This is a genomic window from Variovorax saccharolyticus (assembly GCF_030316765.1).
Classification (GTDB): Bacteria; Pseudomonadota; Gammaproteobacteria; order Burkholderiales; family Burkholderiaceae_C; genus Variovorax; species Variovorax saccharolyticus.
In genome coordinates, this window is record NZ_JASZYT010000015.1 from 1 (window position 1) to 57,060 (window position 57,060).

At 63.4% G+C, this 57,060-nt stretch carries 51 protein-coding genes and 2 pseudogenes (1 of these 53 only partly in view); 31 read left to right on the forward strand and 22 right to left on the reverse strand.

Going from position 1 to position 57,060, the window contains the following annotated elements:
• The 3 genes and pseudogenes from QTI45_RS31935 to QTI45_RS31945 all read right to left on the reverse strand — a co-directional run.
• A pseudogene (locus QTI45_RS31935) lies at positions 1-274 on the reverse strand (hypothetical protein); the annotation flags it as partial.
• 276 nt (positions 275-550) lie between these two features.
• The gene (gene fdhD / locus QTI45_RS31940) at positions 551-1,429 is read right to left on the reverse strand and encodes a formate dehydrogenase accessory sulfurtransferase FdhD (protein ID WP_444813334.1); all 879 of its coding nucleotides are present in this window, start codon (positions 1,427-1,429) and stop codon (positions 551-553) included.
• A gap of 216 nt (positions 1,430-1,645) precedes the next feature.
• A complete protein-coding gene (locus QTI45_RS31945) occupies positions 1,646-2,320 on the reverse strand; it encodes a VOC family protein (RefSeq protein ID WP_286657243.1) in 675 nt (224 codons plus the stop codon).
• A gap of 351 nt (positions 2,321-2,671) precedes the next feature.
• Here QTI45_RS31945 and QTI45_RS31950 point away from each other — a divergent pair, with 351 nt between their 5' ends.
• Genes QTI45_RS31950 through QTI45_RS35420 form a run of 3 tightly spaced genes read left to right on the forward strand, consistent with a single transcriptional unit; the run spans position 2,672 to position 5,923 of the window.
• The gene (locus QTI45_RS31950) at positions 2,672-5,026 is read left to right on the forward strand and encodes an FdhF/YdeP family oxidoreductase (RefSeq protein ID WP_286657244.1); all 2,355 of its coding nucleotides are present in this window, start codon (positions 2,672-2,674) and stop codon (positions 5,024-5,026) included.
• 5 nt (positions 5,027-5,031) lie between these two features.
• On the forward strand, positions 5,032-5,562 hold the full coding sequence (locus QTI45_RS31955) for a formate/nitrite transporter family protein (RefSeq protein ID WP_286372950.1): 531 nt from the start codon (positions 5,032-5,034) through the stop codon (positions 5,560-5,562).
• Positions 5,489-5,923, forward strand: a complete 435-nt coding sequence (locus QTI45_RS35420; protein WP_353621362.1) for a formate/nitrite transporter family protein — start codon at positions 5,489-5,491, stop codon at positions 5,921-5,923. Before QTI45_RS31955 ends, QTI45_RS35420 begins: the two co-directional genes overlap by 74 nt.
• Positions 5,924-5,955: 32 nt before the next feature.
• On the opposite strand, the gene QTI45_RS31960 is transcribed toward QTI45_RS35420, so the two are convergent.
• The gene (locus QTI45_RS31960; protein WP_286372951.1) at positions 5,956-6,300 is read right to left on the reverse strand and encodes a hypothetical protein; all 345 of its coding nucleotides are present in this window, start codon (positions 6,298-6,300) and stop codon (positions 5,956-5,958) included.
• A 403-nt stretch (positions 6,301-6,703) separates the two neighbouring features.
• Between QTI45_RS31960 and QTI45_RS31965 the strand changes: the two genes are divergently transcribed.
• On the forward strand, positions 6,704-7,666 hold the full coding sequence (locus tag QTI45_RS31965) for an AraC family transcriptional regulator (protein ID WP_286372952.1): 963 nt from the start codon (positions 6,704-6,706) through the stop codon (positions 7,664-7,666).
• A 338-nt stretch (positions 7,667-8,004) separates the two neighbouring features.
• Entirely contained in the window at positions 8,005-8,703 is a 699-nt protein-coding gene (locus QTI45_RS31970) for a type 1 glutamine amidotransferase domain-containing protein (protein WP_286372953.1), read from the forward strand.
• 222 nt (positions 8,704-8,925) lie between these two features.
• On the opposite strand, the gene QTI45_RS35425 is transcribed toward QTI45_RS31970, so the two are convergent.
• Positions 8,926-9,441 (reverse strand): GFA family protein, encoded by a 516-nt coding sequence (locus QTI45_RS35425; protein ID WP_353621357.1) that lies wholly within the window; start codon positions 9,439-9,441, stop codon positions 8,926-8,928.
• A 74-nt stretch (positions 9,442-9,515) separates the two neighbouring features.
• Positions 9,516-10,592 carry a TIGR03571 family LLM class oxidoreductase gene (locus QTI45_RS31975; protein ID WP_286372954.1) on the reverse strand — a complete coding sequence of 359 codons (1,077 nt, stop codon included), beginning with the start codon at positions 10,590-10,592 and terminating at the stop codon, positions 9,516-9,518.
• A gap of 394 nt (positions 10,593-10,986) precedes the next feature.
• Between QTI45_RS31975 and QTI45_RS35430 the strand changes: the two genes are divergently transcribed.
• Together QTI45_RS35430 and QTI45_RS31980 are read left to right on the forward strand one after the other, a co-directional pair.
• The gene (locus QTI45_RS35430; protein ID WP_353621358.1) at positions 10,987-11,343 is read left to right on the forward strand and encodes an alpha/beta fold hydrolase; all 357 of its coding nucleotides are present in this window, start codon (positions 10,987-10,989) and stop codon (positions 11,341-11,343) included.
• A gap of 239 nt (positions 11,344-11,582) precedes the next feature.
• Positions 11,583-11,846, forward strand: coding sequence for an alpha/beta fold hydrolase (locus QTI45_RS31980; RefSeq protein WP_286657245.1), 264 nt, complete (start codon positions 11,583-11,585; stop codon positions 11,844-11,846).
• Between the two features lie 6 nt (positions 11,847-11,852).
• Here the strand turns inward: QTI45_RS31980 and QTI45_RS31985 are convergent, their stop codons facing one another.
• Entirely contained in the window at positions 11,853-12,593 is a 741-nt protein-coding gene (locus tag QTI45_RS31985) for a LuxR C-terminal-related transcriptional regulator (protein WP_286657246.1), read from the reverse strand.
• 1,175 nt (positions 12,594-13,768) lie between these two features.
• Positions 13,769-14,314, reverse strand: a complete 546-nt coding sequence (locus QTI45_RS31990; RefSeq protein ID WP_286657247.1) for a GlcG/HbpS family heme-binding protein — start codon at positions 14,312-14,314, stop codon at positions 13,769-13,771.
• Between the two features lie 263 nt (positions 14,315-14,577).
• On the opposite strand from QTI45_RS31990, the pseudogene QTI45_RS31995 reads away from it, so the two are divergent.
• Positions 14,578-15,653: pseudogene (locus QTI45_RS31995) on the forward strand (NAD(P)H-dependent flavin oxidoreductase).
• 11 nt (positions 15,654-15,664) lie between these two features.
• Here the strand turns inward: QTI45_RS31995 and QTI45_RS35435 are convergent.
• The 4 genes from QTI45_RS35435 to QTI45_RS32010 all read right to left on the reverse strand — a co-directional run bounded on the left by QTI45_RS35435 (position 15,665) and on the right by QTI45_RS32010 (position 17,905).
• On the reverse strand, positions 15,665-16,027 hold the full coding sequence (locus tag QTI45_RS35435; protein ID WP_353621363.1) for a type 2 periplasmic-binding domain-containing protein: 363 nt from the start codon (positions 16,025-16,027) through the stop codon (positions 15,665-15,667).
• Positions 16,028-16,357: 330 nt separating this feature from the next.
• Positions 16,358-16,861 carry a peptide-methionine (S)-S-oxide reductase MsrA gene (gene msrA, locus QTI45_RS32000; RefSeq protein ID WP_286657248.1) on the reverse strand — a complete coding sequence of 168 codons (504 nt, stop codon included), beginning with the start codon at positions 16,859-16,861 and terminating at the stop codon, positions 16,358-16,360.
• Positions 16,858-17,307, reverse strand: a complete 450-nt coding sequence (gene msrB, locus QTI45_RS32005) for a peptide-methionine (R)-S-oxide reductase MsrB (RefSeq protein WP_286657249.1) — start codon at positions 17,305-17,307, stop codon at positions 16,858-16,860. The genes msrA and msrB overlap by 4 nt, the downstream gene beginning before the upstream one ends.
• Positions 17,308-17,575: 268 nt before the next feature.
• Positions 17,576-17,905: a hypothetical protein gene (locus QTI45_RS32010; RefSeq protein ID WP_286372958.1), complete on the reverse strand. Its 330-nt coding sequence runs from the start codon at positions 17,903-17,905 to the stop codon at positions 17,576-17,578.
• Positions 17,906-18,178: 273 nt separating this feature from the next.
• Here QTI45_RS32010 and QTI45_RS32015 point away from each other — a divergent pair, with 273 nt between their 5' ends.
• Both QTI45_RS32015 and QTI45_RS32020 read left to right on the forward strand, forming a co-directional pair.
• On the forward strand, positions 18,179-18,463 hold the full coding sequence (locus QTI45_RS32015) for a hypothetical protein (RefSeq protein ID WP_286372959.1): 285 nt from the start codon (positions 18,179-18,181) through the stop codon (positions 18,461-18,463).
• 128 nt (positions 18,464-18,591) lie between these two features.
• Positions 18,592-19,203, forward strand: coding sequence for a TetR/AcrR family transcriptional regulator (locus QTI45_RS32020; protein ID WP_286372960.1), 612 nt, complete (start codon positions 18,592-18,594; stop codon positions 19,201-19,203).
• A gap of 72 nt (positions 19,204-19,275) precedes the next feature.
• Here QTI45_RS32020 and QTI45_RS32025 read toward each other — a convergent pair whose 3' ends face one another.
• Positions 19,276-20,049, reverse strand: a complete 774-nt coding sequence (locus tag QTI45_RS32025) for an SDR family oxidoreductase (protein ID WP_286372961.1) — start codon at positions 20,047-20,049, stop codon at positions 19,276-19,278.
• Between the two features lie 195 nt (positions 20,050-20,244).
• Here QTI45_RS32025 and QTI45_RS32030 point away from each other — a divergent pair, with 195 nt between their 5' ends.
• The 3 genes from QTI45_RS32030 to QTI45_RS32040 all read left to right on the forward strand — a co-directional run bounded on the left by QTI45_RS32030 (position 20,245) and on the right by QTI45_RS32040 (position 23,135).
• A complete protein-coding gene (locus QTI45_RS32030) occupies positions 20,245-21,174 on the forward strand; it encodes a LysR family transcriptional regulator (RefSeq protein ID WP_286657250.1) in 930 nt (309 codons plus the stop codon).
• A gap of 113 nt (positions 21,175-21,287) precedes the next feature.
• Positions 21,288-21,914 carry a cysteine hydrolase family protein gene (locus QTI45_RS32035; RefSeq protein WP_286372963.1) on the forward strand — a complete coding sequence of 209 codons (627 nt, stop codon included), beginning with the start codon at positions 21,288-21,290 and terminating at the stop codon, positions 21,912-21,914.
• Positions 21,915-21,926: 12 nt separating this feature from the next.
• Entirely contained in the window at positions 21,927-23,135 is a 1,209-nt protein-coding gene (locus QTI45_RS32040) for an MFS transporter (RefSeq protein ID WP_286657251.1), read from the forward strand.
• Positions 23,136-23,239: 104 nt separating this feature from the next.
• Here QTI45_RS32040 and QTI45_RS32045 read toward each other — a convergent pair whose 3' ends face one another.
• The gene (locus QTI45_RS32045; protein ID WP_286657252.1) at positions 23,240-24,670 is read right to left on the reverse strand and encodes a replication initiation protein; all 1,431 of its coding nucleotides are present in this window, start codon (positions 24,668-24,670) and stop codon (positions 23,240-23,242) included.
• Positions 24,671-25,075: 405 nt separating this feature from the next.
• Between QTI45_RS32045 and QTI45_RS32050 the strand changes: the two genes are divergently transcribed.
• From QTI45_RS32050 to QTI45_RS32095, 10 genes are all read left to right on the forward strand, one after another.
• On the forward strand, positions 25,076-26,383 hold the full coding sequence (locus QTI45_RS32050) for a ParA family protein (RefSeq protein WP_286657297.1): 1,308 nt from the start codon (positions 25,076-25,078) through the stop codon (positions 26,381-26,383).
• Positions 26,380-27,369, forward strand: coding sequence for a ParB/RepB/Spo0J family partition protein (locus tag QTI45_RS32055; protein WP_286657253.1), 990 nt, complete (start codon positions 26,380-26,382; stop codon positions 27,367-27,369). Before QTI45_RS32050 ends, QTI45_RS32055 begins: the two co-directional genes overlap by 4 nt.
• A gap of 2,032 nt (positions 27,370-29,401) precedes the next feature.
• Entirely contained in the window at positions 29,402-30,511 is a 1,110-nt protein-coding gene (locus tag QTI45_RS32060; RefSeq protein WP_286657254.1) for a mandelate racemase/muconate lactonizing enzyme family protein, read from the forward strand.
• Between the two features lie 170 nt (positions 30,512-30,681).
• Positions 30,682-31,701 carry a TRAP transporter substrate-binding protein gene (locus QTI45_RS32065; RefSeq protein WP_286657255.1) on the forward strand — a complete coding sequence of 340 codons (1,020 nt, stop codon included), beginning with the start codon at positions 30,682-30,684 and terminating at the stop codon, positions 31,699-31,701.
• Between the two features lie 27 nt (positions 31,702-31,728).
• On the forward strand, positions 31,729-33,594 hold the full coding sequence (locus QTI45_RS32070; protein WP_286657256.1) for a TRAP transporter large permease: 1,866 nt from the start codon (positions 31,729-31,731) through the stop codon (positions 33,592-33,594).
• 42 nt (positions 33,595-33,636) lie between these two features.
• Positions 33,637-34,185 carry a cupin domain-containing protein gene (locus QTI45_RS32075; RefSeq protein ID WP_286657257.1) on the forward strand — a complete coding sequence of 183 codons (549 nt, stop codon included), beginning with the start codon at positions 33,637-33,639 and terminating at the stop codon, positions 34,183-34,185.
• A 13-nt stretch (positions 34,186-34,198) separates the two neighbouring features.
• A complete protein-coding gene (locus tag QTI45_RS32080) occupies positions 34,199-35,317 on the forward strand; it encodes an enolase C-terminal domain-like protein (RefSeq protein WP_286657258.1) in 1,119 nt (372 codons plus the stop codon).
• Positions 35,318-35,345: 28 nt separating this feature from the next.
• Positions 35,346-36,290, forward strand: coding sequence for a ketopantoate reductase family protein (locus tag QTI45_RS32085; RefSeq protein ID WP_286657259.1), 945 nt, complete (start codon positions 35,346-35,348; stop codon positions 36,288-36,290).
• Positions 36,291-36,386: 96 nt separating this feature from the next.
• Positions 36,387-37,349: a LysR family transcriptional regulator gene (locus tag QTI45_RS32090; protein ID WP_286372974.1), complete on the forward strand. Its 963-nt coding sequence runs from the start codon at positions 36,387-36,389 to the stop codon at positions 37,347-37,349.
• Between the two features lie 132 nt (positions 37,350-37,481).
• Positions 37,482-38,810 carry an epoxide hydrolase family protein gene (locus tag QTI45_RS32095; RefSeq protein ID WP_286657260.1) on the forward strand — a complete coding sequence of 443 codons (1,329 nt, stop codon included), beginning with the start codon at positions 37,482-37,484 and terminating at the stop codon, positions 38,808-38,810.
• A gap of 40 nt (positions 38,811-38,850) precedes the next feature.
• On the opposite strand, the gene QTI45_RS32100 is transcribed toward QTI45_RS32095, so the two are convergent.
• Positions 38,851-39,702 carry a pirin family protein gene (locus tag QTI45_RS32100; RefSeq protein ID WP_286372976.1) on the reverse strand — a complete coding sequence of 284 codons (852 nt, stop codon included), beginning with the start codon at positions 39,700-39,702 and terminating at the stop codon, positions 38,851-38,853.
• Positions 39,699-40,286, reverse strand: coding sequence for an NADPH-dependent FMN reductase (locus QTI45_RS32105; protein ID WP_286657261.1), 588 nt, complete (start codon positions 40,284-40,286; stop codon positions 39,699-39,701). Before QTI45_RS32105 ends, QTI45_RS32100 begins: the two co-directional genes overlap by 4 nt.
• Before the next feature lie 125 nt (positions 40,287-40,411).
• Here QTI45_RS32105 and QTI45_RS32110 point away from each other — a divergent pair, with 125 nt between their 5' ends.
• The 3 genes from QTI45_RS32110 (at position 40,412) to QTI45_RS32120 (ending at position 42,688) form a co-directional block, all read left to right on the forward strand.
• Positions 40,412-41,323, forward strand: coding sequence for a LysR family transcriptional regulator (locus QTI45_RS32110; protein ID WP_286372978.1), 912 nt, complete (start codon positions 40,412-40,414; stop codon positions 41,321-41,323).
• Between the two features lie 292 nt (positions 41,324-41,615).
• On the forward strand, positions 41,616-41,987 hold the full coding sequence (locus QTI45_RS32115) for a response regulator transcription factor (protein ID WP_286372979.1): 372 nt from the start codon (positions 41,616-41,618) through the stop codon (positions 41,985-41,987).
• Positions 41,988-42,019: 32 nt separating this feature from the next.
• A complete protein-coding gene (locus QTI45_RS32120) occupies positions 42,020-42,688 on the forward strand; it encodes a response regulator transcription factor (protein WP_286372980.1) in 669 nt (222 codons plus the stop codon).
• Between the two features lie 255 nt (positions 42,689-42,943).
• On the opposite strand, the gene QTI45_RS32125 is transcribed toward QTI45_RS32120, so the two are convergent.
• The 3 genes from QTI45_RS32125 to QTI45_RS32135 all read right to left on the reverse strand — a co-directional run bounded on the left by QTI45_RS32125 (position 42,944) and on the right by QTI45_RS32135 (position 45,271).
• Positions 42,944-43,471 carry a hypothetical protein gene (locus tag QTI45_RS32125; protein WP_286657262.1) on the reverse strand — a complete coding sequence of 176 codons (528 nt, stop codon included), beginning with the start codon at positions 43,469-43,471 and terminating at the stop codon, positions 42,944-42,946.
• A 202-nt stretch (positions 43,472-43,673) separates the two neighbouring features.
• Positions 43,674-44,171 (reverse strand): hypothetical protein, encoded by a 498-nt coding sequence (locus QTI45_RS32130; protein WP_286372982.1) that lies wholly within the window; start codon positions 44,169-44,171, stop codon positions 43,674-43,676.
• Positions 44,172-44,698: 527 nt separating this feature from the next.
• Positions 44,699-45,271, reverse strand: a complete 573-nt coding sequence (locus tag QTI45_RS32135) for a flavodoxin family protein (RefSeq protein WP_286372983.1) — start codon at positions 45,269-45,271, stop codon at positions 44,699-44,701.
• Between the two features lie 373 nt (positions 45,272-45,644).
• Here QTI45_RS32135 and QTI45_RS32140 point away from each other — a divergent pair, with 373 nt between their 5' ends.
• From QTI45_RS32140 to QTI45_RS32150, 3 genes are all read left to right on the forward strand, one after another.
• The gene (locus tag QTI45_RS32140; RefSeq protein WP_286372984.1) at positions 45,645-46,178 is read left to right on the forward strand and encodes a hypothetical protein; all 534 of its coding nucleotides are present in this window, start codon (positions 45,645-45,647) and stop codon (positions 46,176-46,178) included.
• 14 nt (positions 46,179-46,192) lie between these two features.
• The gene (locus QTI45_RS32145) at positions 46,193-46,819 is read left to right on the forward strand and encodes a cysteine hydrolase family protein (protein ID WP_286372985.1); all 627 of its coding nucleotides are present in this window, start codon (positions 46,193-46,195) and stop codon (positions 46,817-46,819) included.
• Between the two features lie 133 nt (positions 46,820-46,952).
• Positions 46,953-48,260: an Nramp family divalent metal transporter gene (locus QTI45_RS32150; RefSeq protein ID WP_286372986.1), complete on the forward strand. Its 1,308-nt coding sequence runs from the start codon at positions 46,953-46,955 to the stop codon at positions 48,258-48,260.
• Between the two features lie 301 nt (positions 48,261-48,561).
• Here the strand turns inward: QTI45_RS32150 and QTI45_RS32155 are convergent, their stop codons facing one another.
• On the reverse strand, positions 48,562-49,125 hold the full coding sequence (locus tag QTI45_RS32155) for a Dps family protein (RefSeq protein ID WP_286657263.1): 564 nt from the start codon (positions 49,123-49,125) through the stop codon (positions 48,562-48,564).
• 306 nt (positions 49,126-49,431) lie between these two features.
• Between QTI45_RS32155 and QTI45_RS32160 the strand changes: the two genes are divergently transcribed.
• A complete protein-coding gene (locus QTI45_RS32160) occupies positions 49,432-49,872 on the forward strand; it encodes a DUF2721 domain-containing protein (protein ID WP_286657264.1) in 441 nt (146 codons plus the stop codon).
• A 78-nt stretch (positions 49,873-49,950) separates the two neighbouring features.
• On the opposite strand, the gene QTI45_RS32165 is transcribed toward QTI45_RS32160, so the two are convergent.
• Positions 49,951-50,793, reverse strand: a complete 843-nt coding sequence (locus QTI45_RS32165) for a Bug family tripartite tricarboxylate transporter substrate binding protein (protein ID WP_286657265.1) — start codon at positions 50,791-50,793, stop codon at positions 49,951-49,953.
• Positions 50,794-51,198: 405 nt separating this feature from the next.
• On the opposite strand from QTI45_RS32165, the gene QTI45_RS32170 reads away from it, so the two are divergent.
• Positions 51,199-56,793 (forward strand): trifunctional serine/threonine-protein kinase/ATP-binding protein/sensor histidine kinase, encoded by a 5,595-nt coding sequence (locus QTI45_RS32170; protein ID WP_286657298.1) that lies wholly within the window; start codon positions 51,199-51,201, stop codon positions 56,791-56,793.
• Between the two features lie 126 nt (positions 56,794-56,919).
• On the opposite strand, the gene QTI45_RS32175 is transcribed toward QTI45_RS32170, so the two are convergent.
• Positions 56,920-57,060 carry the end of an aldehyde dehydrogenase (NADP(+)) gene (locus tag QTI45_RS32175; RefSeq protein WP_286657266.1) on the reverse strand. 1,446 nt of this gene lie beyond the right edge of the window, so the window shows 141 of its 1,587 coding nt (coding positions 1,447-1,587); its start codon lies off the right edge, out of view; the stop codon is at positions 56,920-56,922.

The following is a 57,060-nucleotide window of genomic DNA, read 5'->3' on the forward strand; positions in this document are numbered from 1 at the left end:
GCGGCACTGGATTCGGCGCGTCGATGTCCGTGCCAATGTTCTTGGGCTCGTCGACAACACCGTCCGTCGGCCGCGCGATGGGTGGGTTTCCCACACCCGCGGCTGGCGACGAGGAGGGCTGGGTTCCGAGAGCAAGCGGCGCTATGCCGCCGCCTGCCCCGGAGCCCGAACCACCGCCGCAGGCGCTCAGGGCCGCCACGATGACCAGCATGCCCACCAGGGCGATCGACATGCGCGAGTCCAGGCGCTCGGCGTCGACGTTCTTCTTGTTCAAGATCGGTTCCTTGCGTTTCAATTTGCGTGGGGAAAACCTCTGGTCATGAAGTCCGATGAACGGGGCATGGCCTCGAGATTTCGGCGGTCGACAGTGCAGTCTTCATGCCATATCGCAAAAGGCGGCAAAGACCCAAAGGCGAGACACAATTTGTCACAAAGCCCGACGACAATGACAACCGTGCTCGCGAGCGCTTCACGTCCTGTCAATAAAGTCACTTGTGCACGGCGCCCGGTACTCCCGTCGCCAGACCAGCGTTGGCCGTGGACCAGCGAGTCAAAGCGCGCGCCCGCCCCCGTGGATGGCATCAAGGGCCAGCCGATCGGCGTGGCAGTAGACGACGAGATCCTGCCTTCGCGCAAATCCCACCAGAGTCATCCGAGCCCGTTCCGCCGTGGCCACCGCGAAGGAGGTCGGCGCCGAAACAGCGGCCAGGAGCGATACGCCGGCCGTCGCCGATTTCTGCACCATTTCAAAGCTGGCGCGGCTCGTCACGGCGATGAATCCGGTCGAGGCGTCGACGCCGTGCAGGGCCAACGCGCCGATCAACTTGTCGAGCGCGTTGTGGCGTCCGACGTCCTCGCGCAGCCACAGGACGTCGCCGTCGGCCGAGCACCAGGCGGCGGCGTGCACGGCGCCGGTCGCCTGCTGAAGCGTTTGAAGTTCGCAGAACTGCGACATCGCCCGGCCGATGGCCTTGCGATTCCACGGCGGCCGCTCCCCCGACACCGGCAGGATGCGCGCTACATGCTCAAGGCTTTCGGTTCCACACAGGCCGCAGCCGGTGCGGCCCGCCAGCGTGCGCCGCCGCGCTTTCAAGCGGGCAAACGGCCTGCTCGCAACCTGCAGATGAAGCGTGATGCCCATTTCGCAGCGCTCCTCTTCGACAGCAAAGAGCTCGTGGGGTGCGTCGAGAACTCCTTCGCTGAGAGAGAAGCCCAAGGCGAACTCCTCGAGATTGAGCGGCGTGGCGAGCATCACCGCGTGCGAGACGCCGTTGAACTCGAGGGCCACGGGGACTTCGTCCGCAACCCAGTCCTGGGCTGCGAACTCGCGCCCCTCCTTGACGCCGCGCACCGGTAGGGAAAGCGCGCCCTCACAAAAGCCGGATGGAGGATTGCCGACCTCGGCAGCAATGTCGTCAGTCAAAGGCATCTTCGCCCCGATGGCTCGCGTCAGAACTGGATGCACGGAAAGAAAGTCCTCGCGGCTCGCACCGCGAGGACCAAATCCACCAAGATGGGTGGAGGAGACAACCGACGTATCAATCCAAATAACATCCGAGGGGCGCTCGAAACTCGACGTGATCCTCGTGCCGCCGCATTCGCCCCGGTGGAGCCGGACATGGCGGCGACGCAATCCTACGGCTGTTCAGGTCGGGAGCGGCGTGCCCGCCTGCTCCGCAACGATGTACTCGGCGTACCAGTCCAGCCAATCGGGTTCTTCCAGACCGATCTGCTTATCCAGTTTGCCGTGCGCATCCCGCGCGCGGCGCAGCGCGCTCGCGAGCTCGACAGCCGCGCTGAATGTCGTGTCGCCCTCGTTGCCGTGTCCGGGGAGGCGAACCGTGACTTCTTGCAACAGCCAGCCGTTGCCATCGGGATCACTGAACTCGGCGAACGAACCGTAGGAGCGGCGCGCAGGCGCCGGGCCATCCACGCGGCCTTCGGTGCCGGCATGGTGGAACACGCCACCGGCGTCGTGGAACGGCTCACCCACGGACGCACCCCGGGCGAGGAGTTCGGAGCGCGCTGTATCGATGTCGGAAACCACAAGATAAAGATGTTGGGCCGAGCCCGGCTTGGCCGATGTGATGCCCTGGCCGAAGATGATCGAGGCGGGAGAGCCCGGAGGCGTGAACTGTATGACTCGAAAATCGTCACCTCTGACGAAATCCATATCGAGCTTCCAGCCCAAGCCGGCGTAGAAGCTCTTGGCGCAGTCGACGTCGGAGACGGGCAGGACGATGAATTCGAACCTCATGTCAACCGTCCGCGCCTTTGGACTCTGGATGACAGTTTCTTTTCGAAGCTGGCTTTCTTTCATATCGGGCTCCTGTGGACTGGAGAGGCGATCAAACCAGCCGCATCAGGTCATGTCGATTGGACGATAGTATTTGCGATACCTTCGTAGGGTGTTCTTGTGCGGGCTCTGGATCGGCCGGCGGTCCCGCTTGCAGACGTCGCGGTGAGGTGGGCTTGGCCGCCCCTGGGGAAATTCAAGCCAGATCAGGGCCTTGACGCTTGGCGTCCTTGTGCAGCGCGTTCGCGTGCAGATCGCGTGCTGCCACCGCCGTTGCTTCTTTCGGCCGATACCGAGGCGACACGTAAGGGAGGAGCCAACCCTGTGATTTCTCGCGAAGCTGAAGTCAGCGCAGCTTGAACAAGGAGACGCGAGATGACCCAGGATCGCCCGGAAGGAATTCGAGACTACGATGCACCGGCGGGAGGCTGGGGGGCCGTCAAGGCCCTGGCCCAGACAATCAAGCGGCAGCAGATCCTGGTGCAGGGTCCATCGACACTGCTTCGAGCGAATCAACCGGAAGGCTTCGATTGTCCGGGCTGCGCATGGCCCGATCCGAAACATACCTCGTCATTTGAATTCTGCGAGAACGGAGCAAAGGCCATCACGTGGGAATCGACTTCCAGGCGGGTTGGCCCTGAGTTCTTCGCGGAGCACACCGTGAGTTCGCTCTGGCTCCAATCGGATCACTGGCTGGAAGATCAGGGCCGGTTGACCCACCCTGTGCGCTACAACGCTGCACTCGACCGATTCGAACCGGTCGAATGGCAGGACGCCTTCGATGACATCGGCACGCGATTGGGTGCGCTGGACACGCCCGACGAGGCGGAGTTCTACACCTCGGGCCGAACCTCCAACGAGGCCGCGTTCCTCTACCAGCTGTTTGTCAGGAATTTTGGCACCAACAATTTTCCCGACTGCTCGAACATGTGCCACGAGGCCACGTCGGTCGGGCTGCCGCAATCCATAGGAATCGGGAAGGCCACCGTCACGCTGGAGGATTTCGATCACACGGACCTCATCATCTCGATGGGTCACAACCCTGGTACCAACCACCCGCGGATGATGACGACGCTCCGTGAGGTGGCCAGGCGAGGGGCCAAGATCATCGTCTTCAACCCGATGAAGGAACGTGCCTTGGAGCGCTTCGAGGCGCCGCAGTCCCCACTCGAGATGTTGGCGCTCACGTCCACCCCGATCGCCACCACCTACCTCCAGGTCAAGGTGGGTGGCGACGCAGCGGCCCTGAGCGGAGTTTGCAAGGCCTTGCTGAGCCTGGAAGAGCGGGCCCGAGTCCTGGACTTGTCTCCCGTCCTTGACCACACCTTCATCGAGAGCCACACGACCGGGTACGCAGCGTTGGTCGCCGGCCTCGGCGCCTTGTCGTGGACCGAGATCGAGCGAGTATCCGGGCTCTCCAGACAAGCACTCGAGGAGGTCGCTGAGGTCTATGCGCAAGCCAAGGCCACCATTGTCTGCTACGGCATGGGCGTGACCCAGCACCGGACAGGAACCACGAACGTGCAGCAAATTGCCAATCTGCTGCTGCTCAGAGGAAACATGGGCCGGCTCGGCGCAGGCATCAGCCCGTTGCGGGGCCACTCCAATGTGCAGGGCGACCGCACAGTGGGCATTTCGGAGCGGCCAACGGAGGCCTTCCTCGATCGGCTTCGTGATGTCTTTGGCTTCGAGCCGCCACGCAGGCATGGCCACTCGGTCGTTGAAGCCATCGCAGCCATGCGGGACGGCCAATCGAAAGCCATCGTCTGTCTCGGCGGCAACCTGGCGATCGCAAGTTCCGATCCCCAGGCCTGTTTCGATGCTTTCGAGAAGGTAGGCCTGGCGGTCCACATTGCCACGAAACTCAATCGGACACACCTATTGACCAAGGGAACCTGCTACCTCCTGCCATGCCTGGGGCGGACCGATCTGGACGTTCAGGCGTCGGGCAAGCAGCGCGTCACGGTCGAGGATTCCATGTCCATGGTGCACGCGTCCAGCGGCTTCCTCACGCCGCCCAGCGACCAGTTGCGGTCCGAACCTGCGATCGTGGCGGGCATTGCCAAGGCCACACTCGGGCTCAGGTCCGTCGTGGACTGGGACGCGCTGGTGGAGGACTATGACCGCATCCGCGACCTGATCGAGGCAATCCTTCCGGACTTCGAAGACTTCAACGTGCGAGTTCGCCAGCCGGGTGGGTTCCAGCTCCCAAATTCCGCCCAGCAACGCATCTGGAAGACAGCCAGTGGCAAGGCTACATTTCATGCGTTGACACAATTGGAAGAGCGTGGTGCGACGGACGACCCGCAGGTCTTGCGGCTGACAAGCGTTCGCTCGCACGATCAGTACAACACGACGATCTACGGCCTAGACGACCGATACCGGGGCGTCTTCGGGCGCCGGGACGTCTTGTTCCTCAACGAGGCAGAACTGACACGGCTTGGCATGAAGGAAGGCGACGTCGTCGACGTCAGAACCGCATTGGCGAATTCGCGCGCCGATCGAGTCGTTCAAGGCCTGATGCTGGTGCGCCACGACCTTCCGGATGGGTGCTGCGCATCCTACTACCCGGAGAGCCAGCCCCTCATTGCGCTGGAACACCACGACCCGCAAAGCAAGACGCCGGCGTACAAGTCGGTTCCCGTCCGGATCGTGGCCGCCGCCTCGGGCAGGGCTCTGCCGATCACAGTCGATCGCGCCGGAGTGATGGGCCGGACATCTGTCGGATGATGGCCATGTACGCAATCACGATAGACCAGTTTGCGGACGCCGCGCGCGACAAGGTCGCCGCAATGCAGCGCTCGCCGTTCGGCTTCCTCGTCGCCGCGATGCTCGCCGGCGGGTACATCGGCATTGCGAACATCCTGGCGATCAGTTGTGCGACAGGCCTCACGCCGGGTGCTCGGCCATCGGTGCTCGGAGCAACGTTCGGCGTCGGGCTCATCCTGATCGCATTTGCCGGTGCCGAACTATTCACAGGATGCGTCATGCTGGTGGGGTTCGGTCTGACGCGCCAGGCGCTCACAGTCTCACAGGCGGGGGGCATGCTGGTGCTGGTGTGGTTCGGCAATCTCGCAGGCGCCATCGTCCTGGCGGGCCTTTTCATCGCACGGCGGCGGGTCCGTCCTGCCCGATGGCGGCGTCTACCTCAACGCACTCGCCCTGCACAAGGTCAACGCACCCGTCATCGCACTGACGGCCCGCGGAATCCTGTGCAACCGGCTGGTCTGCCTGGCTCTCTGGACCAGCGCGCGCATTGCGGGTGACGCGGCCAAATGCATCGTCCTCGCGTGGTTGTTGCTTGCTTTTGTGGCGGCAGGATTCGAGCATTCCGTCGCCAACATGACGTCGCTCGCGATCGACCTGCTGGGTCCGACACCAGCGATCTCGATGGCTGGAGCACTGCGGCACTTGTTCTGGGTGAGCACGGGCAACGTCGCTGGCGCTACATTGTTCGTGGTCGGCGGGTATCTGCTCGCCTCTCGCTCCGAAAGGCGGGAACCGGTCCCATCCAGGGATCGTCTACGCGCGCCGCTACGAACGCGGCCAGACGCGCATTTACTCGGAACGGGCGCAACAACAACCCGCTTGAACGCCGGCCGGTCATCGGCCTCGTTGAACCGCTGAGCCCCAACGGACAGATGCTGGCGGCGAACCATTCAGTTTCGGGCGCTCGTGGAGACACCGACCAGCAAGTGCCCAGCCTCGTAGGCGCCTCTCGCCGAGAGCTTCAGCTTCTCGATCATGGCCTTGGATCGAAGCACGAGATCTCTGCCGGACAGATCTCCGGGCGGCTCCATCAGCCGATGAGCGACGGTCAGAAGATTCGCGGCCGCCAACAGGCTTTTACGCAGGGCAAGCCGCTGTTGGGCATCGGAGCGGTCGCCCCCGGCTGTTGAAGTTGAAGCAGCCACCAGATGTTCGCCGTTGTCACCGCCCCGGACAAGCACGTGTTCGATCAACATCAAGGCTTGCTCAACATCCAGTATTTCCGTGGTCTTCATCACATCCGAATCCATACACGTGCCATCGTTGGGTGGATGACCTCCGGTGATCGACAGGCACCCTTGCTCTCGTTTCAAGAACTGTACGTTCGCGGCATGCAACCATTTGTCCTTCCAGCGGTCGTGATTGTCCGGGAGGAGCATTTCGAGCCACGGCACCCGCCTCTATCGCACGCCCAGGCCACACGGCGTTACCATCTGGCCCCGAACTTCCCCGCGACGCGGTCCGTTCGATGAACTCGCCACGCGACGCTCTTACCCTTGATAGCGAAGCAGATCCCTGCCTGGTCCAAAGTTATCTCGACCTCCCTGGACGCAGGCACTGCAACCTCCGCGCGACGCGAGGCTGCGCTAGACCCTGGTCTGTCGATCCTGCCTCATCTTGTGTGGGCGCCCCTCATCCATGAAATTCAAGACCCATTCACTTCGCTTCGGCAATGGTCGCGAAGCCGCAGCAGCCTGGTCCGAGGTGATGTATCTTGGTCATGGCTTGAACTGCAAGTTCGATGACATCAGGTCACGAGGATCGAACGTCAGGGGGTGGTTGCTAGGCGACATAGGAATCACCCGAGGTGAACTGGCCGCATTGCAACTGTCACCGGCCGACGAGAGCTCTCCCGCCTGGCAGGGCGAGTGGCTGTACTTCAAACTCATCACTTCGGGAGAAGTGATCGTTGAACATGGCCATCAGACTGAGCGCTTCGGCGTCGGGCAGATGCTGGCGGTGGATCCCAGCGCGGGTTTTACCGAAACGGTGCCCGAGGGTGCCTGCCTCACTGTCCTGAGGATTCCGAAGGCAACCTTGCGAGACAGGGGCTGGAGGCAAACAGGCGCTGGATTGCTCATCGCGGACCCACGATCTCCCGACTACAAGGCGATAGGCGCTCTCATCCACTGCATAGCCGATCAGGCAGACGCGCCAGGTCAAGTGATGCGCAGGCTGATGGCGCAGCAGTTGCTCGACGTGGTCGAGGTCGCCCTTGCCTCGGGAGGAGGATCGCGTCGGAGCTCCCAAGCCATCTTGTTCCGCGCGAAGGAATATGTCCGCACCCATCTCGCTTCGTCCGACCTCGACATCCACAGCGTTTCCTCTGCGGTCAACGTCTCTGCCAAGCATCTCGAGCGGTTGTTCCGGCAGCAAGGGGAATCGCTGATGCGGCATGTCTGGGAAACGCGTCTCGATCGGGCCGAATCGCTCTTGCGAAGCGCAGGCCCGGGTGGCCCCTCGGTGCAGGAGATCGCTTCGCGAAGCGGTTTCGCGACCGCTGCGCATTTCAGCCGTTCCATCAAGCAACGCTACGGCATGTCGCCGAAGGATCTGAAGAATCTCGGAAATCCATCCGCCGAAGAGACAGCCGACGGATGACCCGGCCGGGTCGGCAGGTCCGGATTCGAGCCAGGCGGTGACTTGATCCTCCCAGAGGCTCGACGCCATGCTGTCGCGTGGAAGATCTGCCTTCATCATCTTTGTCCCATCAGGAACCTGATGCAGGCGGCCCCTTGCCCGGGGTGAGGTTGCACCGGCACGCCTTACGGATGATGTGCGAGTGACACTTCATACGGATTCCCATTCGAGCGATGGGTTGAACAATCAGATCCTCACGGGATGGCAGAACGCATTCAGACAATGGCGCCAGAACCGTGTCGCAAGCACCCTGCTCGCTTTTCCGATGACGACCCGTTTCACTCTTTGAGGTAAATCGCATGCACAAGATACTGATGGTTCTTACTTCGCACAACATCCTTGGCAACACAGGCCGGCCGACCGGCTTCTGGCTCGAGGAATTCACGGCGCCCTACTACGTCTTCCGGGACGCAGGCGATCATGTCACTGTCGCTTCCCCAAAGGGCGGTCAGCCCCCGATCGATCCCAAGAGCGACGATCCGGGCAACCAGACCGACACCATGACTCGATTCAAGGGCGACCCGGCCACCCAGGGCGTGCTGGCCAACACCGTGAAGCTGGCCGACATGAAGGCCTCGGACTTCGACACTGTCTTCTATTCGGGCGGGCATGGCCCGATGTGGGACCTGGCCGAGGATCCTGTGTCGATCGCTTTGATTGAAAGCTTCTACAACAACGGCAAGCCTGTCGCAGCCGTCTGCCACGCACCCGGCGTGTTGCGGCACGTGAAATACAAGGGCGAATCCATCGTCCATGGCAAGCGTGTCACCGGCTTCACCAACACCGAAGAGGAAGAGGTTCAGCTGACGAACGTGGTGCCTTTCCTCGTCGAAGACGAACTGAGACGACTGGGCGGACTCTTCGAGAAAGTGGACAACTGGAAGGTTCTGGCCATCACTGATGGCCGCCTGATCACCGGACAGAATCCCGCTTCCTCGAGCGACACGGCGCGCGCTCTTCGAAAGCTGTTGGATGAGGGTGTTCCCAAAGACCGCTGAGCAGCAAGGCGAGTCCACGGCCCTCATTGATGCCTCGCCGGTCAGATGAGGAGCCGAGGGCGGAGCGCGCGATGGCATGCCGTTCGCTCGCTGCGCGTGGTGCGGCTCGAACGGTGGTCCACGCCGCGTTCCGGTGTTTTCCCTTGCCCCGTCCAATTCGACGCTCATCGGCACCGCACCCTGAAGCACTGGCTGCGAACGAACGCCGTTTGGGGCAGATGTTTAAAAGGCGCCATCCCGGCGATGGCGTCGTTCAGCGGGCGCCATGTCCAACCACCCGTGCCTGGTCTGCTCCCACACGGACAGGTTTGGACAAGGAAATTGGGGGTCGGCGAACGCCCCCACCGACACGCCCACAAGTCCGGGCCTGCGGCTGCTTCTCCAGATGAGTGTGCTTCCGCACGACGGGCAGAACTGTGCAGTGACTGTGTGGCTCGTATCCAGGAAGCGGGTGAACTCGCGACAGTCACCCGTCAGAACGACCTGCTCATCAAGGCAATAGGCTCCCATGCCGAAGATCGAGCCCGTGCGGCGTTGACACTCGAGGCAATGGCATGCGACCACGGTCTGCGCTTCGCCTTCGACAAGGACTCGCAGCCCTGCGCAGGCGCACAGACCCTGCCGCCGGCTTCTGCTGTCGACGCTTTCCTGAGAAGCTCCGGGAGGCACGAGATGCGCACTTGCAGCGCTTGCACGCGGCGATTTCGCAGGGTTCGGATTCCAATCTTTGGCAAGCATAGGCTCATCTTCCTTGGGAGTTGCCACAGGCCGGCGACGAGACCTATCGGGTCTCGCGCCGATGGGCCGGGACCTCACGCGCTGCGCTCGAGCACGCCGTCGTCACGCAGGGCGGGATCCTCGCGAAGCGATGCCGAGGGGATCCCGTGAGAAGGGAAGCGACGCAGTACGCCATCTGCGATTTCATCCATGACGTCCTGGAAAGGTCGCCGGCTGACCCTCAGGTTCATCGCGAAATGCGCGATGCCGAACTCCTGGGCTTGCTCCAGGTAGTCCGACAAGGCAGAAATTCCGCACCGAACGCCCCCCTGGATTCGCTGCAACGGCGCCGTCGACTTGTCCACCAGATCAACGAATCCGCCGACTCCGAGCGGCTTCGAAAGCGCCGTCGTCTTGGCAAAACCGGCCCAATCCTGCGCCAGCTGCTCGATTCCGCTCGGGGGCGGAACGGACGCGATGAAGCCGTCCATGTGCTCGGCAATCCACGCAGTGCTCTGCTGACCTCGGCCGATGGCAATCGCCGGCGTCCTGCCTGCCGGCGGCTTGGGAACGAGGTCGACCTCCCCCTCGGAATGGCCAAACCATCTCGAGTCGAAGGACGGGAACGAATGCTCCGTGACGCAGCGGTAAACCGCGTAGGCGTCGCGAAGCCGCTCTCCCCGCGTGGCCATGTCGATGCCATGGAGCGGATAGTCGGATGGCCGATCGCCAGACGAGAGGCCCAGCAGCATGCGGCCGACGCTGAGCTGGTCCAGCGTTGCCACTTGCTTGGCGAGTAAAAGCGGTTCCCGAATGGGCAGCACGATCCCTGCGGTTCCCAGTGCAATAGAGCTCGTTTGCGCGGCCAGGAAGGCAAGGTAGGTCAACGACTCGAAGATCTGGCCCACATCGCCATACTTCGGATCGAAGAAGGGGATGTCGCGCATCCAGAGGCATGCAAAACCCAACCGCTCCGCGCGCTGCGCCATCTCAACATGCCGGTACATCGAAGGCGCGGGCCTGTCAGGATGGGTTTCCAATGGCAGTATGAGCCCAACGCTGAGCCGGCTCGGTGCAAACACCCGGGCATAGCCGGCGTGTGTACGCAAGTCGATAGGTTCATGAGGCGGCGCGACAGGGAATACGCCAACGGTGGCATCAATGGACGGCATGATCGACAGCTGCTTGGTGGTTGGACATGGGCAAGGGTCAGGGGCCCGAGGGGCCATCGGCACTCGGCTACGGAACCGGTCTGACGCGAATCTTGAATTGGATGCGACCCCTTGGCATCTCTCCGAGGTCCAGGAAGAACGAAGGTCTTCAGTGTCAGAAGTCCGGGATGGAGGAAGACTCACCGTGCCCCTTTCTCGGATCCTCCAGCAGCTGAACCTCGATCGGTGATGCGGCCGTGCAGCCCCCAGCTCAGCCTGGTTGGACAGGCACCGCTTGCCCTCAAGTCATAGAAGCAGACAGCACCTCTCCGGATTGGTGGCCCAGCGCGCGTCAGCTTCTACGATCAATGCGCCAGAACCGAACCTCTCCCTGTTCCACAGCCCAAAGGAAAAAATGACGCACCACCGAACTGTCGAGATCGACGCGATCAAGGTGTTCTATCCCGAGGCGGGCGATCGTGCGAATCCTTCGCTGTTGCTGCTGCATGGGTTCCCGACCTTCTCTCACGTGTTCAGGCACCTCTTGCCGATACTGGCAACCGACTTCCATGGGATCGCCCCCTATCTTCCCGGATTCGGCTTTTCGGACAGCCCGCCCCCAAACGGAGTTCAACTACACCTTCGGCAATCTCGCGAGAGTCATGGGGGCGTTCTTGCAAAAGGTCGTTCCCCACACGCTTTGGTCTCTACGTGTTCGACCACGGTGCACCGGTGGGTCTCCGCCTGGCGCTTGCCAAGCCCGAGCGGGTGACGAGCTTGATCTCTCAAGAGCAACCTGTACGAGGAGGGATTGAGCGAACGCTGGGATGTGATGGTCCACTGACGCCAGCCGTCGGACGAGGCCCGTGAAGGGGGCCGGCAGTCCATGCTCAGGTCGACACTGTGATCCGGCAGTACTCGAGCGGTGTCGGCGATGAGTCGCTGATCGCGCCTGAGGCGTATGCGCTCGATCCCTCGCTGCTGCGAAGGCCAGGGAACGAGGAAATCCAGTTGGACCTGTTGCTGAACTGCTTCAGCAACCTGCTGATAGTCCGAAGGATTCACCGATACCTCCAGGATCAAAAGCCCCCCACGCTTGTCATCTGGGGGAAGCACGATCCCGTCTTTCGCACCGTTGGTGCAGAGGCGTTCCGGAGGGACAACGCGGCAGCGGAGGTGCACTTTCTGGACACCGGCCATTTCGCCCTCGAGACGCACCTCACGGAAGTCGCGGGCCGCGTCAAGGCGTTCTTGCGTGAGCGACTTCTCGGGTGAATTCGGTCAGCCGGCGGCTGACCCGCTGGGGATGGCAGCCCGGCCGCTGGCGTCGAGGTGAGGAGCGTCCGCAGGCGTCAACGCGGGCAAGGCCATGTCGCACAGGCCCCGGCGCAGCGCCACCGCGGTCGCTTCGGTGCGCGTCCTCACTCCCAGTTTGTTCAGAATCGACTTGATGTGCGATTTGACGGTTCCCATCGCAATATCCAGATCCTCGGCGACCATCTTGTTGGCGTATCCGGCGACGACCAGGCGCAGCACGTCGGCTTCACGGCTGGTCAGCGCTTCATGGTCGAAGCTCTCGGCCACGCGCCTGGCAATCGACCGCTCAAGGTACCGCTGTCCGCCGTGCAAGGCAACCACGGCTTCCGCCATTTCCTCCATCCGGCAGCCGAACGGCAGGTAGCCGTGGATCCCCTGTGCAAGCGCATGAAGAATTTCAGACTCACCAACGCGATGCGAAATGATCATGACCTTGACCCGCGACATCCGACCGGAAGCTTCCTTCCTGAGCCATGCGCAGATGACCAGTGCACTGTTGTAGTCAGCGACGACCACGTCAACCTCCGGAAGCGCCCGCCGCCAGCTCGCCTCGCAGCCGACCCCCGAGACGACCTGCTCGTTGATCAATGCAAATGCGGACTGCACGCCCAGGATGGCCGCGACACCGGCGCGAACCAGCGGATCGTCGAAGATGACAGAGACGACGATGCGGCCATTGACGTCGGATGTGCTGGTCGCCTGCATGAAGTGCTTTCGAAACGGAGCCGAATGAGAACGGGGAGGGTTGGTCGAACTCCGAGATCGACCTTCTGGTGAGTCAAGCATAGGAGCCGTGTGGTCATCAGGCTATTGACCTTTCGTATCGGTTTTTCTGGACATCAGGACCAGGGCCGGAACCTCCCTTCACAATCATCGGCGCAAGGTCTCGCGCCGGCCCTGGGTCCTGCCGTCGATGCAGCTCGGAAGAGGCGCGGGCGCGACGAACGGAATCTCTCTCAGCATGCCTGCGACGTGAAATCGAACACACCGGTCACCTGCCATGGCAATCAGGTGAAGAAGGATCCGACCGACTCGAAATCGAGCAAGAATCGTCATGTTGGCGGGGTGTGAAGAGGGTGCGCGCCGAGAGCCGAATGGGTTCGGCGGAAGAAGCGAATCACTTTCAGCGCAATACCCACGGTGCTGATGAGACCACGTGCGAGAAGTCGCATCAATTGTCTGAAGGTATCGATAGGCCGTTGAAGCCGACCTTGCCGGTCGCGTGGGTCGAAACCGACGAGGCGTCACCTTCCTGGTCCGAACCGACAACTGCAACCGACGATTCTCATGCCCGAGTCCCATCTCAGGCCGATGCTCGCAATTTCTTCAACGTGGCGCGCACTGAGCGCATCGCACGGTTCTGCGCGGCGACGTGGCGGACGGCCCGCACTATCGGGGTGCTTGGCACCTGCAAGATTTCGCCGTGCCGTTGTGGCCTTAGGCGGCGGGTCGGATGGCAGTGTGGATTCGGCGGCAGTCACTTGGTGATTCGGGTCGTCTGCACCGCCTTCGCTTCAACACACTTCTGGCCTGCCGCCACGTTCACTATCCATGGGAAATCACGCAGACGAGTACCACGACGCGTTGCACCTGCGGCGCGTCGCTTGTCGGGCCGCTTGCGATGAAACGTTCCGTCGCGAACGAGGCACGCTGGTCATGCTTGACTCGCTGGCACGGAACCGGCTGGCGCCACTGTCGGTCCGTGGGGGTGCGAAAGAGTTTGGCGCTATGACATCCACATCGGCTTCCGCTTGCTCGCTGAAGGCAAGCCGCGCACGTGGCTACGCCGTCAGAGACGGTCGCCAAGGATCGGTGGTCTTGCTGGTCGGGCTGTCGACCAGGACCCGTTCAGGCCCGGTCAGGTGCAACACACTCCGGCGTCAAGCATCTGCCCTGCCCTGGGAAGACTGCGGCAGAAGCCCTGGCTCCGACAGGCTGCGGTAAAAGCATGCCAACCCGGCGGCAGCGGCCTGCCCATCCTCTTCGGACCGCTCTCCACTGACGCCTACGGCACCTACCAAGTGACCATCAGCAATGATGGGCATCCCTCCGTCCAGAGCGACCATGTGCGCCGCGGTGGCCATGTTCAGAGCGACGTCCTTCACCTGATCCTCGAAGAACTTGGTGCTTCGCCTGTAGATCGCCGCTGTGCGCGCCTTGTCCAACGCAAGCTGCGTCGAGCCGTATTGGGCATCATCGCCTTTCTCCATCAGCACGATGTCACCTGTGGGCTCGACCACTGCCACTGTCATCCGCCACCCGTGCTTGCCTGCTTCGTCTTGCACACCTCGAGCGATCAGGCGGGCCGCAGCCACGCCAATCGGCGGGCCGTACGGAGGAAAGGCCGCAGTGGAGCCGAGTGCGCGCGGCGTCTGCTTGCTTCGATCAAGCGTGGACACGCAAGACTTGAGGGGGATCGCTTCCATGAGATTTCTCCTGATGTCCTTGGGACGATGCGCATCGATGCGCGGACTCAGAGATGCTGCCATGGAGGCGCCCGATGTCATTCGGTCTGAAGCACATCGGCCACTAGCTCCAAAGTTCAAGGCCGGCAAGACGATTCCCGCTTCGTGCGAGGGCCCGTGCACTCGGGTCGGCGAGCGCTTGATGAAAGAGTCTTGGCAGGTGCAACCATCTTGTTCCTGCAGCTCTGACGTCGGGACATTTCACCCCTGATCGGAGAGAACCGATGAATCGCACCAACGACCTGCTGCAACTGCTGAGTACTCAGCATCCTATTGTTCAGGCGCCCATGGTGGGCGTCTCTACGCCGCAACTTGCCGCGGCCGTTTCCAATGCGGGAGCCTTGGGCTCGATTGGCCAGATCGCCAGCGACGCATCCCAATCGCGAGCCATGATCCAGGCAACGCGCGCGCTGACGCGCAACCCTTTCGATGTCAACCTCTTCTGCCACCGCCCGGCCGTTTCGGATTCGGCACGCGAGGCCGCTTGGCTTGCGCACCTGGCACCACGATTCGCCGAGTTCGGCGCGGGCCCGCGCCCTTTCCTCGCCGAGGTCTATCGCAGCTTTCTGAACAGCGAGGACATGTTGGAGATGCTGCTGCGCGAGCAGCCCGCCGTGGTCAGTTTTCATTTCGGTCTGCCGGATGCATCGTGGATTCGCGCGCTGCGAGTGGCTGGTCTGGCGACGCTGGCCTGCGTAACAACCCCCGAGGAGGCGATGCAGGCCGCGCAGGCGGGCGTCGATGCGGTGATCGCACAAGGTTCCGAGGCAGGCGGGCACCGCGGTGTGTTCGACCTTCCCATGATCGGAACATCGGCACCTTCGCCCTGATACAGCTGGTGGCCCTCGCCTGCCCTGTGCCAGTCATCGCAGCCGGAGAGATCATGAATGGCAAGGGCATCGCCGCTGCGTTGCAACTGGGGGCCGCAGCCGTTCAACTTGGGACGGCATTCATCCTCTCCCCGGAGTCCGGCGCCAATGCCCGGTACAGAGCTGCCATGCAGAGCGAACGCACGCACAGCACGCAAATTTCGGCGGCGATCTCGGGCCGTCCGGCCCGAGGCCTGGCCAATCGGTTGATGACAGAAATCCGCGGCCCTTCAGCCCCTGACATACCAGACTATCCGATGGCGTACGACGCAGCCGAGGCGCTTTATGCGGCAGCGAGCAGTCGCTCCAATCACGACTTCGCAGTACAGTGGGCTGGGCAGGGCGCGCCGCTGGCGCGCGCCCTGCCCGCCGGGGACTTGGTGACGACCTTGATGCGCGAGTATCACGCAGTGGCATCCACAGACAGGTAGAGCAACGAGCATCATTCCTCGAGGCATCCACCGGTCCGGCCCACCCACCTCGCGAGCGATTGAGTTCGTGGCGCGAGGGTTGGCCTGCCTCGGTGAAACCCGACCGCTGTCGACTCGCGAGGTCGCTGCCCCGCGCCGGACGCCAGAAGTTTGCGCAAGCCGATGATGACCGGCAGGTCGTGCGCCGCGAAATGCTCAGGTAGAGGGACCGGCAACAATTCGGGTATGACGGCGAAACTGGATCCAGCAGCGACGCAGGCCAGGATCGCGTGGTACGAACCCGGCTCCACGACCCGCATGGTCGCCAGACGTTCGCCTCCGAGCCATTGCTCGAGCACGCGCCGGTAAGCGCACCCCTTGCGAAGTCCGATCAGTGGCGCTCCTTAGAGCCGCGCCCGTGACGAGTGCATGCCCCAGCGCAGCGACGAGCACTTTCCGCTTCTCGAACGCGAAGGCGATCGAGAAACGCCCGGACTTTGCAGGCTCTGCGACGAATGCCGCGCCGATGCTGTGATCCACCAGTGCGGCAAGCAACGCGGCGTCCAGACCGGACAAAGCCGCCCTGCTCTACGACGGCCTTGAAGATCTTGGAGGTCGGAAAGATCCACCGTCTGACGTGTCGCTCAACGACTGAATGGCGCAAGTGCGTCGGGCCGTTCACCCGATCGCCCTGCCCTCGTGCCTCAGGTGCCGCCAGCGCAGGATCACTTCGCCCGCATGGGAAGCTTCCACTCGGGTCGTATGAAATGGCACGTATAACCGTTCGGAATTCGCTCGAGGTAATCCTGGTGCTCGGGCTCGGCCTCCCAGAATGGTCCAGCGGCCGCAACTTCAGTGGTCGTCTTTCCCGGCCACACCCCGGACGCGTCGACGTCTGCGATCGTGTCCAGCGCCACCTGCTTTTGCTCGTCGTTCGTGTAGAAGATTGCGGAGCGATAGCTCAATCCACGGTCGTTGCCTTGCCGGTTCGCTGTCGTGGGGTCGTGGATCTGAAAGAAGAACTCGAGAAGTTGTCGGTACGCGAGGCGGTCTGGATCGAAGACGATCTCGATCGCCTCGGCGTGGGTTCCGTGATGACGGTAAGTGGCATTCGGAACGTCGCCGCCGGAATAGCCCACACGGGTGGAAATCACGCCGTCGACGCGGCGAAGCAGATCCTGCATGCCCCAGAAGCACCCGCCGGCGAGAATGGCGCGCTGTTCTTTCATTGGATGTCCTTCACTTGATCCAAGAGCGCGCCGTAGCCTTGGGCCTCCATGTCGTCCTTGTGGACGAAGCGCAGCGACGCCGAATTGATGCAATAGCGCAGCCCCCCCCGATCAGAGGGTCCGTCTTCGAATACATGTCCAAGGTGGCTGTCGCCATGGCTCGAGCGTACCTCGGTGCGGACCATGCCATGCGACTGGTCGATGAATTCGTTGACGTGGGTTGGCACGAGAGGCTTGGTGAAGCTCGGCCATCCACAGCCAGACTCGTATTTGTCGGTCGACGCGAAAAGCGGCTCGCCCGAGACGACGTCGACGTAGATTCCGGGTTCCTTGTTGGCGAGGTAGGCGCCAGTCCCGGGTCGTTCTGTCGCATCGAGCTGAGTCACCTGGAACTGTTCCGGCGTCAAAGCGTCGATGGCTTCTGTCGATCGTTGGTAACTTTGCATTCTTGCTCCTTGAACGGTTTGCAATCGATTCATGCGGATCACGAATCGTCGACGGACCCGATGGCCCTGATCGATCACTGGCTTCCGCACTTTGGGCCTTTCAGGCTGTTCCCAAGGGGCCCGTGCTCGGGGGCGTTGACCTCGCCCCCGCACGACAATCCGCGCGACTTCGCGCCCGGCATGACCGCCGGTGGCCCATACAGCATCGCTTGCAATCAAGCTTCAGCAGGTGGACTTGAGCGCTTCATGTACCCAATCGGTGTCGCTTTCAGTGCCTTGGAAGCAAGTCAACCGTGGTCACCTGCGATCTGGTGTCGTTCTCGGCGAATTCGTCTTCCTGCAGCCACCGCGCCGACCCGGACGGTTCCAGGGCCGCCAAGCGCGTTGTTGCTCGGGCAGCGTCGGCGGGCGAGTTGGCGGCTTTGAGGCGCTGCATCGGAGCGCTTGCGTCGACCTCCAGGTGTCGAGCGATTGCATAGGCCTTCGCGTGGCGTTCGATCGCGGATGGTGGCCACTCGGCGATGGCAGACTGCGCCGAGGCGCTGGCCGCGAGCAACTGGGCGGCGACGACCGATGTCGTCAGGACAAATCGCTTCATCATTCGTACTCCCGCCATCCTCGGCGTGCAGCACCGCCAGGGTCGAAGGACCCTCATCAAGCGGTGCGCAATCAGATGACGGGGGAAGTTTTCTGCCTGGACAGCCGATTGCCCACTTCCTTCGGCGCTATGACTTCGTCCGTCTTTGGCCGGACGCCGCGAGCATGTGTCGAGAGACCAAAAGGGCTGACGACGACGTCCGACCAAAGACGGATTGAGCACGCAGGGGGCCCAGTGCGAGGCTACGACACCCACTATTGACCAAGCTTCATCATGAAATACGTCTTTCAATTGGCTCTCGACCTGGCTGGTTTGCTTGCCTGCCTGGTCGCCATGGCTTCCGCAGGGTCGTTGCTGCATGAAGCGCTGGCGGGTGAGCGCCAGGACTTCGGCGCCTGGGGCGTGCTGATGCTCGCACTGCTGATCGTGGGTCAGTGTCGGGCGCTCTGGGTATTGACCGTTGCCAGACAGGAGTACCGTCACAATGAGGAGGGTCAGGGCAGCGGGAGCGGCACTCCCTCCAACACGAGCGCCGCGAGCCAGATTCCGGAAGGCTGAGCCGCGGCTTCGACCAGTGAGACACGCTGAACTGGCGGCTGACCTCGCGGCCGAATGTGATCGCGCATCTCTGGATGTCAAAGATAATCGTCACTGCGGGCACGTGCTCGAGCCATCGGCGACACGCAGTGGGACATTCCAGAGAGAACAAGGCGACGACTCATGACCGTATCCTCGAGGTAGCGGCGGAACAGTTCAAGGCGCGCGGGCTCGACGGCATTGGGCTTGCTGAACTGATGAAGGAAGCAGGCTTGACTCACGGCGGCTTCTACAAGCACTTCAAGTCGCGTGATGCGCTTGTTGCCGAGACTGTCTCGCACGCGTTCGACCAGGATGAGGCGCGGTTTGCTGCTGTGGCAGCGCATTCGCGCGGGGACCCCATTGGTAGCTTCATCGACGCCTACCTTAGCCTTGAGCATCGTGACCACACGGCGGCCGGGTGCTCGATGGCTGCACTGGGCGCGGAGTTCGGCCGCGCCAGCGCCGAGGTGAAGGCGGCATTCACGGTCCAGTATCAGAGGCGACGCGCGTGGGTTGCCACGAATCTCGGCGGTCCGGCCGTGCAAGCCGATCGTCATGCCGCCACGTTGATGAATGCGATGATCGGGGCACTGACGGTCGCTCGGGCTATCGACGATCCGTCTCTGTCAAGGGATGTGCTGGACTCTTCGCGCCGGGACGTCAAGAGCATGGCCAAGTCGATGCAGGCGGCGCTGCGGGCTGTCGAGCAGGCGCGCTGACACCGACTTCGCTCGACCATGCGTCCTCGCGTTCGGTTGCGCAGCCATGAGCCCTGCGCGCAGCCTGCGTTCTCAGCCTCGATAGATCGGTGATCCGGCCGGAGCACCGGTCGCCCCGCCATCCACCACGATCTCCGTGCCCGTGATGTGCGACGAATCATCCGACGCCAGGAAGAGAACGGCCTTGGCGGTGTCCTGTGGCTGGCCGATCCGACCCTGTGGAACCCGCTCCGCGATCCTCCTGTGCAGGGCGGCGAGCGCTTCGGCGCCCGGTGCCAGCTTGTCCCAGATGGGCGTATCGGCGGCGCCGGGCGTGACGACGTTGACGCGGATCCCGCGCGGCGCCAATTCGGCAGCAAGCACGCGGCCCATGGACCTCACGCCTGCCTTGCTGGCTGCATAGGCAGAGTAGTGAGGTGCTCCAAGGACGGCATGAACGGAGCTGTTGAGGATCACCGACGCGCCCGAGGCGAGCAGGGACACGACGGACTGGACCGTGAAGAAGACGCCGGTCAGATTGGTTCGAATGATGCTTTCGAAATGATCCGGCGTCGTAGTGTCGACGGGCGTTGGGCCCCCTGTTCCGGCATTGGCGAAGAGGATGTCCAGGTGTCCGAATCTCTGCGCCACGGCGGCGGCCACTTCGGCCATGCCCGATGCGCTTCCGACGTCGGCCTGCAGGCCCATCGCATTCGGACCGAGTTCGTTCACCGCCGCATCCAGCTTGACCTGGTCACGGCCCGTGATCGCGACGCGCGCACCCTCATGGATGAGGAGGCGCGCGGTCTCCAGTCCGATGCCGCTGTTTCCGCCGGTGATCAGAGCAAACTTTCCTTCGAGTCTCATGAGAGCGATTTCCCCGTGATTTCAGATGATCTGGATGTTAGATGACATCCTGAATGGATGTCAAACGACATCCAGAACCGCATCGCTATCGCTGACAATCAGCCCGGTCTGGACGGCGCGTCTCGATCCTCACGACAATGCGGATCCGCCGTCTGTTCGGCGGACTGGCACGGTGAGAGGAAGAGAGGACTGACCATGGACAAGTTCAGCGCGATGAGGGCCTTCGTGCGAGTCGTCGAAGCTGGCACCTTCACCAAGGCGGCGGATTCACTCGGTGTTCCCAAGGGCCAGATGAGTCGCCTGGTGCAACTCCTGGAGGAAGAACTCAAGACGCAGTTGCTCAACCGCACGACGCGTCGGGTCACCGTCACGCCGGACGGTGCCGCCTACTATGACCGCGCGGTACGCCTACTCGACGACCTCGAGGAACTCGAATCGAGCATGTCGCAAGCCAAGGCGACCCCCCGCGGCATGCTGAGGGTCGACGCCCCGTCAGCGATTGCCAGCCTCATCCTGATACCAGCGCTCCCGGACTTCTGCGCGCGTTACCCCGACATTCATATCGATGTCGGAGTGAGCGACAAGCCCGTCGACCTGATCGGCGAGAACGTGGACTGCGTGCTTCGCGCGGGAGAGGTCACAGACCGGTCGCTCGTGGCACGGCGCATCGGCGAGATCGATCGCTTCGTGTGCGCGTCCCCTGCCTATCTGAAGCGACACGGCATGCCGCAACATCCGTCGGACCTCGAAGACGGTCGTCACCATGTGATCAGCTACTTCGCGCACGGCACCGAGCGTTCGACGTATGTGCTGCAGCGGGGCGGCGAGCAATACGAGGTCCATTCGCGGTCGGCCGTCGCGGTGAACGACTCCGGCGCCATGCTGGCAGCCGGGCTGGCGGGCCTGGGCATCGCCCGCACCGCCCCGTTCATGGCTGCACCGCATCTGGCGGCGGGCACCCTGACCGCCGTCCTGCCGGAGTGGTCTGCCGGTGCGTGGCCGTTGTACGTCGTCTATCCGCCCAATCGACACGTGAGCGTCAAGCTGCGGGTATTCATCGACTGGGCAGCTGAGCTGTTCGCGCGGACGCTGGAGGCCCCGCCCCGCCACTGTGCTGCGGATTGAGACACTGCGTCTTCGAGTACCCCATTTTTCTTCGCGGGCATGAGGCCTAAATTCCTGACACAGCCGGGCCAGGTGACTGGCCCTTATCCCACTGAAAAAATAGGAACTCCGCCATGGATGCAACCCACTACGACGCTCGCAAGACCGCCCTTCTCTTCGTCGACCCCTACAACGATTTTCTCTCCGAAGGCGGCAAGCTCTGGCCGGCCATCCAGCCGATCGCAGAGGAAGTGCATCTGCTGGCCAACCTGCGTGCGATCCAGAGCGCGGTACGCAACGCCGGCATTCAGAAGGTGATCGTCCCGCACCGCCGCTGGCAGCCCGGCGACTACGAGTGCTGGTGCCACCCCAGCCCGACACAGCGCCTGCTGATGACCCGCAAGACGTTCTCCAAGGGCAGCTGGGGCGGGGAGTGGCACCCCGACTTCGGGCCTCAAGGCAACGACATCGTCGTCCACGAGCATTGGGCCTCCAGCGGGTTCGCAAACACCGATCTGGACTTCCAGCTGAAGCAGCACGGCATCTCGCATGTCATCGTGGTGGGCCTGCTGGCCAACACATGCGTCGAGACCACTGCGCGCTACGCGCAGGAACTCGGCTATCACGTGACATTGGTGAAGGACGCCACCGCCGCGTTCAAGCGCGAAATGATGCATGCCGCGCACGAGTTGAACGGCCCCACGTACGCACACAGCATCGTGAACACCCGCGAGCTCATCCAGACGCTGCAGCAAGGTTGAACGGACCGCGCCATGTCAAGCACCTCTGAAGGTGCGACCGGGCTCTCCGGTCGCTTGGTCGCGCTGATGGCGGTGTGCTGCGCGCTTGCGGTCTCGACCATCTACTACCACCAGCCACTGCTGCCGCAGATTGCCTCCTCGTTCGGCGTGGCACCGACACACGCCAGCCTGATCGCCACGCTGACGCAGCTCGGCTATGCGGTCGGCTTGTTGCTCATCGTGCCGCTTGCCGACCGCCAGCAGCCGCGCAAGCTCGCAACGCTGGCCGTCGCCGCGAACGCCATCGCGCTGCTCGCCTGCGCAGCAGCGCCAAGCTTCGCGCTGCTGTGCGCGGCCAGCTTCGCAGTCGGGGTGACGGCGGTCACCGCGCAGATCATCATCCCTGCCATCTCGGGCCTGGCGCCGCCTGCGGCGCGCGGCCGCACCGCTGGCATCTTGCTCAGCGGCCTGTCCGCCGGATTGCTGCTGGCGCGCACAGCGAGCGGCTTCATCGGCGCGGCTACAGGCTGGCGGACCGTCTTCGTACTGGCTGCGCTTGTCGACGTGGCGCTCTTGGCCATCGTCGCCGGCAAGCTGCCGACGGTCACGACCCTGGCGACGATCAGCTACGGCCGCCTGATTCGCTCGCTGGGCAGCCTGGTACGCGAGGAGCGCGTGCTGCGCATCTCGGCGGCAGCAGCCTTCATGATGTTCGCAGCCTTCAGCGCGCTGTGGGCAACGCTCGCGGCGCTGCTGGCGCAAGCGCCTTACGAGTTCGGTCCCGCCGCCATCGGCGCGTTCGGGCTGGTCGCGTTGCTGGGCATTGCCGCATCGCCGCGGATCGGCGCACTGGTCGATCGCCTTGACGCGCGAAACATGCTTCTTGCAGGTGCGCTCGCCCTCGCCATCGGCTTCGCTTTCATTGCCGCCAGCGGGCACGGCCTGGGCTGGCTGATCATCGGCATGGTGCTGCTCGACTTCGGCAACCGCGCCGGCCTCGTCGCGAACCAGGCTCGGGTCTACGCGCTGCGCCCGGAGGCGCGCAGCCGACTCAACACGGTGTTCATGGGGTCCTACTTCCTCGGCGGTGCGGCCGGCGCCGCGCTGGGAAGTTATGGGGCGCACCGAGGGGCCTGGATCGGGCTCGCGGCAGTGGGGGCGTTGCTGGCGCTTACGGCTGCGGCCATCAATACGCTCTCGTCCCGCGCAGCGAGACCGGCGCTCGCGGACAGCCGTGCCTGAGAGGTCGCACCCGAGGGGGCGCGTCGCCTTCGGTCTGCGGTTGTTCCTGCCGCCCTGCCCTTCAATGCAGGGAGAACGACGCTGCGCTCGCACTCAACCGCGCATCAAGACCGCCGTGCCTCCGCGACCTTGAACATCGTCAGGTCCATCTCGGTGGGAGTCTTCCATCCGCTTCCGTAGGTGCCGATCGCAAAGGCGTCCAGAACCAAGTGGTTCACCAGAGGCGACACCCAGTCACGATTGTCGAGACGGCGCTTCACGGCCGGCGTGGTGAACCTGGTCGCCGTGGCGTCGATCCACCGCGCTCGCTCGTCCTCAGAGAGCTGACCGAACTCGGCATTGAGTTGCTTGAAGCGACCGGCAACCCACTTCTTCACGAGATCTTCGCGACTGTCGCCGTCGATCGCCTGCTGCACCGGCGCGGCGGATGCGGCCTCTTGCGGCGTCAGAATCTCTGCCTGGTTGTCCGGATAGCGGTTGGCGAGAATCGTGCGGAGGTAGGCCGTCTTGTTGACGATCTTCGTCGCAGTGGGGTCGTTGACATACGACTCGAGTGCATCGAGTGCTTCGGCAACCTTGAACGCACCGTACTTGGTGATGAGCGCGTCGAAATCTGCCTCCCGGATCTCGAGCCTGGCCGCGCGCAGCACCTGCGCGACGTCCGTCGGGCCCTTCGCGCGATCGCGATCCCTCGGCTTCTTCGTGACTCTGAACTGAACGGCCACTACGGCGTTGCCTGGCCTGTGTTCGATGAGCTCGATGTTGATCTCGCTCACCTCGTTGATCTCGGCGATCGCGGGGACCACGAGCTCGTTCTTGACCTTGCGCCATTCCCTCGGCTTGATGTCGCCTCCTTCACGGAGGACGCGACACCAGAAATCAGGCGACGCGCGATTGGTCAGCGCACCCGGGCTGGTCTTGAATCGCGCGCAGATCTCGTAGAGCGCAACCGATGTGTAGGTCGTCAGCAGCGCGATCGATTGGAGTTCCACCTGGGCGTACCGATCCGGATGGATCAACTGCTCCTTGATGGACGGCGGATAGACCCATTTGACCCAGGCCTCTCCGTTGCGGCGAGAAAGCCGGGCTTCCGCAAGGAGTGGGAACGTCCTCGCCTCATCATCGTCGGCCAACCGAGTTCGAGCGTTGGCTGGCAGGGCGTCTGGCGCATCCGGGTCGATATCGCTGTCAGGGGCAAACAGCATCCCCTGCTCGCTCGCGGCCAATGGCCGCCATACAACCGCCGTCGTCACCATCTGTTCGATATAGCGCTGCAGCCGCTCGGACGCTTTCGTGGTCGAGCCGTAGCCCCTGAGGATTGCGCTGACCGGCGATGAGTACCAGCCCTCCGGGTCGGGACTCGAGTGCTGCGAGATGTACAGCATCACGTTGTACGCCTTGCGCCCGGTGACCGTCAGCGCCATGTTGAGTGGCTCGATGGCCAGCGCATGGACGGATTTGGTCAATATCCTGGCTGCCGGCGAGACTGGATTCTCGTCGGCGGGGATGAAGGACACCTGGTGACCGGTGGGCATGTCCATAGTCTAACGTCCAAGTCGCTTGGACAGGCGCATTTGGCCCGCACAAGGGCTGCGCCGAGATGCAATCTGCCGAGCACGGCAAGGGCGTCCACCGCCCAGTCGATGCAAAGCCACACTTGGCGGACGGCTTCCGAACGCGTGAGTGCACCCCAGCTGTGCACAAGTGGGGCCACTTTTAACGGACGGGGGCCACAGTTGACGGACGGGTGAGCCACGCCACGCGGACGCGCGGGCCACACTTGGCGGACGGGATCGCCACATATGCCGGACAGAATATCTCGTAAGTCATTGATTTTGTTGACTATTTTAGATCGCTAATCTTTGAATTTCTCGAAGGGGTTCTAAAAGATCCTGGCTGATGATCTGGGCTCCATCCAAGGGAAATCGGCAGTGTCCGCCATGTGTGGCTTTGATTGGCGCTTCAAACTCGATTGTAGATTTGGCATCGAGAACCTCTTCAAACGTAGAATCACGCCAAACATCACATTGAGGATTAACGTGGCAAATATTCTTGTAGAAGGTCGTGAGCGCGTCGAGCTTTCAGACATTGGGGATCAGGCGGCGCGAGCGCGGAAGATCCTCAGTCGGGTGCGCAAAGCCATGTTAGCGCCGAACGTTGCCAAGGAGGCGCCCCGCTTCTCTTCCGCGCAGGTGGGCACCTTGGTGGGGCTCGACACACGCCAGGTCGACTACCGCGCAAAAAAAGAAGGCGGGACGCTTCCCGCCGGAACCATGAATGCGGCCGGCAGCCGGCGTGAGTTCCTGCTTTCGGAAACGCGGCAGTGGGCCAGGGAACTGCGCGCTGGCCGGCTACGCCCCAACGGGTCCGAGGCGATCGTGATCGCGGTGGCGAACTTCAAGGGTGGGGTCACCAAGACCACGACCGCTGTGACCCTTGCACAAGGGCTGAGCCTGCGAGGACACAAGGTCCTGGTGATCGATTGCGACCCTCAAGGGAGCATGACCACCCTTTTCGGGATCCTGCCGGATGCCGAGGTCGAGGGGAACGAGACCATCCTGCCGCTTTGCACGGGTGACGAGCAGAGCATCGAATACGCGATCCGACCGACTTACTGGGACGGCATCAGCCTTGTCCCGGCAACGTCGCAGCTCTTCGGCGCCGAGTTCACCTTGCCAAGTCGCCAGAAGGACGAGGCCTCGAAAGGCTTCCAGTTCTGGAACGTCATCCATTACGGCATTGAACAGGCGCGGCAAGACTACGACGTGATCATCATGGATACGCCCCCTGCCCTGTCGTACGTGACGATCAACGCGATGATGGCAGCGGACGGGATCATCACTCCCCTGCCCCCGAATGCTCTGGACTTCGCTTCGAGCGTCCAGTTCTGGGATCTCTTTCACGAAGTGACCAAGCAGCTGACCGAGCGCGGACGCACGAAGACCTTCGAGTTTGTCGACGTGCTGTTGTCCAAGGTCGACTCGAGTGACATCGCGACCAACGTGGTTCGTGAATGGATCAGTGCAGCGTACGGTTCCAAGGTCCTGCCGATCGAGATTCCCAAGACAGCCACTGCGGCAACGGCCAGTGCGGAGTTCGGGTCAATCTATGACCTCAAGCCCGGCTCGGCGAGCTCGCGAACCATCAAGCGCGCAGTGGACGCATACGAGCAATTCGTTGAGACGGTGGAGTCGCAGATGGTCGGCGCCTGGTTGCGGCAGACCAGCGAGTCGGAGGTGGCAGCATGAGCAAGGTGACCAAGAAGGGCAGCGGGATCGACTTCGATAGCGTCGACGACGAAGAAACAGCGAAGCCGAAAGCCGATGACCGGCCGCGAACTGCCATCGGTGCGATTTCGGTCTCGCTGGCGATGGGGCGTGGCGTCGAAGAAGAGAACCGCGCGCTGAAGGACAAGGTTGCGGTATTGGAGAAACGTGAGTTTGTCGAACTGCTTGATCCGACGCGGATCCGTGCAAGCAAATATGCAAATCGACATCCGAGTTCGTTCTCGGACCCGGCGTTCGAATCCCTGCGCGAGGAGATTGCCCAGGCTGGCAGAAACGTACAGCCTATAAAGGTCCGCCCGGTGACCGGAGATCCCGCCCATGACTACGAGATCGTGTTTGGGCATCGCCGCCACCGCGCATGCCTCGAACTCAAGACCGATGTCGTTGCCACGGTCGCCGAGCTCGACGACCAGGAGCTCTTCTCGGAGATGGATCGTGAGAATCGGGACCGCGAAAGCCTTTCGCCTTGGGAGCAAGGCCGTATGTATCAGCGGGCCCTCGAGCTTGGCCTGTACCCGTCGGTTCGAAAGATGGCGCAGGAAATCGGGGCGAACACCAGCATGGTTGCGGTGGCAGTCCAGCTGGCAGCGCTCCCGGAAGAGGTTGTGGAAGCGTTTCCGCGCCCGCACAGCCTTCAGTATCGCTGGGCGCCTGAGCTGACCAACGCACTGGAAAAAGATCGAGAGGTTGTGCTTGCACGCGCGAAGGAAATCATCGCGCTGGGCGATGCAAGCCGGACCCCCAAGGCCGTGTTGAGCCAGCTGCTCGCAGGGCCCAATGCGGCCGCGGATGCCGAGGTGGTGCGTTTCAAGACTCGCGGAAAGGTGGCCGGAAGTTTCAGCCGCGATGGGAAGGGCGGGCTGACGCTGAAAGTCAAGGCGGGCGCGCTTTCTGGTGACGCAGAGGAAGAGTTGCTGAAGTTTGTTCAGGGGCTCTTCAAGGAGTGAGGGGGAGGGCGGCGCGGTGCCCGCACGCCCGCCTTTGCTCCTGGTGTCTGACCGTCAGACACCCTTGCGTTGCCTGATCAAGAGATTCCCAACCCCAAGGTGCAGATTGGGGTCTCGCAGCCCAGCGCTGCATGAGGCGACCACCATCTGGCTGACCGTCCATGGAGGAAACCTCCGCCAGAGCGTCTGACCGTCAGACACCCGGTCCGCCCATAGCCCGCAGCGTGCTGGGTGAGAGGGACGAAGCCCCCGCCATCCTCCGTCCTGTCTGACCGTCAGACAGGAAAGAGATGGCGAATTCAGACACTCCTGGCTTCGACGCAGGAAACCTCAAGCGGTGATACCGCCAGAGGCAACAGGCTCCCGGTGCGTGGCCAGTACGCTTGGGTGACTCGTTGCGACTGCGCGTCGGACGACTTAGCGCTTGACCTATCCGATTTCCCGCGCACATTCGATTCATGCTCGTTAGCAATCCAGGGGGCCCTTCAAGGGGTGAGGGGAGGGCGTCGCGGCGACCGCGCACCAGTCTTTGCTCCCGGTGTCTGACGGTCAGACGCCGCTGTGTTTGCTTCATCAATCGATCCTGCAACCCCAAGGTGTAGAAGGGGGTCTTGAGGCCTGCCGCTGCATGGGGCGCCCAGTTTGCTGAAAGCCAATGAAGGAAGACTGGCCCGCCAGAGCGTCTGACCGTCAGACACCGGCGCGGACCGCGGAGTGCTGGGTCGCGAGGAGACTAAGCTCACCGGCGTCGCCGTCCAGTCTGACCGTCAGACGTTCCGAATCACTCAAGGCAGGGCTCTCGGTGAACGCGCTGCGATGGAAGCGTGTCTGACCGTCAGACACGTCAGCCACAGACACGTCTGAACCGGCTAAACCAATCGCACCTCGCTTTGCCCCGGGAAACTGAAGCGGCGGCCGTCGGGCCTCAGAAGCGCAGCCTTGCTCTGGTCAGACCGCCATCTTCCAGCCCTGGGGATGCGGGGGTTGGCACGCCGGGCGGCTCAGCGCCTGATCTGGCCCATTTTTCATACAGACAACGATTCATGCTTGTCAGCAATCTGGCGCAAAGGGCCGACGAGGCCGCAGTTCCTTGACATCTGCGCCGAGGGGAGAACAGAAGGAAAGCGGAGTTGTGGTGAAGGTCAATTTGCCCCTGGTCGAGACTGTCGCTCGCATCGCCGCCAGGCACGACCCCGGCCTTGGTGTCCGTCAAGTGTGGCCACAGCGCGCCCACCCGGCTGGTAGGCAGACCCGGGACTTCACTGCGGCGCCCAATCAACGCGGACCGGGCTGGCGCAGGATCGCCGAACAGCCGCGTCAGCAAACTGAAAACCCTGCAAGGTGTGCAGCGTCCGACAGCGGAAGAGCTGACGCCTTCCCTCCGACCATTCAAGGGATCGGCGAACGCGGGAGCCTCGGCGCATCCATTGGGCTAGCCCCACGCCCATATATGGTTACTTGGTAACCGAATTCCTTGTTTCACTTAGAACACATTCCTCGAAACTCCTTTCAGAAGCTGATTTCCGTGAAACATTTTGCGATTAGCGGCTGGACAGTCGGCTAACCTGTTGTCGTGTAACGATAAAAGTTCGAGCCAACCGTTGAACCTAAATGAGGAAGTTGTTCCACGGGCTCCGGCCGGGGCGAACCCACGACTGTTGCGCGGACAGCAGCCGTCTCAGGTGTTGGTGTTGGGATGGCCCTTGCTTTCCTGCATGTGGATCTTCAAGGTCTCCTTTCCGTGTCCGGGTTGGGGACGAAAGCGTCACCGCCAGTAGTGACAAAACGATGCGAGGCGAGGCGAGGGGATGCGGGGTGGGGCGATGCCAGGGCGAGGGGCGGCAGGGCAGGGCGGCGCCGCGATGCCCGCGATGACGAGCCTGCCCGGCCTCCTGTCTTGCGGTGACGGGCCGCCACCGGCACCATGGCATAGCCGACCATGTCCGGGTCCGTGATTCTTCCGCGGTGCGGAAGACTGAATGCCGCCCAGAATGGATTCTTCTGCAGCCGTGCAATTTGTAGGATGCCTCGCATGAACACGAAGATCGAACACATCGAGGCCATCGCGCTGCGCATTCCGTTCACGGCGGGCGGAAAGTCGGACGTCGGCGCGTGGGGTGACGGCGATCTCAAGACGGTCGATTCGCTGGTGGTCAAGGTCACTACCGACAGCGGCTTGGTCGGCTGGGGCGAATCGTTTGGCTTCACGTCGATCCCCGCGGTGAAGGTGGCGATCGAGCAGATCATCGCGCCGCTGTGCATTGGACGCGACCCTTCGCAGATCGAAAAGCTGATGCTGGAGTTGCAAAGGAAGCTTCACATCTTCGGGCGCAGCGGCGCCATCATGTTCGGCCTGTCCGCCATCGACATCGCTCTTTGGGACATTGCCGGCAAGGCAGCGGGTCAGCCGGTGCATCAACTCCTGGGCGGCGCCGACGCCAAGGCGCTCGACTGCTACGCCAGCCTGATCCGCTATACCGATCCGGACACGGTGGCGGCGAACGTCGAACGTGCACTGGGGCAGGGTTACCGGCGTCTCAAGTTGCATGAGGTCGAGCTCCCTGCGGTCCAGGCCGCCCGGCAGCGAGCCGGCGATGACGTGGAGATCACCCTGGACGTGAACTGCCCTTGGACGGTGCGGCAGGCGCTCGACATGGCCGAGAAGCTGCGGCCCTACAAGCTCCGCTGGCTGGAGGAACCGGTGTGGCCACCGGAGAACTTCGAGGGCCTCGCGCGTCTGAGACGCGAGGCTGGCATTCCGATCGCGGCCGGGGAGAACGCATCGACGCTGATGGAATTCCAGCAACTGCTTCGCGCCGGTGCGGTCGACTTCGTGCAGCCGAGCCCGGCGAAGATGGGCGGCATCACCGAATTGCGGAAGGTGTTTGCGCTCGCGAATGCGCACAACACCAGCGTCATGGTGCACACCTTCTACGACGGTCCCGGCCTCCTCGCGAGCGTTCACGCCAGCGCTGCGCTCGGCGGCGCCGATGCGGTGGTGGAGTGGCGCTACTTCGACCAGGAGGCGTACCTGTACGGCGACGCCATCGTTCCGAAGAACGGTGCCATCGCCGTCCCCCAGGGTCCAGGACTCGGCATCGAGCCGGACCCGGATGTCGTTCGCGACTATCGATTGCCGTGATGCGGCGCGAATCGATTGTCGGCGCGCGGCCTGGCTCATGAGCCGACCCGTCTGACTCGCGCGGCGGCGCTCGAAACGCCCCCCGGGTTCCCTGCAGATTTCTCTTGCACGTGGCCGGCTCCTCGCTGGTCACGAAGTTCCACGTTCGCTTTCCCAACGGAGTCATCGACATGAGCCACGTCACACGGCGCACATTCCTGAATACGGCCGCTGCGGCTTCGACGCTGCCGATCTTGTCCGGATTGCCCCTCTCGGCCCAGGCGGCCGAATTCAGCTTCAAGGTCGGGCACGACCTGCCGGGCACGCATCCCGTGCACACGCGCTTGCAGGAGGCCGCTCAACGGATCAAGGCCGAGACGCAGGGCCGGTTCGATCTCCAGGTGTTCGGCAACAACCAACTGGGCGGTGACACCGACATGCTGGGGCAGACCCGCAGCGGCGCACTTGAAATGTGCCTGATGCCCGATGTGATCCTCGGCACGTTGATACCGCTGGCGTCGATCAATGGCGTCGGGTTTGCCTTCGATGATGACAGGGCGGCGCATGCAGCGATGGACGGGGAACTCGGCGCGCATATTCGCGCCCGGATCGCCAAGTCCGGCCTGGCGGTCATGGAGAACATCTGGGAGAACGGCTTTCGCCAGATGACCAGCAGCACGAAGCCCATCCGCACGCCGGCCGACCTGCAAGGCTTCAAGATCCGCGTGCCTGTCGCGCCTCTGTGGGTGTCCATGTACAAGGCGCTCGGCGCCGGGCCGACCGCGTTGAACCTGAGCGAGCTGTATTCGGCGCTGCAGACCCGCATCGTCGAAGGGCAGGAAAACCCGCTGGCGACGATCGATGCGGCGAAGTTCTTCGAAGTGCAGAAGTACGCGACGATCAGCAACCATGTCTGGAACGGCTACTGGATGCTGATGAACCCGCGCCGCTGGGGGGCGGTGCCGGCAGATATCCAGGCGGTGGTCCGCAGCAACCTGAACCGATCCGCTGGTGATCTTCGCGAAGATGTCGCTCGCCTCAATCCGATTCTCGAAAAATCGCTGACGCAGAAGGGCTTGAGCTTCAATCGCACGGACCCGGCACCGTTCCGGGATGTGCTGCGCAAGTCCGGCCACTACGCCGAATGGCGCAAGAAGTTCGGCGATGAGAGCTGGGGCATCCTGGCGAAGTACGCGCCTCATCTGGCGTAGGCCCCCTTGGACGACAAAGGGGACACCATGCAAGTGCAATCGATCGCGTTGGCCGGTGGCCGCACGAGCAGGGCGGGCAACGTTCTGGAAACAACGGTGAGATGGATCACCGAATGGCCGGCGGCGCTGCTGGTCGTCGTCGAAGTCGGCCTGCTGCTGGCGAACGTCACGTACCGCTATGTTCTGCACGACCCGCTGACATGGGGTGACGAGTTGGCGTCGATGCTGTTCATCTGGCTGGCCATGCTGGGCTCGGTCATCGCGCTGCAGCGGGGCCAGCACATGCGGCTCACGACGATGCTGGAGAAACTGACGCCGGCGCTGCGCCGGCCTGCCGAAGCCTTCGGCGACGCCTTGGTCGTCGTGTTCATGCTGCTGCTGATCCACCCCGCGTGGGAGTATGTGAGCGAAGAGTGGGCCATCACGACGCCCGCGCTCGAGATTCCGAATGGCGTCCGCGTTGCCGCTCTGGCCGTCGGCTTCACCTTGATGCTGGCCATCGCGTTGTCGCGACTGGTGATGAGGGCGCGCCTCCGGGACGTCGTGGTGTCGGCCGTGGCGATCGGGGCGTTGGCCGGCCTGTTGCTCGCCTTCAAGCCGATGCTGACGGGGGCGGGACATGCCAACCTGTTCCTGTTCTTCGTCGTGGGTGTCAGCGGCATGGTGGTGATCGGGGTGCCGATCATGACTGCGTTCGGGTTGTCCACCATGGGCTTCTTGGCGTTCTCCACCGATCTTCCATCGATGGTCGTCGTCGGGCGGATCGACGAGGGCATGTCCGGCTTGATTCTGCTGTCGGTTCCGCTGTTCGTGTTCCTTGGCGCGTTGATCGAAGCCACGGGCATGGCGGCCGCCATGATCCGCGTGCTGGCATCGTTGATCGGACATGTGCGGGGGGGCTTGTCGTACGTCCTCATCGGAGCCATGTACCTCGTGTCCGGCATTTCGGGCTCGAAGGCGGCGGACATGGCGGCCGTCGCGCCGGCCCTCTTCCCGGACATGAAGCAGAGGGGTGAGGACGAGGGCGAACTGGTGGCGATGCTCAGCGCCTCCGGCGCGATGTCGGAAACGATCCCCCCAAGCCTGGTGTTGATCACGATCGGTTCCGTCACCGGAATCTCGATCGCCGCACTGTTCACCGGCGGTTTCATGCCGGCCGTTGTCGGTGCCATCGCGATGGCGATCGTCGTATGGCTGAAGAATCGCAATCGCGCCGCGGCGGCCGAAGGGGCCAGGGCTTCCCGGCGCGAGGTGGCGCGGGCTTTCGTTTACGCGTTGCCAGCCATGGCCTTGCCATTCCTGATCCGCGCCGCGGTCGTCGAAGGGATCGCCACGGCGACCGAAGTGGCCACCCTCGGTGTGGTCTATACCTTCGTCGTCGGTCTTGCCGTGTATCGCCAGTTCGACTGGAAGCGCCTGTGGCCGATGCTGATCGACACCGCCTCGTTGTCGGGCGCGATCCTCATCATCATCGGCTGTGCCACGTCGATGGCATGGGCGTTGACGCAGTCGGGCTTCTCGCGCGATCTGGCCGCCGCGATGGCCTCGCTGCCGGGCGGTGCGCTGGGTTTCATGCTGGTTTCGGTGGTCGCGTTCGTGGTGCTGGGCAGCCTGCTCGAGGGCATTCCCGCGATCGTCCTCTTCGGACCGCTGCTGTTTCCGATCGCCCGCGCCGCCGGCATCCACGAAGTGCACTACGCCATGGTGGCCGTCTTTGCAATGGGCCTTGGACTGTTCGCGCCACCCTTCGGAGTGGGGTTCTATGCCGCCTGCGCGATCGGTAAGGTGTCGCCGATGGCTGCCATGTCACGCGTCTGGCCCTATCTGGGCGCCTTGTTCATCGCGCTGCTGGTGATCGCGGCGGTGCCCTGGATCTCGATCGGCGCCCTGTAGAGCCGATCAAACTCGTTGTCGATGAATTCACGGAGTATCCAAATGCGATTCTTGACGAAGCTTGTTTCCAGCGCCGCCATCGCGGCATGCATCACCGGCGCCGGCGCTCAGACACTGGGCCCGGTGGCTTCAGGCGCGTCCGCAGGCGAATCGTCGGGCAACCCGGCCCAGAGCAGCCTGCCCGTCAAGCAGTTCGGCTCGGTGCTGTCCGAAAACGTCCGCTGGCAGGCGTTCCCGGCATTCCCGCCACAGGCGCGCCTGGCGGTCCTGGTCGGGGAGCCGGCCAAGCCGGGCCCGTACGTCGTGCGGGTGAAACTGCCCGGCGGGGTCAAGCTGATGCCGCACACCCACCCGGAAGACCGCATCTACACCGTGGTGTCCGGTGTGTTTTACATCGGCCTGGGCACCACCTTCGACCCCGACAAGTTGCAGGCCTACGCGCCGGGCTCGGTCGTCGTCCTGCCGGCCAACACGCCGCACTTTCACTGGGCGAAGTCCGGCGACTACATGACCCAGGTCGCCGGCAGCGGCCCGCTGGGCATCCAGTACGTGGATCCTCACGACGACCCGCGCAACCTCGCTGGGAAATGAAGCGGGCGAATCGATGGAATCCTCGAACTCCGCCGATGGTGCGTTGCGACCGGTCAAGCTTCGCTCCCTGAGCACGCGCGGCGTGCTCGTGCCGCTGAACTTCACGCTCGGAACCAGCGCCGCCATTGTCAGGAAAGTTCCTCTGCTGCTGGTCGATCTCACGACCGACGACGGCACGGTCGGGCATGCCTACGCGTTCTGCTACCGGCCCTCGGGCGCCCGCGCCGTCGCCGCGCACCTGGCGGAAGCCTTCGACCTGCTGGCGGGAATGCCGGTGACCCCCTATGGCTCGGCGCGGACACTGTCGCGCCAGTTCGCATTGCTCGGCGTCACGGGCGCGGTGCGCATGGCGCTTTCGCTGTTCGACATGGCGCTCTGGGATGCGCTCGCGCGGTCCAGGGGACTGCCGCTCGCGACACTGCTGGGAAGCGGCCCGCGAGAACTCCAGGCCTATGACAGCCGCGGCCTCGGGTTGATGGACCCCGACCGTCTGTCGAAAGAGGCGGAGGCGCTGCTTGCCAAGGGGCTGAAGGCGGTCAAGCTCCGACTGGGATATCCGTCGGCGACGGAGGACATGGCGGCCTTGAAGGCGGTTCGCCGCGTGGTCGGCGACGCCATTGCCATCATGGTGGACTACAACCAGGCTCTGACGGCGGCAGAGGCGATCGCGCGGGGCCGTCAACTCGAAGAGGAAGGCATCTACTGGCTCGAGGAACCCGTCCTTCATGAGGATTGCGAGGCGTATGCCCGCGTCACCAGCGCGCTCCGCGTGGCCATCCAGATCGGCGAGAACTTCAACGGGCCGGAAGGCATGCTGCACGCCCTGCGACGCGGAGCCTCCGACTACGTCATGCCCGACGTGGCGCGGATCGGCGGCGTCACCGGGTGGATGCAGGCCGCTGCGCTGGCGGCTGCGAGCGGCATCGAGATGTCTTCCCACCTGATGCCCGAGGTCAGCGCCCAGTTGCTCTGCGCCACGCCGACGGCCCACTGGCTCGAATATGTCGATTGGGCGGATGCCCTGTTGCAGGAGCCGTTGCGAGTGGTCGATGGAAAGGTGTCGGCATCGCAACGTCCCGGCAGCGGCATCGAATGGGACGAAGACAAGATCCGCAAACTCGAGGCGATCTGATCCCTCGGCAAGACAAGAAGGAACGACTGTGAACCCACTCAGGATTCTGGTGCTCGGAGCCGGCGGCACCGGCGGCTACTTTGGCGGCCGCCTCGCCGAAAGCGGGGCCGACGTGACCTTCGTCGTCCGGGAAGCCAGGCGAAAGACCCTCTCCGAGCAGGGCTTGCGGATCGAGAGCCCGTTCGGTGATGCCCAGCTGGCGGTCAAGACCGTCGTGGCGTCGGAACTGAGACCGGTCTATGACGCGGTGATCCTGACCTGCAAGGCCTATGACCTCGATGCGGCCATCGCCACCATCGCCCCGGCATTGGCGCCGGACGGCTATGTGCTCCCGTTTCTGAACGGCAAGGCGCATATGGACGTGCTGAACGAGAAGTTCGGCCCGCATCGCGTGCTCGGCGGTACCGCCAAGATCCAGGCGACGGTCACGCCGACCGGCGCGATCCGGCAGTTCAATGACTGGCGAACGCTTGTCTTCGGCGAGCAGTCCGGCGAGATCACCGGGCGCGTGAGGGCATTGGCGGCTCTGTTCGAAGCCGCGAAGGGCGTGGAGGTCTTCGCGGTCGCCGATATCGTCCAGCGCATGTGGGAGAAGCTGGTTCACCTGTCGACCGCGGCGGCCATGACGTGCCTCATGCGGTCCAACGTCGGTGAAATCGTCCGTACCCCGCACGGCCGCGAGATCTTTCTCGATCAACTCCGCTGCGGCGCCGCGATCGCAGCCGCCAACGGCTACGCGCCAAGCGCGGCCTTCATGAAGTCATGGGAGGAGACGTTCTCCCAGCAGGACTCGCAATACTCGACGTCGATGCTGCGCGACATCGAACGGGGCGGGCAGACGGAGGCGGAGCATATCCTCGGCTACATGCTGGACAAGGCCGTCAATTCCGCCATAGCGTGCAACACGCTGCTGCTCGCCTACACCCACGTCAAGGCCTACGAGCAGCGTCGGGCCGCGGGCCGCCTTCCCTGACTTGTCTTCCTTCGGATCGCGAGCGATGCTACAAAACGCCGCATCGCGAATGAATGCCCAGGCCCGGGCGTTTCGTGTTGCGCAACGAGGAACGAAGTGGATCGAATTGACGCCATGAAAGTGTTCGTGGCCGCGCTCGACGAGGGCAGCCTCGCGGGCGCGGGACGCAAGCTGGGCAAGTCGCCAGCCGCGGTGAGCCGGGCAGTCGCCTTCCTCGAAGAGCACGTAGGCACGGAGCTGATGCATCGCACGACGCGCTCGATCAAGCTGAGCGAGGCGGGCGAACGCTATGCGGTGGCCTGCCGCCGCATCCTCATCGACCTTGAAGAGGCCGAGATGACGGCTGCCGGCGAGCGCTCCGCGCCGCGCGGCACTCTTACGCTCACTGCGCCGGTGGCTGCGGGCGAATCCATTCTTCGCCCCGTGCTGGACGAGTTCATGGACCAGTATCCGGACGTCTCCGTGCGGCTGCACATGCTGGACCGTCCCGTCAATTTGATCGACGAGGGCATCGACATCGCGCTGCGCATCGCGCACCTGGCCGACTCCACGCTGGTCGCGTTGCATGTGGGCCAGGTGCGCCGCGTGCTGGCCGCGTCCCCGCGTTACCTGGCACGGCACCCGCCCATCGCGCAACCCGCCGACCTGGTCCAGCACGAGATCATCGCGATGACGCACTTCGGCATCGACTCGTGGAGCTTTCCGCCAGCGGGCGAAGGCTCGGGCATGCCACGCACCGTGCAGTTCACCCCGCGGTTGGTCGTCAACAGCATCCGCGCCGCGGTGGCGTCGGCGGTGCAGGGACGCGGCGTCGTGCGCATGTTTTCGTACCACCTGGCCGCCGCCGTGGCCGACGGCACGCTGCGAATCATCCTGTGCGCGGACGAGCATCCGCCGTTGCCGGTGCATTTGGTGTCGCCGCAAGGCCGGCTGGCGATTCCCAAGGTGCGTGCCTTCGTCGACTTCGCCCGGCCGCGTCTGCGCAGCGCCTTCGAGGCGCTGGCCCGGGACTGCGAGGACGATGACGCAGGTCGATCCGATCGATCTGCGCAAGAGTGATCGCCGCGCGCGGTCTCCATTCACTCGCTGACTGCGGAGTTCCATTGCACCAAGGTATAGCCGACACCTTCGTCCAATGGACCGGCGCCTTCTCGTTTGGTCTGATTTCGTTCCCCAAACAAGGATTCGGCCATGACCACTTCCTCATCCCTGACCCGGCGCGACTTTGTTGCTGGTTCGACCGCGGCGCTTTCCGCCGGCCCCCTCGTCCTCGCCTCGACGCTGCAACCTCATCCGGCCAACGCAGCCGCTGCGACCGAACGCAACAAGCAGGCATCCGGCTCGGATGCGATCCGACCGTTCCGTCCGAGCTTTTCGCAAGGCGAACTGACGGACCTGCGGCGGCGCATCAAGGCGACCAAATGGCCGTCACGCGAAACGGTCACCGATGCATCGCAGGGTGTGCAGTTGGCGACGACCCAGGCGCTCGCGCGCTATTGGGCGACCGCCTATGACTGGCGCAAATGCGAGGCCAAGCTGAATGCGTGGCCGCAGTTCATGACCGAGATCGACGGGCTGGACATCCACTTCATCCATGTTCGGTCGACCCATCGGAACGCGCTGCCGCTGATCATCACGCATGGGTGGCCCGGTTCGATCATCGAGCAGCTGAAGATCATCGGGCCATTGACGAATCCAACCGCCCACGGCGGCAACGCATCCGACGCTTTCGATGTCGTGATTCCGTCGCTTCCGGGCCATGGGTTCTCGGGCAAGCCAACCGCGACCGGTTGGGACCCGATCCGGATCGCGCGGGCGTGGACCGTGCTGATGAAGCGCCTGGGCTACAAGCAATTCGTGGCGCAAGGCGGTGATTGGGGCAATGCGGTCTCCGAGCAGATGGCCGTGCAGGCTCCCCCGGAATTGCTCGGCATTCACACGAACATGCCAGCCACCGTGCCAGACGACGTTGCCAAGGCGCTCCAGTTCGGCAACCCGCCGCCGGCGGGTCTCTCGGCGGACGAGAAGCACGCGTTCGATCAGCTCGATTTCTTCTACAAGCATGGTGTCGCCTACGCGCAGGAGATGGGAAACCGTCCGCAGACGCTGTACGGCATCGAGGATTCGCCGATCGGGCTCGCCGCCTGGATGCTCGATCATGACGCGCGCAGCTACGCACTGATCGCGCGCGTCTTCAACGGCCAGTCGGAGGGTCTCACGCGAGACGACATCCTCGACAACATCACCCTCTACTGGTTGACGACGACGGGCGTCTCGTCGGCGCGCCTGTACTGGGAAAGCAAGCTGCCCTTCTTCGCTCCGAAGAACCTGTCGATTCCCGTTGCCGTCAGCGTATTTCCGGACGAGATCTATGCTGCCCCGCGCAGCTGGACGGAGCGGGCGTATCCCAAGCTCGTCTACTTCAACAAGGTCGACAAAGGTGGCCACTTCGCGGCGTGGGAGCAGCCTCAGCTCTTTGTGTCGGAGCTGCGTGCGGGCTTCAGGTCGCTGCGCGGCTGAGCATGTGCGACGGGTTCTGGCAGAGGGTGCCCACGGGGCGTCAGCTTGCGCGCTGCTCCGGGCTCAGTCGCGCGCCGATGCGGCGAATCTCCGCCTCGCCCCGCTCGAGAGCTTCGGGGCTCGTATGGACCGAGTAGTACCCTGTGACGAGCGCATGGGGATGCTTCGCGGCCGAGCCCAGGACGAACGCCGTATCGCCATGAGCCTCGACGTCGATCGCGACACCGGATTCTTCGAACACCGCCAGTTCACCCGTGGCGACAGGGCCGCCGCTGCGGTCGCCCACGCCCAGGCCACCTTCGTTGACGGCAACCCAGGCCACCGTATGGCCAGCAGGCGGCGCGTAACGCCATCGCTGGCCGTCGGTCAGTCGCACGGCCAGGTAATTCATCGGAGCCGGCGCCGGAATGTGACTTGTGGCAACTCCGTAGCTTCCGAGCAGCACGCGCACGGGCCCCACCTGCGGCACCTGGGAGGGCGCCAGGTAGAGGCTTTGGGCCGGAGCGTTTTCTTCCGCCGCGGGCAGCGCAACCCAGAGCTGGAAGCCGCCGACCGGCGAGCCGCCGAGGGGCGCGCCGGTGTGCCACACGCCATTGCCGGCGCGCATCCACTCCACGCCACCTTCGGGCAGGACTCCCTTCTCGCCGGTCGTGTCTTCATAGCGCACGCTTCCTTCGGCCATGTAGGTCAGCGTCGCGATCCCCGAGTGCGGGTGCATGCCGAAGCCTTTGTAGCCAGGGTCGGCTTCAAAGGCGAAGTGGTCGAGGAATACGAAGGGCTTCAACAATTCGCCCAGGTCACCGGGGCTGACAAGACGGGTGATCGGGCCCTGCCTGCTGCCCCGTGTCCGATGGACGATCGCGCGCCCTGTGGACGCCGTGGCGGCGGTCATGACGCCTCCCTTTGGGCCTTGAGCGCCTTGGCCCACCAGGCCAGGTCGTCGAGCATTCCGGCGGCTGCTTGCGCCAGATGAGGGAAGTCCTCGAAGTTCTTGCCTTGTTGCCAGATACCCAGGAACTCCACCATGCCGACGTGGACCGCATTTCGAACCGGCGCCATCTGCAGTTCGATGGCCACCAGGCGAAGCTGCTCGATGGCGCGGGCCGCGCCGACGCCACCATAGCCGACGAAGCCGATCGGCTTGCGATTGAACTCCTGGCAGGCGTAGTCGAAGGCGTTCTTGAGAACCGCGCTCGGGCCGTGGTTGTACTCGGGGGTGACCACGATCAGTCCGTCGAGCGGGGCGAGCTTGCCGGCCCATCGCCGGGCCGCCTCGTTCTGCGCCGGAGCGTAGCTCAAGGGAATGGCCTCGTTGAAGAAGGGCAGGGGGTGATCGCGCAGGTCGATCATTTCGACGGCGGCGAGGTCGCTGCGCTGCTTGGCGATTTCGTGTATCCAGTGCGCGGGTTTCTCGGCGAAGCGCCCTTCGCGGGTGGAGCCGATGACGATGCCGATGCGTGGTTGCGGTGAGCTCAAGTTGTTTCCTTGCGTATGCGCCGGAGGGGTCCGGCCCGATGCTCGAAGGTTAGGGCGACCAACGCCGGTCGACTAGCCGGCAGAATCGGATTGCACTCATCCATCGCTGAAAGGAATCGCGTCTCATGTTCGACCTGAACGACATTGCCATGTTTGTGCAGGTGGTGCGCGCCGGCAGCTTTGCCGAAGCGGCGCGGCGGACCGGCGTTCCGCCCAATACCCTGAGCCGACGCATGCAGCAACTCGAGGCCCAACTGGGCACCCGACTGATGCAACGCTCGACGCGCAAACTCGCTCTCACCGACGCAGGCCGGGAGTTTCATGACCGCTGTGCAGGCGCAGTGGACGGGCTCTTCGAAGCCGGACAGGAGTTGAAGACCGGGAGCCAGGAGCCCAGTGGGTTGGTACGCGTTGCCGCGCCCGCAGATTTCTTCGACTTCTTCCCGATGACTTGGGTGGCGGACTTTCTTGCCGCGCATCCGCGGGTGCGGCTCGATTTCGTTCTCAGCGATGCCCCGGCAGATCTGATCGCCGAGCAGATCGACGTCGCATTTCGGGGCGGTGCGATGCGCGATTCCGGCTACGTCGGACGTCAACTTCTGGGCGTTCGCAGTGATGGCATGGTGGCCAGCCCCGCCTACCTTGCCGCGCGAGGTGTCCCTGGCGTGCTGCAAGAACTGGCAAATCATGACTGCGTCAACTCCGCGCACCCGAGCGGCCGCACCACCTGGCGCTTGTGCGGACCCGATGGGGAGGAAGAAGAAGTGCAGGTCACCGGCCGCATCAGCGGCAACACCGCGCAGGCGTTGCGCAAGGCGGCCCTGGCCGGACTCGGCGTCGCGCTGCTGCCGCAAGCGCTGGTCGGGCGCGACATTGACGCCGGCCTGCTGGTGCCGGTGATGCCGCAGTACCGACGAACCGGCCGAGGGCTGAGCGTGCTGTATCCAAGCCGAAGGCACCTGCCGCTGGCGGTGTCGGCATTCATCAACCTGGTGCTGGAGAAGCTGAGCGCGGTGGAAGGATCCGACGCTGTTTGAGCTGCACATCTCCTGAGACCTTGCCGTACCCGGCCCGCCGATGAAGGCGACATGCCAACATCGGCGCGAATGCGCCCGGCGGAGAAGTGGATGCGCCATCTGGACAGCATGTTCAGGCGCTGCGGGGCGAACCAACACCAAAGTATTGTTTACGTCCGTCCGGGAAGCGAGCATCCTACGGGATGACGAACGAGCTTGGGTCGCCTGTTGCGTGTCTTGATCGGCAAGGCTATGGATTGCGGTTCAGAGGGCATCTGCATAAGATCATTCCGGAAGCCGTAAGGACGCCCGCATGCATGCTCAGTTGGTAGTATCGGTAGTAGATGATGACGAGTCGGTTCGCGAGTCGCTGCCTCCTCTCGTGACCGCGTTTGGCTACGCCGCGCGTTCGTTCTCGTCAGCGCTGGAGTTTCTTGCATCCGACGGCATCGAGGGGACCGACTGCCTGATCCTCGATATCGCGATGCCAGGCATGTCGGGCCCAGACCTTCATCTGGAACTGGGGCGACGTGGATGCCGTGTACCGGTCATCTTCATCACGGCCCACAGGGATGAGTCCCTTCGGCAGCGCCTGCTTCGACAAGGGGCTGTCGAGTGTCTGTTCAAGCCCTTCAGTGACGTCGATATGCTTCAGGCGTTGAAGGCTGCCACGACGGCACCCTGACCATCGCGCTTCTGAAGTCTTGAGGAATCGGTATGCACACGAGGATCGAAAATGACAAACCGCAATCGCTGGCTGAGGCGCAGCCCACGCCCATCGTGTTTGTGGTCGACGACGACATCTCGATTCGCGAATCGCTGGAGCTGTTGATCCGATGTGTGGGATGGGTGCCTGAGGGCTTTGCCTCCGCGAAGGAGTTTCTGGCCCGCCCCCGGACGATTGCACCCAGCTGCCTGCTGCTTGATGTCAACCTTCCAGATCTCAACGGCCTGGATCTGCAAAAGCAAGTTGCCGCCGATCGCATGGACATGCCGATCATCTTCATCACCGGCTACGGCGACATTCCGATGACTGTCCAGGCGATGAAGGCCGGCGCCTTCGAGTTTCTGACCAAGCCCTTTGACGACCAAGTACTCGTGAGCACGATCCAGAAAGCGATCGAGCGAAGTCGCGCTGCCCTCGACGACGAGGGGGAGATGCGGGCGCTCGCAGACCGCCATGCTTCGCTGAGCCGCCGCGAGCGGGAAGTGATGGGTCTGGTGATCACCGGGCTGTTGAACAAGCAGGTGGCGGGCGAACTCGGAATCAGCGAGATCACCGTGAAGGCCCATCGCGGCAGCATGATGCGCAAGATGAAGGCCGCGTCACTGCCGAACCTGGTGAACATGGCAGCGAGGCTGGGGCTCCCGGGTCCGGCCCGATAGCCAGATAGCCAGATAGCCAGGTGGCCCGGAGTGACGTCGCGTCGACCCGCGTGCAGCCTGCCTGGTGCCCGATTCGCTTTTCAATCGGCACGCCTCATGAGGGGCGTTGGACTGGCGTCATGGGGGCGCTCTGTGTCCTGTATTGCCGGGTGAAGGTCGGTCGACAGCCGCCGAGCAACAAAGGGCATCGAGGACTCGCCCATCTCCCGGCGGCGCGGAGGAGGGCGAGTTGACCTGCCCAGACGCGCCGAGCCTTTACTTCCCGCCGTAGTTGTCGCTAAACGAAGGCAGCTGGCCGGCCTTGTTTTCCCTTGCTACTTCTGATCGGCTGGCCTTGCGGCCAGCGGAGCGTTCCTCGCGCGACAGCTTGGCGGTGGCAGCCGGAATCGGGTCCCCTTCGCCTGGCATGAACTCTCGCGTAGCTTCGGCGCCCTCGGGGATGCGCGCCTTCCTCGCCGCGGCGCGATCGGACTTGGACACTTTGGCCCTGGGCTCAGGCTTCGGGTCTCCCTCGCCCGGCTTGAAAGCGCGCGAGGCTTCAGTGCCCTGCTCCTTGCGCTCCGCACGGGCCGCTGCCTTGTCTGTGGGTGGCGTCTGCGCATAGGCCGCGGAAGCCAGAACTTGGGTGCCGACGAGGGCGAGTGTCGAGAAAAGATGCTTCATTTCAAACTCCTTAGCTGGTGGTGGCCAGGCATCGAAAGATTTCGCCTGGAAGAAACCGGTCTTCGCGACGCGCAGTGAAGACGCAACGCCATGACAACAGAAACCGGGTGGCGCATCCATTGGACGATGGTGTTGCAGATACCTTGGTATCGGCCGTCCCTCGCGTCGTGGTATGGCCAATCGATACGCGTTGCGGGGTGGACGCTTGGAAGAGTCTCGTGGTTGAAGGGGGCGAATGCGCTCGACGAATTGCCATCCGCTGGTTGGGGCAATTCACGCGTGGAGACCGGGAAGCGATCCATGCGAGGCCGGCGTAAGAAACCTAGCCGCGCAACAGATACCGCTCGGCACGCGCCGCGTCGATCACCGCCGACGCGTTCTGATCCAATTCCTCAAAGGGCTTGGCCTCGGCCAGCCACGCGTTCGGCGTGACGAGCCAGAGGCATACCTCCCAATCGCTCAGCGCCGGGACCAGCTCGGAGATCACCGCCACGACGCGTGAACGAGGCACCATGCTGGGCAAGTCGAACTGGAACAGAGGCAGCTTCGTGCCAGAGCGCCACTGGAAGCTAAGCACGCGATGGTCGACGATCCAGCGTGCCAACTGTGAGATGGGCTGATCCGTATGGCGGTTCAACATGGAGACCACTTCGTCGGCACTGACGATGCCCCCACTGGCACGGAAGGCAGCTTCCATCTGGCGATACTGCGTGACTTCTGCTGGCTGCAATAGCGCGGGAATGCAGGGACTGGGTCGTGTCGAACGCTGAAAAGGTGGAATCGCGAAGGGTTGTGAATGGCGAGCGGCTTGGTCGATCATATCGGCTCCTTGGTGGGTCTCATGCTCCTTCCAGGATGGACGAGAGCACTTCGATGCAGATAGGGATTCAATAGAAATGCCACCTGTGACGCCATTGCACGATGGTGTCAGTCTCCCACTTGGACGTCCGAAGGTAGAGGGTTTGATCCGCCATCGGTCCAACGAAAGAGAGAACTTGGGCCGAACGGTGCAAGTTCAGGTCGGCCACGCGTGGAGCCGCCGGAATTCGTCGGTGCAGGCGTGCAGAAACGCCGCTGCCGCGCGAGAGGGTCCGGTTCTCCCGCTGGAGCGATGGCCTCAATGTATTGAGGCCAGCATTCCCTCGCGGCTCGACAGTGCGAACTACGAATTCGAACGCATCCCGTGCCCAAGGGGGGTAGTGCCGCTGCCTGAGAAGGCCAGGATCTCGTGCTCGGCGGGTGGCTCGCGAGTTCAACTCCGTGCAGTCCGCCGTACGCTGCGTTACCGATCGCGCCCCGCACGGCGCCGACCTGGTGACGCTGGTTCAGACGCCCGATCAGGCACACTCAGGCGACGTCTGCGCTTTCCTGCAAGCGGGCGAGCGTAGCCGCCACGCGTTGGCCGAACAGGTGCGCCGTTTCCAGATCCCCTCGGACCATTTCTTCGGGCGAGGCATCTGATGGCGTGGTGGTCGCAAGGCCGGTGAAGGACGCAACGAAATTGATGTCGTCTCGCTTGGCTGCCTTGGTCGTGCTCGGCAGCAGCCCGGTGCCCACCCACAGCATGCCGTGTTGCTGCGACATGGTGAACAGTGCGTAGAGCGTCGAAGCCTTGTCTCCATTCATTCCGGCGGAATTTGTGAATGCCGCGGCAAGCTTGTCCTTCCACCCCATGACAGAAAAGACCTTCGAAGATTCATCGATGAACTTCTTGAACTGCCAGCTGACACTGCCGATGTAGGTCGGCGTTCCGAACACGATGGCGTCAGCCGCAGCCAGTTGCTCCCAGCCGCCCGGCGGGAGATTGCCGGCTTCGTCGACTCTCAGCAATTGGGCCCCTGCAGCGGTGGCCACTGCTTGTGCGATCCGCTGGGTATGGCCGAAGCCGCTGAAGTAGACGACGATGATGGATTGGGACATGCTGATTCCTTGGTGAGTGGGTTGAATCGGATCCGACGCGCTACCGGGAGAGCGCGTCGCTTTCTGGGTGCTGACCAAGTGTCGGGAATCCCCAGCGCCGCGCCTACGCGCTTGAGACTTAGCTCTTCCTAGTCCAAACGATGCAGGGCTTGTTCGGACAGCGTCGCCAACGGCGGCTTGCTGCCAGCCCGGAGCTGACCGGCTGGGCGCAGGCCGATGTCCGGCATCACGCGGACGCGAGGGGCGGTAGTAGGTCTTCGGACCGATCCATCGATATGACGTCAGCGTGATGGCGCCGAAGGGGCCGCTCTCTAACCTTTGCCGCATCGCATTGCACATCTCGTGCTGCGAATCAACCCGGAAGGAGATCCCAATGGAAGAGAACACGCTCGTCGAATCAAGCTATTCAGCGACCATTCATGCACCGATCGAGAAGGTCGATATCGCTGAATGGTGCTTCACCCTCCCCGAGTCGGAGTACCAGAAGGCCTCGCCTGCGCACAACGCCTGCGGCACGACCACGACGGACGACGGACGCCGCATGTCGATCAACGTCGAGATCCTGGGCGGAAGCGTGATGGTCCAGCACTATGTGGAAGAGATCGGCAAACCCGATCACCTCAGGCTCGTCTCGAACTCCGACATCTTCACGCCGACCGGTCGAACCAAGGTCGGCGTGATCTGGGACCTGAGCGTCAAGAGAATTGACGATCAGACGTGCGAGTTCAGGAACACGGTGCGTAGCACCTTCACGCCCGAGCTTCTGACCATGATTGCGCAACAGGGGATTCCGCGAGAGGTGTTCCAGGCCACTCGTCGACCGATCTCGGAGGCTCACAACCGGCAGGAGACGCCATGCTTCGCCAAGAGCATCGAACGCCACGCCTTGGGCCGAGCCACGCCCTGACTGGAAGGCGAAGCATGGAAACCGTCACATACGACAAGAAAGTCACGGGACTTCTCGTGATCGATCCCTACAACGACTTCATTTCCGAGGGCGGCAAGATCTGGGATCGCCTGAAAGGCGTCGCGCAGGCGAATGGATGCATTCCCAACATGCTCCAGGTCCTTGAGGCAGCCCGGAAGGCGCAGCTTCGCGTCTTCTATGCGATGCATCACCGCTACCGGCCCGGCGACTACGAAACCTGGAAGTATGTCGCGCCGATCCAGAGGGCCGCTTGGGGCCGCAAGAGCTTTGAGTTCGGAACCTGGGGTGGCGAGATCCGAAGCGAGTTTGCTCCGCTGCCGGGCGAGATCGTGGCCCAGGAGCACTGGTGCTCGAGCGGCTTCGCCAATACCGATCTGGAACTGCAACTCAACAGGCACGGCATTCACCAGCTCATCGTTGTCGGCCTGGTCGCCCACACCTGCGTGGAGGCCACGGTGCGCTACGCGGCGGAGATCGGCTACGAGGTGACGGTCGTCAGGGATGCGACTGCGAGCTACACGGAGGAGCAGATGCACTCTGCGCTCGATGTCAACATGCCGAACTACGCCAATGCGATCGTGACGACAGAGCAGATCGTCGCATCGATCTCTTCGCTCTAGGCGGCTGCGCTCGCGAGTCTCATCACTGGACTCGCGTTTTCAATGGGCGATCGAAATCGGGGGTCGTCGGGCTTTCGATCGGGGTCCGGTCGCGGCGAACCATCACATCCATCCGTGGACAACGAGCAGGCGAATGTCATCCCTACCGCACACCTCAAGCGCACCGTTCTCGCCGACGGACGTACGCGGCAGCATCGCCACGTTGCCAGGAGGTCGCGCCTGGCGACATCCGCTTCGATTTGCCGGCCCAGGGCTGCTGGTGGCGGTAGGTTACATGGACCCCGGCAACTGGGCCACGGACATAGAGGCCGGTGCTCGCTATGGACCCACTTTGCTGTTCGTGGTGGCAATCGCGAGTTTGGCTGCCATGCTGCTGCAGACGCTTGCACTCCGCCTTGGTCTGGTGGCACGGTTGGACTTGGCGCGCGCTTGCCGCGGGCACTATCGGCCGGCGACAAACCGTGTGCTTTGGCTGCTGGCCGAACTGTCCATTGTCGCGTGCGACGTCGCGGAGGTGTTGGGATGTGCGTTGGCGTTGCAGTTGCTGTTTGGTGTTTCGCTGCCCGTCGGGATTGCAATCACCTCACTGGACACGCTCATCGTCCTGGGTCTTCGAGGAAAGGGATTTCGGCATGTCGAGGCAATCGTTCTTGCTCTCATCGCAACCATTGGGATCTGCTTCCTGGTGGAGCTGATTCTCGTGGGACCGCACTGGGTGGAAGTGGCCCGCGGCTTCGTGCCTCGGTTGGAGGCACTGCAGGAGCCGCGCGCCCTTTATCTTGCGGTGGGAATTCTGGGCGCTACCGTGATGCCGCATAACCTGTATTTGCACTCGTCCGTCGTCCAGACGCGACACGTGAACAATGATCCGGAGAGCCTTGCATCTGCAGTGCGCTTGTCCACCTTCGACACAGTCATCTCGTTGCTGCTCGCGCTGTTTGTGAACGCCGCGATCCTGACGCTGGCGGCCAGTGCCTTCCACGCCACGGGCCATCACGACGTTTCGGAGATCCAGGATGCGTACCACCTGCTGGACCCCATCGTCGGCACGAGCCTGGCATCCGTGCTGTTCGGTATCGCATTGCTCGCGTCCGGGCAAAGCTCCACGATCACCGGCACGATCGCGGGCCAAGTCATCATGGAAGGGTTCCTGGATCTGAAAATATCTTGCTGGCAGCGTCGTCTCATCACTCGCGGCTTGGCGCTGCTGCCCGCGCTGGGTGGCGTGCTCTGGTTGGGCGACGGCGGCGTCGGAAAGCTGCTGGTCGCCAGCCAGGTCGTTCTTAGCTTCCAGTTGCCTTTTGCAATCTGGCCCTTGCTGCGGTTCACCAGCGATCGATCGCTGATGGGACACTTCGTGAACGGGCCTTGGCTGAAAGCCGGGGGATGGACCATCTTCACGCTGATCGCGATGGCAAACCTCTGGCTCCTGTTGAGGTAGGAAACGGTCTTCTTCATGCGGGTCGGTCGCCGACGGCGCTTTCGGCTTGGAGCGTTTGGCGGCCGAACGCGAATCAATGAGGCGCTGTCAGCGGCGGTGCTTCGGGCCACGATTCGTCGGACGCGCATTCCGAGGGGGAAGGGGTCCCCGTTGCTGCTTCAGGGCTTTCGCACTGAGTGCAGCGGTGGCACTCGTGACCGGAGTGCCATCGCCCCCTCTTGCGGGTGGTTTCCCGGCGGCGATTCCCCATGCAGGCGGATCGCTTGCCGGAAAGGACTCCAGCCCGGCCTCTTCGACCGCGTCACGCGGCGGCATGGGCAGCGCCCTGCGCGGTGAGATGCCGCAAGACGAACCAGCTTTGGAGTTCATTGCCCCGTACCACCTGGCCGACGATCAGGTCGTTTGTGCCTTCGTCGCCTGCCGATGCCGCCTCGCGGGACAGGGGTCGTGCTTCGAGAAGGATGAACTCGTGCGCATCGACAAGCCGCCGCAGCTGGTCGATGGTGCTCTCGACGCCGCTGGGAGCGCGTGCCAGTCGGGTTTCCTCGACCACGTCGCGAGCCAGCGCGCGAGCCACGCCTCCGAGGGCCTGGATCCGCTCGGCCAACGCGTCCATGATGATGTCCTGCTCGGCATAGTGCTTGTCGAACAGCAGGTGCAGTTCGTAGAACGTTGGCCCCGATGCCTGCCAATGCGCTTTCTTGTACAGATCGCGAACGGCAATGGTGTGGGCCAGGAGACGGTTCAAGGCGGCGACGCTGCGGTGGCGAACGTCGTCTGCGAGGCCCAGCCGGACCGGAACCAGACTTCCGAAGGATTGCAGGGTCGGGGAGTGCTCAGGCTGAATTTGAAGCTTGTTTTCCATGCTGCGCCAATGTGGTTGAGGATCGATCACACATTGTTCGCCATCATTCTCGACCTTGTATCCGACCGATGGCCGTGATGCGACTCGCTCTCGCGGATGGGCAGTCATTCGGCCTTCAGAAGGGGACTCATGTCCGGCATGCAGAGGGTGTTCTTTGGGCGCGAGCCGCTCATTCTTTGGGCATGACTGCAAGGCACCAACTGCACGCTCAAACCGATCTCGCACCAGCGTCAAGTCGCTTCCGGGGCGTCAGTGCGAAGGTCGGGAGCCGCGACGGATCCGGTCAACCTGTTTGCAACTCAGATCGTGAACCCCAGTGACGTGGCGCACGCGATTCAGCTGGCACTCGCACCTGTTTTCCTGCTGACCGGCATTGCGGGGCTTCTCAACGCCATGGCAGGGCGCCTTGCGCGCATCGTTGACCGCGGGCGGCAGCTGACCGAAGGTCCGATTCCGCGCGAACGCCAAATCGTGGCCGCAATCCAGGTTGAGCTGGACAGCCTGGAGCACAGGCGCTACTTGGCGGGTGCAGCGATAACGGCCAGCACGTTCTCCGCGCTGCTTGTCTGCACGGTGATAGCGGCGTTGTTCCTCGAAGTGATGTTGCAGATCAGGCTGAGTTGGCTTCTGGGGCTTCTGTTCACCGGCGTGACGTTGACCTTGGTGGTCGGCTTGGCTTACTTTCTTCGGGAAATCCAACTGGCCACCAGAACAGTGCGCATCCCGACTCCAAGTTGCTTGCGGTAGGCTTTTGTCAATGGGCGCAGCTGCCCGGGGCTGCTGCGCAGCTTGGTCACGCCACCCGACGGCGTTCGATGCGGGCGGTCAGTCGAGACGAATGCCTGTAGCGACCACGATCCGGCGCCAGGCCGCGATATCGAGCTGCCATTGACGCAGAAACACCTCGCGACCGAGAGGCTCCGACTCATATCCGAGGACCCTCAACGCCTGCTGCACCGACACCTCGGCCAGCGCCGCTCGAAGCGCCGATTCAAGGCGTGCCAGTACGGGCCCCGGCGTGCGTGCGGGCGCGAACAGTGCGCACCAGCTCTCAGTGGTGAACGGAACGCCTGACTCAGCCAGCGTGGCGACCTGCGGCAACTGGGGGTACCGCGACGTGCCGGAAATGACCAGAGGGATCACTTTGCCCTCGCGAGCCAAGGCGAGGGCACCCGCCATGTCGCTGACCGCCAGCGGGATCTGCCCGCCCAGCAGGTCTTGCATCATCGGTCCGATGCCTTGATATGGTACGTGCGACAGATCGATGCCGCGATGCAGCCGGATCGCCTCGGCGACCAGATGTCCGCCTGAGCCGGTTCCCCACGAGCCGTAGAGCAGCGGCAGCGAGGCGGCCTGCGAGACGGCGATCAGACCCTCCAACGATCGGGCCTCGAAGGCCGGATTTGCCACCAGCAGCAGCCGCGTGCTGCAGACACTGCCCACGGCGGTGAAGTCTTGGTCGGGGCGGTAGGAGAGTCTTGGAAACACGCTCGGCGCGATGGCGTGGGTTGCGCTGGTTCCCATCAGCAGCGTGCGCCCGTCGGGCCGTGCATGCGCGACCTGTACCGCTGCGCGCCGGCCGGTGGCGCCAGCGACGTTGCTGACGATAACGGTTTCCTTCAAGTGGGCGCTCAGGGACCTCGCGAGGATCCTGCCGATCGCGTCCACCGGACCTCCTGCAGGAAACGGCACCACGAGATTCAAAGCCGGGTCCATCGCACGGGTTGGCGGGGGGATCCCATAGGCAAGCGCGGTCGCGAGCACGACGCGCCGCGTGACCCCGGGCAAGACCCGACGGTCTGGACCCGAGCTCGGATCGGGCCATGCTCGTCGAGCCCGATTGTCGAGCGTCGTCCGCATTTCTGGAGGCTTTGCCGGCAAATCTGTCCTTGGTCATCGATGCCAGGCGATCGGTGACCCTCGCTGACACTCGGCTCTCGAAGCGAACGATACTACTCGTGTCCCGGATACCCCGCACGTCAGTGAGTCGAGGCGAAGCCTTGCAGGAGGACGCTGCGCCGTGGACAACAGGTGGTGGATGCCCATGGAGACGTCCCGCTGGCTCGTCGCAACATGCTAGGAGAGACTCTGAACCTGTCAGGCTACACGCTGGAGTTGCTCCGCCGGGACAGCGAGTTCACGCTCCTCCGAGGCCGGGCCACGGCGAGCGCGACTACCTCGCCGAACACAGTCCTGGTAGCGACACCGACGCCTGAGCAACCACGGACCGATCGCCTGCGCATGCTGGAGCACGAGTTCAACCTGCGGAGCGAGCTCGAATCGAGGTGGGCCATCAGACCGATCGCCATGACGCGTTGGCAGGGACGCACCGCCCTGGTGCTGGAGGACGTGCCGGGCGAGCCCCTTGATCGCCTGCTCGAAGCGGCGCCGACAGGAACTGCCTCGGTTTTGTCCCGCTCTGGCAAGGCCCCGATGGCGCTTGAGCTTTGTCTTCGCCTCGTGGCGGGGCTCGCAGGTGCCATCGGCGAAGTGCACCGTCGTGGCATCGTTCACAAGAACGTCAAACCGGCAAACGTCCTCGTCGACGTTTCGACGAGCCACGTCTGGTTGACCGGGTTCGGGATTGCTTCGAGGCTGCCGCGCCAACGTCAAGTGCCCGTGCCCCCGGAGACCATCGCGGGCACGCTCGCCTACATGGCGCCCGAGCAGACCGGGCGGATGAACCGTTCCATAGACGGCCGCAGCGACCTGTATGGGCTCGGAATCGTCATGTACGAGATGCTGACCGGCACGCTGCCGTTCGCCGCCAGAGACCCGATGGAGTGGGTGCACTGCCACGTGGCCCGCCAGCCACCGCCGCCAGAGCTGAGGGCGGCCAATGTTCCTGCGCAGGTCTCCGCGATCGTCCTGAAGCTGCTCGCAAAGACGGCCGAGGATCGCTACCAGACGGCCGCGAGCCTCGAACGCGATCTTCGACGGTGCTTCGCGCAACTGGAGCGCGAAGGCCGCATCTCCAGTTTTCCATTGGGTGAGCACGATATCCCTGATCGCCTGCTGGTCCCGGAGAAGCTCTACGGCCGGAAGGTAGAAACAGCACATCTTCTGGCCGCCTTCGAGCGCAGCGTTCATGGCGGTGCGCCTGAATTCGTCTTGGTCTCCGGCTCCGCAGGTATGGGAAAGTCATCGCTGGTGAACGAACTCCACAAGGTGCTTGTGCCGTCGCGAGGGCTCTTCGCTGCGGGCAAGTTCGATCAGTTCAAGCGCGACATCCCGTATGCAACGGTGGCACAGGCTTTTCAAGGCCTGCTTCGCTCGTTGTTGACCAAGAGCGAGGACGAGTTTGTCCAATGGCGTGACGCGCTCCGCGAGGCGCTCGGACCGAATGGCCAACTCATGGTGGACCTGGTCCCTGAACTCAAGCTGATCATTGGTGATCAGGCACCAGTGCCGGCGTTGTCGCACCAGGATGCGCAGCGCAGGTTCCAACTGGTCTTTCGACGCTTCCTGGCAGTGTTCGCCACGCCAGAGCATCCGCTGGCTCTGTTTCTCGACGACCTTCAATGGCTGGACTCGGCGACGCTTGATCTCCTCGAAGACCTCCTGGCGCATCCGGACGCGCGTCACCTGCTCCTGGTTGGTGCCTATCGTGACAACGAGGTCACGTCGTCCCATCCGCTGCGACGCATGCTCGATGAAGTGCGCAAGGTGAATTCCTCCGTCCACGAGGTTGCCCTGGTGCCCCTGATTCGCGAGAGCGTGACCCAAATCGTTGCCGACTCGCTGCATTGCGGCCAGGAGCATGCCGTCGGACTCGCGGAGCTGGTACATGAGAAGACCGGCGGCAATCCATTCTTCGTGGTTCAGTTTCTTGGAGCGCTTGCCGAGGAGGGGATGGTCCGCTTCGATCCAGACACCCCGCGCTGGATATGGGACCTCGACCGCATTCGCGCCAAGGGATACACGGACAACATCGCCGACCTCATGATTGGCAAGCTCCGCGGCCTCCCTCCGCGCTCCCTCGAGGTCCTGCAGTTGCTCGCCTGTCTCGGAAGCAGTGCCGAACTCGAACTGCTGTCGATGGTACGCGACGAGCCGGACGCCAAGCTTCTGGACGATCTGCATGAAGCACTTCGAACCGACCTCATCCTGTATTCGGAGGGCTCCTACCGTTTTCTTCATGACCGCGTTCAAGAGGCGGCGTACTCACTGATTCCGCAGGCCATGCGTCCTGCCTTGCACTTGCAGATCGGCAGGCGATTGGCCCAGATGATCCCCCAGGAAAAGCGGGACGACGCGATCTTCGAGATCGTCAATCAGTTGAACCGAGGCGCCTCGTTGATCGCGTCGCCAGCTGAAAGGGCGCACCTCGCGGAACTCAACCTGGTGGCCGGCAAGCGGGCGAAGGCCTCGACGGCATATGCATCGGCCCTGGGGTACCTCGTTGCCGGTGCCGAGGTGCTGTCCGACGCGGGCTGGGACCGGCGGCCCTACCTCAGGTTCGCACTGGAACTGCACCGGGCAGAGTGCGAGTTCCTGACGGGCGAGCTGTCGGCAGCCGAGGGCCGCCTGACTGCACTCGTGTCTCGCGCCATCGAGCCCATGGACCAGGCCGCGGTGGCTTGCCTGCGCATCGATGTCTATACCACGCTGAACCACAGCCATCGAGCGATCGACATCTGCCTTGACTACCTTTGGCGTCGAGGCGTCGAGTGGTCACCGAATCCGACGCAGGAGGAGGCGCGTCGCGAGTACGAGCGAATGCTGGTTCTCCTCGACGGCCGCGAGATCGAGGAACTCATCGACCTGCCCCTGATGAGCGATCCGCAATCCGTGGCCATGCTGGAGGTGCTGAACAGGGCTGTCACACCGGCCTCGTTGACGGACGAGAACCTTCTGTCCTTGCTCCTCTGGCGCATGGTCAATCTCAGCCTCGAGCATGGCAATACCGACGCGTCGTGTCTGGCTTACGTCCACGCCGCCAGGATTGCCGGGGCCCGCTTCGGCAACGACAATGCCGGACTTCGCTTCGGGCGCCTCGGCTTCGACCTGGTCGAGCGGCGCGGCCTGCGGCGGTTCGAGGCCAGGACGCGGCTGAGTTACGCGGTCTCGGTGGCCACGCGTACGTCGCCATTGCGAGAAGTACGCAGCCTCATCCGCGACGCATTCGATGCCGCATGTGCCGCCGGTGACCTCACGTATGCGGCGATCTCGTTTCAACACCTCATCTCCAATCTACTGGCCGCCGGCGATCCGCTGACAGACGTGCAGCTCGAAGCCGAGCGCGGCCTCGCGTTCGCGCAGCGTGCCGGCTTTCGTCTGGTGGTCGATGTCATCGCCATTCAGCTGGCGTTGGTGCGCATGCTAAGAGGCCTGACACCCGCGTTCGGCCACCTCGATGACGCGCAATGCCATGAAGCTCAGATCGAGAAGCGTCTTTCGAGCAGTCCTGGGCAAGCCTTCGTCGAATTTCGATACTGGACCCGGAAGCTCCAGGCGCGCTTCGTCGGTGGAGACCCTCGAGCCGCCCTTCAAGCCTCCTCGCAGGCGTGGCGGCTGATTTGGACATCGCCATCCTCCCTCGAAGCCGCCGAGGCTCACTTTTACGGGGCGCTGAGCCACGCCGCCGCCTGCCGCGACGCGTCGTCGGGCGGACGCCAGCAGCATGTTGGAGCGTTGCGCGAGCATCACACGCATCTCGTGGAGCTTTCCCGGAACTGCTCCGAGAGCTTCCAGCATCGCGCCCTGCTGGTCGGCGCGGAACTCGCCCGCGTCGAGGGCCGCGAGAGGGAGGCCGAGCGCTTGTACGAGACCGCGATTCGCTCGGCGCGCGAGAACGGATTTGTCCACAACGAAGCGCTCGCAAATGAATTGGCCGGACGCTTTCATGCGGCGCGCGATTTCCCGACCATCGCGCTGGCGTACTTGCGCAACGCGCGCTGGGGCTACGTTCGCTGGGGCGCCGGAGGAAAAGTGCGGCAGCTCGACCAGTTGTACCCGCAGTTGGGCACGGAGGAGTCCAGTGCTTTTGACGGCACGATCGCGGCACCGACCGAGCACCTTGACCTCACCACCTTGATCCGGGTGTCTCAGGCGATCTCTCGCGAGGTGCTGCCCGAGAATCTGATCGACACCTTGATGCGTTCGGCCATCGAGCACGCGGGTGCACAGGGTGCGCTGCTCATTCTCGCAAAGGGGGCACAGCTGCGGATCGCGGCTGAAGCGACCACACTGAGCGATGCGGTGAGCGTGCAGCTGGTCGATCAGCCGGCCGACGGCGAGAAGCTGCCACAGACTGTCTTGCGTTACGTGCTGCATACGCAGGAAAGCGTCGTTCTGAACGACGCATCGGCCACTTCTCCTCATTCGTCAGACTCTTACGTGGCGCGCCGTCAGGTGCGCTCCGTGCTGTGCCTGCCTCTGGCGAATCAGTCGAAGCTCGTCGGCGTCCTCTACTTGGAGAACAATCTGGCGCCGAGCGTGTTTCTGCCGGCGCGCATCGCTGTGCTCAAGGTGCTGGTCTCGCAGGCCGCCATCTCGCTCGAGAATGCCCGTCTGTACCGCGATCTTGCAGAGCGCGAGGCCCGGATTCGTCGCCTGGTCGATGCCAACATCATCGGCATCTTTATCTGGGAACTTGCGGGTCCCGTGCTCGAAGCCAATGACGCCTTCCTGGAAATGGTGGGCTACGAGCGCGAAGACATCTCCACGGGCAGGCTGCGATGGACCGACCTGATCCCACCGGAGTTTCGCGAGCTCGCCCGACAGACCTGGGCGCCGCAGCTTCTGACCAGCAAGACGCTGCAGCCCTTCGAGGCGGAGTATGTTCGCAAGGACGGCTCGCGCGTCCCGGTTCTCATCGGTGTCGCCATCTTCGAGGAGCCCGGCGAACGCGGGGTGGCCTATGTGCTGGATTTGACGGAGCGCAGGCGCGCGCACGATGCACTGTCCCAGGCGAGCACCAAGCTCGAACACATGTCCCGGGTCATGTCGATCAGTGCCCTTACCGCATCGATCGCCCACGAGATCAGCCAGCCCCTTTCGGGCATTCTCGTCAACGCCGCTACCGGCTTGCGTTTGCTGGACGGTGTACCGGTGGACACCGAAGGCGTGCGAATGACGATTCAGCGTACGAAGCGCGACGCCGAACGAGTCTCCCATGTCGTAGATCGGCTCAGGGCACTCTTTAGCAAGAGGGATTTCGCGCCGGAACCCCTCGATCTGAACGAGGCGGCGAGGGAGGTTCTCGTCCTTTCCGCGAGCGACTTGCAAAGGCGACAGGTGGTCGTGCTCCAGGAACTCGATGAGGATCTTCCGCATGTCATGGGAGACCGCATCCAGTTGCAGCAGGTCATCCTGAACCTGGTTCGCAACGCCGCTGAAGCGATGGAGAGCGCAGTCGGTCGAGCGCGCCAGCTGTGGGTTCGGACCGCGCTCGATGCGAGTCGCAAACGCGTGACCTTGAGCGTCCGCGATGTCGGAGAGGGACTGCCGTCGCAACAACCGGAAGCCCGGTTCGAGGCCTTCCAATCAACCAAGGCGGGCGGTATGGGCATCGGGCTATTCGTCAGCCGCTCGATCGTCGAGCGGCACAGCGGCCGTCTTTGGGCTGAATCCAATCTCGATGCGCCCGGTGCCACCTTCTCTTTCACGGTACCGTGCGCCCCGAGCGCTGCCTGGAGCACGCCGCCTGAATCGGCCGCTCCGTAGCGCATTGTCTCGACCCGACGGCGGCATCGGTTCTTGGCACCTTCTTCGGACCCTTGATCGGCCGATCGCAGTCGGGGCTGGCCTGGAAATCCGTTCGGACATGGCACACAGGCAACGGCCTGGGTTTCACGGGGAGTCGGGGCAGGCGCTTTCGCCGTCCACCAGCCGGGTCAGCTTGAGAGGGTTGTCCGCCCGAAGAGCCTCAGGCAGGAGCGCTTCCGGAAAGCCCTGATAGCAGACCGGTCGCAAGAACCGGTCGATGGACGT

Bases quoted from the DNA above. Each gene is read 5' to 3' on its own strand.
- QTI45_RS32050 (WP_286657297.1), top strand. From the start codon at position 25,076: ATGTGTGGCTTTGATTGGCGCTTCAAACTCGATTGTAGATTTGGCATC.
- QTI45_RS32110 (WP_286372978.1), top strand. From the start codon at position 40,412: ATGTTCGACCTGAACGACATTGCCATGTTTGTGCAGGTGGTGCGCGCC.
- QTI45_RS32040 (WP_286657251.1), top strand. From the start codon at position 21,927: ATGTCAAGCACCTCTGAAGGTGCGACCGGGCTCTCCGGTCGCTTGGTC.
- QTI45_RS32080 (WP_286657258.1), top strand. From the start codon at position 34,199: ATGGAATCCTCGAACTCCGCCGATGGTGCGTTGCGACCGGTCAAGCTT.
- fdhD (WP_444813334.1), bottom strand. From the start codon at position 1,429: ATGCCTTTGACTGACGACATTGCTGCCGAGGTCGGCAATCCTCCATCC.
- QTI45_RS32130 (WP_286372982.1), bottom strand. From the start codon at position 44,171: ATGATCGACCAAGCCGCTCGCCATTCACAACCCTTCGCGATTCCACCT.
- QTI45_RS31985 (WP_286657246.1), bottom strand. From the start codon at position 12,593: ATGCAGGCGACCAGCACATCCGACGTCAATGGCCGCATCGTCGTCTCT.
- QTI45_RS35430 (WP_353621358.1), top strand. From the start codon at position 10,987: ATGACGCACCACCGAACTGTCGAGATCGACGCGATCAAGGTGTTCTAT.
- QTI45_RS32135 (WP_286372983.1), bottom strand. From the start codon at position 45,271: ATGTCCCAATCCATCATCGTCGTCTACTTCAGCGGCTTCGGCCATACC.
- QTI45_RS32145 (WP_286372985.1), top strand. From the start codon at position 46,193: ATGGAAACCGTCACATACGACAAGAAAGTCACGGGACTTCTCGTGATC.
- QTI45_RS32140 (WP_286372984.1), top strand. From the start codon at position 45,645: ATGGAAGAGAACACGCTCGTCGAATCAAGCTATTCAGCGACCATTCAT.
- msrA (WP_286657248.1), bottom strand. From the start codon at position 16,861: ATGAAAGAACAGCGCGCCATTCTCGCCGGCGGGTGCTTCTGGGGCATG.
- QTI45_RS32035 (WP_286372963.1), top strand. From the start codon at position 21,288: ATGGATGCAACCCACTACGACGCTCGCAAGACCGCCCTTCTCTTCGTC.
- QTI45_RS31955 (WP_286372950.1), top strand. From the start codon at position 5,032: ATGTACGCAATCACGATAGACCAGTTTGCGGACGCCGCGCGCGACAAG.
- QTI45_RS32015 (WP_286372959.1), top strand. From the start codon at position 18,179: ATGAAATACGTCTTTCAATTGGCTCTCGACCTGGCTGGTTTGCTTGCC.
- QTI45_RS31950 (WP_286657244.1), top strand. From the start codon at position 2,672: ATGACCCAGGATCGCCCGGAAGGAATTCGAGACTACGATGCACCGGCG.
- QTI45_RS31990 (WP_286657247.1), bottom strand. From the start codon at position 14,314: ATGGAAGCGATCCCCCTCAAGTCTTGCGTGTCCACGCTTGATCGAAGC.
- QTI45_RS32095 (WP_286657260.1), top strand. From the start codon at position 37,482: ATGACCACTTCCTCATCCCTGACCCGGCGCGACTTTGTTGCTGGTTCG.
- QTI45_RS31945 (WP_286657243.1), bottom strand. From the start codon at position 2,320: ATGAAAGAAAGCCAGCTTCGAAAAGAAACTGTCATCCAGAGTCCAAAG.
- QTI45_RS32010 (WP_286372958.1), bottom strand. From the start codon at position 17,905: ATGAAGCGATTTGTCCTGACGACATCGGTCGTCGCCGCCCAGTTGCTC.
- QTI45_RS32125 (WP_286657262.1), bottom strand. From the start codon at position 43,471: ATGGATGCGCCACCCGGTTTCTGTTGTCATGGCGTTGCGTCTTCACTG.
- QTI45_RS32075 (WP_286657257.1), top strand. From the start codon at position 33,637: ATGCGATTCTTGACGAAGCTTGTTTCCAGCGCCGCCATCGCGGCATGC.
- QTI45_RS32115 (WP_286372979.1), top strand. From the start codon at position 41,616: ATGCATGCTCAGTTGGTAGTATCGGTAGTAGATGATGACGAGTCGGTT.
- QTI45_RS31975 (WP_286372954.1), bottom strand. From the start codon at position 10,592: ATGCCGTCCATTGATGCCACCGTTGGCGTATTCCCTGTCGCGCCGCCT.
- QTI45_RS32055 (WP_286657253.1), top strand. From the start codon at position 26,380: ATGAGCAAGGTGACCAAGAAGGGCAGCGGGATCGACTTCGATAGCGTC.
- QTI45_RS35425 (WP_353621357.1), bottom strand. From the start codon at position 9,441: ATGCTTGCCAAAGATTGGAATCCGAACCCTGCGAAATCGCCGCGTGCA.
- QTI45_RS32025 (WP_286372961.1), bottom strand. From the start codon at position 20,049: ATGAGACTCGAAGGAAAGTTTGCTCTGATCACCGGCGGAAACAGCGGC.
- QTI45_RS32030 (WP_286657250.1), top strand. From the start codon at position 20,245: ATGGACAAGTTCAGCGCGATGAGGGCCTTCGTGCGAGTCGTCGAAGCT.
- QTI45_RS32070 (WP_286657256.1), top strand. From the start codon at position 31,729: ATGCAAGTGCAATCGATCGCGTTGGCCGGTGGCCGCACGAGCAGGGCG.
- msrB (WP_286657249.1), bottom strand. From the start codon at position 17,307: ATGCAAAGTTACCAACGATCGACAGAAGCCATCGACGCTTTGACGCCG.
- QTI45_RS32045 (WP_286657252.1), bottom strand. From the start codon at position 24,670: ATGCCCACCGGTCACCAGGTGTCCTTCATCCCCGCCGACGAGAATCCA.
- QTI45_RS31960 (WP_286372951.1), bottom strand. From the start codon at position 6,300: ATGAAGACCACGGAAATACTGGATGTTGAGCAAGCCTTGATGTTGATC.
- QTI45_RS32060 (WP_286657254.1), top strand. From the start codon at position 29,402: ATGAACACGAAGATCGAACACATCGAGGCCATCGCGCTGCGCATTCCG.
- QTI45_RS32120 (WP_286372980.1), top strand. From the start codon at position 42,020: ATGCACACGAGGATCGAAAATGACAAACCGCAATCGCTGGCTGAGGCG.
- QTI45_RS32100 (WP_286372976.1), bottom strand. From the start codon at position 39,702: ATGACCGCCGCCACGGCGTCCACAGGGCGCGCGATCGTCCATCGGACA.
- QTI45_RS32170 (WP_286657298.1), top strand. From the start codon at position 51,199: ATGCTAGGAGAGACTCTGAACCTGTCAGGCTACACGCTGGAGTTGCTC.
- QTI45_RS31970 (WP_286372953.1), top strand. From the start codon at position 8,005: ATGCACAAGATACTGATGGTTCTTACTTCGCACAACATCCTTGGCAAC.
- QTI45_RS32150 (WP_286372986.1), top strand. From the start codon at position 46,953: ATGTCATCCCTACCGCACACCTCAAGCGCACCGTTCTCGCCGACGGAC.
- QTI45_RS31965 (WP_286372952.1), top strand. From the start codon at position 6,704: ATGAAATTCAAGACCCATTCACTTCGCTTCGGCAATGGTCGCGAAGCC.
- QTI45_RS32065 (WP_286657255.1), top strand. From the start codon at position 30,682: ATGAGCCACGTCACACGGCGCACATTCCTGAATACGGCCGCTGCGGCT.
- QTI45_RS32155 (WP_286657263.1), bottom strand. From the start codon at position 49,125: ATGGAAAACAAGCTTCAAATTCAGCCTGAGCACTCCCCGACCCTGCAA.